A 56,614-nucleotide genomic window follows, 5' to 3' on the forward strand; every position below is an offset into this window, starting at 1 on the left:
TATTAAATGATGTAACGGTTCGTATTACTCAAGGAGAATTTGTTGGAATAATGGGCCCTTCTGGTTCTGGGAAATCGACCCTCATTAATATATTAGGATTCCTAGATTCGAAATATGAAGGAAAATATTGTTTCAATGATGAATCTGTTTCTAATTTGAGTGATAATCAAATTTCCAAAGTTCGTAATTCTACTGTTGGATTTGTTTTTCAAGATTTTAATTTAATTGAACAAGCAACCGTGGAAGAGAATGTTCGTCTACCTTTATTATATCGTGGATTAACACCACGCCAAACTCATACAAAAGTAAAACAAGCACTAGAAAAAGTAGGTTTAGGAGATAAATTAGAAAAATATCCTCGCCATCTTTCTGGTGGTCAAAAACAAAGAGTGGCAATTGCCCGTGCATTAGTGAATAGTCCAAAATTCATCATTGCTGACGAACCAACAGGAGCATTAGATAGTAAAACATCTGCAAGTATTATGGACATTTTATATCGTTTAAATCGTGAAGATGGAGTAACGATTGTAATGGTAACGCATGATCCGACTTTGACGAAGTATTGTTCTCGTGTCATTCATGTAATCGATGGTGTGATTCATGAACAAAAGGAGGGGATTCCATATGAAATTTAGTGTGTTATTAGGATCCGCTCTGCATTCTTTAAAAGGAAATGCTCGTCGTACGATTTTAACCATGTTAGGAATTATTATCGGAATTGCAGCTGTTATTACAATTATGAGCCTTGGGAAAGGATTCCAAAAAATGGCTATTTCAGGATTAGCTGGAGAAGATAATGGAAAAGTTAGCGTACAATTTTTTTATCAACCCGATAATCCACAATCCGTTCGAAAAGTAGAAAAAGCTTTTTCGAAACAAGACCGTATAGGTGTGGAAAGTATTGAGGGAGTTTCTGGAACTGAAATCCCTGAAACAAAAGAACAAAATTATATTTTTGGAATTTCGATCCCAACAAAGAAAACGACAGAACATGTTGTACTTGGATTAGAAAAATCTGCAACAAAAGAATCTTTGACGGTTGGAGAAAATATTTCCCAAGTAGATATTGATGCGAATAAAAAAGTAGCGATTATCGATGAAAATTTAGCAGAATTGTTATTTTCTAGTGCCAAGCAAGCGCTAGGGAATGGGGTAACGATTGATGGAGAAGTGTACTATATTAAAGGAGTCAAGCCAACGAGTAAAGTAGATGCATTGCAAGCTATATTTACTGGTGCCGATCCTTATAAAGCTGTACATATTCCAGCTACTACTCATCAACATTATCATAAAAAAGAAGAAAATGTGAATGGGCTAAAAGTATTTATTAAACCAGGCTATGTCGCAAAAGATGTCGCTAAAAAAATAGAAACTCATTTGAATGAAGTAGGCTCAAAACATACTTCTGGAAAATATACTTTTATTGATGTAGCGGCTCAAATGGATATTATTGGGAAAGTCTTAGATGGATTAACATATTTCGTTTCAGCAGTAGCCGGAATTTCTTTATTCATTGCGGGTGTAGGCGTGATGAATATGATGTATATTTCAGTATCTGAACGGACAAAAGAAATTGGGATTCGTCGTGCAATGGGTGCTACTAAAGGTTCGATTCAATTACAATTTTTATTAGAAGGAATTATGATTACTTCTATCGGTGGAATTATCGGATATGTCACAGGAGTGTTAATTGCGATGCTCATTTCGAATTTTCTACCCTTTAAAATTTACACTGACTGGACAGCAGTCGCATTAACAGTTGGAGTATCTGTCTTTATTGGAATTGTATTTAGTGTCTTTCCTGCTAAATCAGCTGCGAATAAAGATGTCATTGAAATATTACGTTAAAAGGTTGGAGAAACTCCAGCCTTTTTTCTTTGAAATGATTGAAACATGAAAGAGAAACTTGTACTATAGATATGGCAATAAAACAAAGAAAGAGGTGATCGCATGAAGGTTTCAGAAGGAGATTTTATATTTGAATTAAAATTTTTATCTATCCATCCTCAAACTCACAATATTCAAACAGATGTTTTCTTACAAGTTTCTCATCAAGAACAAGCTTATCAAGAAATAATCGACTTATTATCTGTAGCACAATTGGAAGAAAGTCTGGAGGCGATGAAGAACTTATTAGAAAAAGGAGAAGAGTATTCTTCAGAATTTGAACAATCCAGATTAGCTGTGTTATTAGAAAAAATAGAAGATGAGTATGTTATGACATGGGTTGTTGCTCCGGAAAATATTTTAACAACGGCTTCTCAAGTGATTGGAATTGACTTGGCTCAATTGGATGAAGAAGAAGTCTTTCTTTATCAAGAAGAAGAGGAGAAGCAACAAACGAAAACGGTTGAAGTGGAATTGAGTTTATCTGCTGAAGAAATGCGACAAATCTATGAACAATTACAAGAAGATTTGAAACGAGTAAAAGAATTTATGCTATAATAGAAATAGTTGAATCATATTGGAGGGTATGCGTGTGAACATGAAAGAGATGGTCGGCAAACAGGCCGCAACTTATATTGAATCAGGTATGACAGTAGGTCTAGGAACAGGTTCTACAGCTTATTATTTTGTAGAAGAAATTGGTAGACGTGTAAAAGAAGAAGGTTTAGACATTATTGGTGTAACAACTTCAAAACGTACAAAAGAACAAGCTGAAAAGTTAGGAATTCCATTGAAGAGTGTAGACGAAGTAGATTTCATTGATGTAACAGTTGATGGAGCAGATGAAATTGCTCCTGATTTTTCAGGAATTAAAGGAGGCGGTGGCGCCTTACTATTTGAAAAAATTGTTGCAGAACAATCAAAACGTATTATTTGGATTGTCGATGAATCTAAAATGGTAGATTATTTAGGACGCTTCCCACTTCCGGTAGAAGTGATTCCTTATGGTTCAGAACAATTATTCAAAAAATTCGAAGCAAAAGGCTATCGTCCAAAATTCCGAGTATTAGAAAACGGAGAACGTTATTTAACAGATAGTCAAAATTATATTATTGACTTAGATGTATTCCCAATTAAAGATCCTGTGACATTCGGAGCAGAATTAAAAGCTCTAACAGGAGTAGTGGAACAAGGATTATTTACAAATATGACAGAAACAGTTTTAATTGGAACACCGGATGGTGTCAAAGTGCAAACTTTAGGATAATAGAGAGAATAGCCTGGGATTTGTCCCAGGCTTTTTTTCGTTTACTTAAAGGAGGGTGAATAAATAAGTGCCGGTAAGGTAAGAGGAAAACCATTTTTTATGTTCAGTATCATTCACAAGTAACTAATATAGCTTGTTTATATAGATTTACAGCAGGTATAACAAAAATGAATAACAAACTATATTTATTTAGTATAAGAGAAAAGTCGTTTTTTCGTTGATATTTCAAGAGTTCTTTTGTATCATTTCGATATAACTTAATTAAAATGATTTGAAAAGAATGAAAGCAATGCTTTCTATTGAAAGTATGATTCTTTTTTCATCATGACAGGGGGAATTCAATATGGCTGAAGTAGAAAGCTTTACATTAGATCACAATAAGGTGATTGCACCTTACGTGAGATTAATTTCAAACGAATACGGAAAAAAAGGAGATGTCATTTCGAATTTTGATATTCGCTTTTTACAACCAAATAAACAAGAAATGCCGACCGGAGTGATCCATACATTTGAACACTTGTTGGCAGATTTACTCCGTGATCGTATCGATGGGATTATCGATATTTCACCATTTGGTTGTCGTACAGGATTCCACTTAATTCTCTGGGAAGAACGTTCCGCAGAAGATATTGCTCGTGCTTTAAAATCAACTTTAGAGCAAATTGTTGAAAAAATTCAATTTGAAGATATTCAAGGTATATCTGCTGTTCAATGTGGAAATTATCGTGATCACTCTTTATTTGGAGCAAAAGAATATGCTAAACAAGTACTAGAGCAAGGAATCAGTATTGATCCATTTGAACGTAAAGTAATTTAATGGCATTTATTTAATAATTAGTAAATATATTGACGGGGGGATTTCCTTATGAACTTAAAAACTATTACAAAATCTTTATTTGCACTTTCTGCAGTTGTAGCATTAGCTGCTTGCAGTAATCAAACTACATCAAACTCAACCACTTCAAATTCAAAATCAGAATTGAAAACAGTGAAAGTTGCTTCTGTGGGGTCTGATGCGGATATTTGGAGACATATTGCAGAATCAGATCAAGCGAAAAAAGCAGGATTAAAAATTGAAGTCGAAGAATTAAATGGGGGTGTACCATTAAACCAAGCAGTTGCTGAAGGTTCCGTAGATGCAAATGCCTTTCAATCGATTGGATATTTACAAGGATTTAATGAATCCAATAGTTCTAAACTAACACCAATTGGAACAACTTATATCGAACCAATGGGACTTTATTCGAAAAAAGTAAAATCATTAAATGACCTGCCAAATGGCGCTAAAATTGCAATTCCAGATAATCCTTATAATACAACACGTGCACTACGTTTGTTAGAAACAGCTGGTTTAATTAAGTTGCCAGCAGATTTCAAAGAGGGTACAGGAACGCCAAGTGATATTGTAGAAAATAAGAAAAATTTTGAATTTTTATTAATTGATGATACTACAAGTATTCGTGTGTTAGATGATGCAGATTTAATTGCTATCGGAAATACTATTGCCCTTGAAGGTGGATTAAATGTATTGAAAGATGCTTTATTCTATGAAAAGGCAGATGAATCTACTATTACAAGTATTAATGTGATTGTTGTGAAGAGTGGAAATGAATCTAATGATGATTATAAGAAATTAGTAGATTTATATCATGATGCAGATGTTCAAAAATTCATTTCAGATAAATTCCAAGGAACCAAAGTAGAAGTGAAGAAACCTATTTCTGAAGTGTGGGGTAAATAATCGATGAAAATAGCGATTGTTGCTGCGATGAAAGAAGAGCTTCATCCATTTGAAGAACACTACGCACCAAGAAAAGAAGTGTTTTCAAAAGGTCTGATTCGAATTCTTGAAGTTCATGAGAATCTCTATCTTGTTCAATCCGGTATTGGAAAAGCGAATGCTGCTGCTACAGCAGCTTGGCTTTGTGATAAGGTTCAACCGGAACTAATCATTAATACGGGAACTACGGGGAGTTTTAATGAAGATTTTGCGCTCGCAGATGTCATTGTTTCAACGAAATTTGGATATAGTGATGTGGATGCGACAGGTTTTGATTATGCATGGGGTCAAGTTCCTCAAATGCCAGAATCATATCCCGTAGATAGTGAATTGAAGGAAAGAGTTGTTCGCATTTTACAGGCGCGTATTACAGAATTTGGGATTCATAGTGGTTTTATTGCAACAAGTGATTCTTTTATGAGCTCGATTGAAACGGTACAAAATATTCGTGAACTTTTACCGGATATTGTAGCAAGTGATATGGAATCAACGCCATTAGCGCAAGTTGCTCATTTCTATGACATTCCTGTGTTGAATATTCGTGGTGTAAGTGATCATGTTGGAGGAGAAGCTCCAGATACATTTGAGGCAACTCTTGAACTAGCTTCAAAACGTGCGTTTGAGGCAGTTTGTACTCTTGTGGAAGAGTTGCAGTAAGATTATGAATATAAAGTAAAAAGGCTGGGGTAAATCCCAGCCTTTTGTATTAAGCTAAATATTTTTCTAATCGAGCGACTACTTCTGTTAAGTTTTCCATTGAAGCAGCGTAGCTGAAACGAACGTAGCCTTCTCCACCAGGTCCAAATGAAACCCCAGGGATTAATGCTACTTTAGCATTTTGTGCAAGGTCACGAACGAATGCCCATGAATCTGTTCCGCATTTTGCAGGAATTTTAGCAAATAGATAGAAAGCTCCATCAGGACTTGCTACTTCGAATCCTAAGCGACGTAATTCTTTTGCAAGATAGTCACGACGTTGTTGGTATTCTACTTTCATAATATCGCAGTCACCTTGTCCGTGTAACATTGCAGCTAAAGCACCGTATTGGCTTGAGCTACTTGGAGAAGTAACCATATATTGGTGAGTTTTAACAACTTCTTTAATAAATGGAACAGGTCCAAGAATGTACCCAATTCTCCATCCAGTCATTGCGTGAGATTTAGATAAACCTGTAATCACGATTGTTTGATCTGGTAAGAATGAAGCTAATGAAGTGTGAGTTCCGCTATATGTTAATTCTGCGTAAACTTCATCACATAATGCCCATAATCCATATTCTTTTAAAACAACGCTTAAAGCTTCTAATTGTTCTTTAGAATAAGTTACCCCTGTTGGGTTACTTGGATATACTAATACAACTGCTTTAAAAGTTTTTTCTGGATGAGCTTCGATAGTAGCACGTAATTTTTCTGGAGTTAAAATAAATCCATCTTCACTAGTATCGACTGTAATAAAGTTCCCTTGATTCACCAATGTAATTGGCATATATAATGGGAAAACTGGAGTAGGAACAATAACTGTATCTCCTGGGTTTAAAATAGCTTGGAAGCTAGCATTAATCGCTTCAGTTGCTCCGATAGTAGTGATGACTTGTTCTGCAGTATAGTTTAAATTGAATTTTTTGTTATAGTATGCTGCAGTTGCTTGACGTAATTCAGGAATCCCAGCATTTGGAGTATAGTGGGAATGATTATCACGAATTGCTTGAATAGCAGCTTCTTTAATGTGTTCTGGTGTGTTGAAATTTGGTTCACCTAATGTTAATTTGATGATTCCAGGAATTTGAGAAACTTCTGCATCAAATTGACGAATATCTGAAACGGCAATTTTTTCAACGACTTGATTGAATGGATGTTCTAACATTTGTTAACCCCCTGTGTTATAGATAGATAAATTGTACCTTTTTTATCAAATATTAGCAATAAAGAAACGAAAAAAGTCGAAGGAATCTCTTTTCAGTAGAATGAAATAATTTAAAGAAACTTTGTGAAGAATGTGTTATGATGTTTTTAATCATTTGATAGTTTAAAGTAATTATCTATTTTAATGGAAGAATCATAATAGAATAAAAGGGGAAATTCTAATTGAATAAAAACGAGGCAAAAGAATTACTAAGTATTATTCAACCGAATATAAAGAAATTAGAAGAAGAGACTTTACCAATTTTAGAGGGGAAAATAAAATCTGTTATTAAAAATAAACAGGAAATATTTTTTGAAGAATGGGAAAGTCAATTACCATTTGGGTTGTTGGATTTGTTAGAAAGATATAATGGATTAATAAGAAAAAACAGTGTAAAAAAAGAAAAATTTTATCCTTCTATTTTCCACGAAAAGGATCAATCGTTAGGAAATTTATTTGTATCTTTTGAATCTTCATTAAATGAGTTAAAGAGGTACAAAAGTGATAATTTACATAAATTAAAAGTATTAGAAGAAAAATTATCCTTCATAGTTGAGCAGGATGCTATGTTTTTGTTCATGTTATTTAAAAATAAAGATATAAAAACGAAATTATCTGAAGCAAAATATTTAGTAGAGACGAATAAAAGTTTGTTAGATGACTTTTTGTTTAAAATGGGATATTTAGACAAAGAAAGTAGTAGCGTAACCAATCCTTGGAAAGATTTGGTGATTGATTCAAAGAGATTATTTTCATTTTTTGAAGAAGATATAAAAAATCATAGTGTTGAATCCGATGTGTTGAAAGAATTTCATCACAAGGCTAAAGAAAAACAAGAAATATTGGAGTTGGATAGCAAACGACACGTAGAAAAACAAATTATTGAAGATTGGGAAGAATTATTTAATCAACAGTTTGAAAAAGATTTATCGATGCTTTCATTTTCGACCATTGAAGATTATTATCAAAAAGAACAAAAAGTCGTTCCAATCAGTATTCAAAATGGCTATAAATCAATATCGACAATGATAAAATATGGAAAGGCATTAAAAGATAAGTATACTTTAACAGAAGATGAGTATTCATTTTTATCAGCAGTATTAAATGACGTAGCTGATAAAGTGAAACAGTCCACTCGACCAAAAATTCGTGTGAATCATTTGAGTTTTGAACAACGTAAATTAGTCACAGAATTATTTGTTTATAAAAATTATTCGAAACAAAGAGAAGAAGCTGAAAAAGAACTTTTTGAACAATTTACAAAGTGGTTTGAAGAATATAATAAATTAATGATTTTAGCAGAAAATCGTTATGTTGCGGATACTTTGTTGGATGAAAAAGCTTTTTCAATATGGTGCGAGTTAGAAAAATGGTTATATGAGGAAATCTTAGAAATCGATCAAAATTTCAACGAAGTATTAACCTATACGACTCTTAAATATGATGAAATACTTTTTGATGCAGCAGAACGGGAGTTTAAAGAAGAAGCAGCCACGTATTATGCTCTGTTAGAAAAAATTACTGGAAAAGGATTAGATAATAGTACTTCGGATTTACCTAAATTTATTATTGAAAAAGTGAATCAAGTTCAAATTAATGAAAATCAATTAAAAGTAACGATGCGTCCGTATCAAGAATTTGGAGCGAAATTTTTACTTTATCAAAAAAATATCCTTTTAGGAGATGAGATGGGTCTGGGTAAAACGATTCAAGCGTTAGCAGTAGCGAATCATTTATTCCAAGAACATCAAAGAAAATGTATGATTTTACTACCTTTAAGTGTGTTAGAGAATTGGAATAAGGAAATTCTTAAGTGGACAGAATTACCGGTATATCGATTTTCTGCTTCAAACAAAAATAAAAAGGAAGATTTTATAAAGTGGAATCAAGAAGGTGGAATCATATTAGCAAACTATGAACAAGCTAGTTACTTTGTTCAAGAAATAGAGGGATTACAAATTGATTTATTAATTCTAGATGAAGCTCACTATGTTAAAAATGCTAATACTATAAGAGGACGAAATTCGATTGCACTTGCACAAAGAGCTAATTATAAATTATTTATGACGGGAACTCCTTTGGAAAATAATGTAAGAGAGATGCAACATTTAGTGAGTATTTTAAATCCTGATTTACCAGAAAGTGTGTTTATAGAACGACCAGATGAAGAAAGTTTCAAGAAGGATCTAGCCAATGTCTACTTGAGAAGAAAAAGGGAAGAAGTGTTGGATGAATTACCTGAAATGGAAGTTGTTAATCTATGGTCAGAATTTTCGGATAAGCAAATTGAATTATATGAATCAGAAGCCTTTAGCGAAAAATGTAGTGTTATGAAGTTAAGACGTATGGCGTTCTTAGGAGAAGACTCTGAAAAAATTAAACAAATTATAGATATTTGTAAAGAGGCACGAGAGAATGGTATGAAAGTACTCGTATTTTCATTTTTTAAAACAGATGTTCTGTATAGATTACGAGAACTTGTACCAAATACTGCTAGTGACATACTATCTGGAGATCTTAGCCCTGCTAGAAGACAAGAAGTAATCGATGAATTTTCTCAAGATAGTAATCAAACGGTATTGTTAGCTCAAATTGAGGCTGGTGGAGTAGGGTTAAATATTCAAAGTGCCAATATTGTTATTTTATGTGAACCTCAATGGAAACCTTCTACTGAACAACAAGCTATAAGTAGGGTGTATCGAATGGGGCAAACGAGAGATGTTTTAGTTTATAGACTTCTAACTAAAGATAGTATTGATGAACCGATTATGGCATTAATTCATAAAAAAGAAGTGGAATTTGATAAATATGCAAAAGATTCTCTCGTGGCTGATGCGTTTGTAGCTTCAGAGAAAATGACAGAAAAAGAAGTACAAAGTAAAATTATTGAAATTGAGAGAAATCGTATTTCTGCAAGAAAGAAGAATATTGCGTAAGAATGATTTTGCAAAAGGAAACAGCCAGCATGACAAAGTGCTGGCTGTTTTTATATGGAATTTATTGTTTAAGATAATTATTTAAAATAGTTTCAATCTCTTGTTCAGAAGTTGCTAAAAGTAAAGATTCTTTAATATCAGCTTTCATTAGCATACGTGCAATTGATGCTAATATTTTTAAATGAGTAGTTCCAGCTTCGTTATCTGGAATTAATAAACTAATAATGAAAGAAGTAGGGTTTCCATCCATGCTATTCCAATCTAACCCTTTTTCTAAACGAACAATAATGATACTAGGTGTTAATATTTCCTTTGATTTTGTATGAGGGATTGCAAAACCATCCATCATACCAGTAGTACCTTGCTGTTCTCGTTCAATAAATCCTTTGTAAACAGATTCTTCATTAGTAGCAATACCCAATTCGATTGATTTTTTTGACAAGAAATGAAAAACCTCATCTTGAGAATTTAATTCTCTATTGAAAAAAATTGTATTTTGATGTATCAATTTAAAATTCCTCCTAACTTTTATTTTTATAGTATAGAATAATATAAAAATATAGGATTGTATATTATTTAGATAAAGGTTTTCTAGTTGCTCCTAAGACAACTCCACCTACAATTGCTCCTATTGCAATTGATATTACCCACAATAATGGATGGGTAACTACAGGAAGTACTAAAAATCCACCGTGAGGTGCAGGTACTTGTACTCCAAATAAATAAGTTAAAATAGCGGCAATTGAAGAACCTAGCATCATTGATGGCATTGCACGTAGAGGGTCTTTTGCAACAAAAGGAATAGCACCTTCAGTAATATGAGTAGATCCTAAAATGAAATTCACTAAACCAGCATTACGTTCATTTGCATCAAAACGATCTTTGAACAATAAAACTGCTACAGTAGTAATTAATGGAGGTGCAATACAAGCTGCACTAACACCAGCCATAAATGCAGTGTTTCCTTCTGCTAATAGTACTGTACCTGTTACATATGCAGCTTTATTTACAGGGCCACCCATATCAAATGCACACATACAGCCAATTACTAAACCAAGAAGAACTGGGTTAGAATCTTGGAATCCTTTTAAGAATACCATTAAGTTTTGGTTGATTTCTGCCATAGGACTAACAATAATACTCATAAATAGTCCAGTGATTAATACTCCTAATAACGGATAAAGGAAAATAGCTTTTAATCCGTCTAGTGTTTTTGGTAATTTTTTAAATAATTTTTCTAAAAGTACAACTAAATATCCTGCGAAGAATCCACCGATAATTCCTCCTAAGAATCCAGCACCGCCGTTACTAGCCATAAGGCCTGCTACAAAACCGCTAACTAGTGCAGGTCTATTCCCAATACTTTGTGCAATGTATGCAGCTAAAATTGGGGTCATTAATCCCATTGCTAGTCCGCCAATTTCTTTTAATTGAGCAGAAAAAGGATTATACGTTGCATGGTTTGGGTCAAAAGAATAAATACCAAATAGTGCAAACGATACAGCAATCAATACCCCACCGCCAACGACGAATGGTAACATGTGAGAAACTCCATTCATCAAATGTTTATAAATTTCTCGTCCAATCGAGCTACCACCAGTAGTTGTTTGAGTAGATTCAACTTTTTTAGTAGGTTCGTCAGATGGGTATTTCACAATACCTTCTCCTCGTAATGCTTGAGCAATTAGTTCATCTGCATTTTTAATTCCTTGCCCTACAGAAACGTCAATAATTTTTTTGTTAACAAATCTATGAGCTTGTACATCTTTATCAGCTGCGATAATTACTACTTTTGCATTTGCGATTTCTTCTTCTGTAAATTCATTTTCTACCCCAATTTGTCCATGTGTTTCAACTTTAATGTTTACTCCAACTTTTTTTGCTGCTTGTTCAAGTGCTTCTTGAGCCATATAGGTGTGCGCAATTCCCGTTGGACAACCAGTAGCGGCAATAATATCATATTTTGTCATTTTGTTTTCCCCCTTTATTATTGCTTATTAGTATAAGCGTTTGATTTGTTTTATCAATATTGGAACATCTGAAAAATCTGTTAATCCAGGTCTAAAAGCTGTAGAAGTTCCAGCAGCAACAGCTTTAATTAAAGAATCTTCTTTTGACATCCCTTGGATTTGACAACCGATAAAAGTAGCAAGTAATGTATCTCCTGCACAAGCAGTATTTACAACATTTCCTTTTGGAGCGTTAACGTGTATGTTTTCTGTTGGTGTAATTAGAATTGCTCCTTTTTCTCCTAATGAAACTAGTACATTTTGTGCGCCTTGCTGTAATAATTTATTTCCGTATTCTTTAATTTGTTCTAAAGATACATCTTTCAGTCCAAACCAACTAGCTAGTTCTTCGTCGTTTGGCTTAATTAGATAAGGGTGGAATTTTAATAATTCAGGTACAAAACTTGCAGAAGTATCGAGTATTAGTTTGAACCCCTTTTGTTGAGATGATTTGGCAATTTTTTCGTAAGTACTTTTTGATATTCCTGAAGGATGGCTTCCTGAAACGAATAACATATCTTCAGAAGATAAAGTATCAATAATTGAAAGTAATTGTAACTCTTCTTTTTCAGTGACAGTAGGGCCTTGATTTACTAGTTTAAATTCTTCATTATTCGCTACTACGTGAGCAAAAACATTAATTCGTGTAATACCATTTACTGATACAAAATCAGTTTTGATTCCTGCTTTATGAAGTTCACTTTCAATAAATTCTCCTGTAAACCCTGCTTTGAATCCTGTTGCGACACTATCAATTCCTAGTTCTTTCAGTATGAAGCTTACATTAACACCCTTTCCATTAGGCATGTAAACTGCTTCTTCAGTTCTATTTACTTCAGATGCTTTCATTTGGAGTGTTTTGATATACAAATCAATAGCTAAATTCATGGTACATGTATAAATCATATGTTCACCTCCTTTTGTTTTTTTGTTATACTTATTATTACATAAATAACTTTGTAAAAGTTTTCTGAATAGGTGTTTATATTAGTAAAACTTTACAGAATGGGAGAGTTATCATGTTTAATATGCAGGGACTTACTAATACTGAAAAATATCTTCTTAAATATATTGAAGAGCATTTAGAATTAATACCATCAATATCAATTGTTAAGTTGAGTGAGGAAGCTAATGTTTCTACAGCATCAATAGTGCGTACAATGAAAAAGTTAGGTTATGATGGATTTACAAGTTTTAAGTATGATTTGAAAAAGCAATATCAACTATCTAATAAGGAATTTCCAACGTTTAATAGTTTAGAAATTGTTGATAAAAAAATTCAAGATGTTGTTGATAAGAATGAGCAAGAAGTAAGGAAAACGATAGAGCAATTGGATAGTAAGACGATAGAAGATGCTATGCAAGCAATCTTTGGTGCAAGAAAAGTGTTTATATTTTCTAGAGGATTAAGTGAAATGATAGCTAGTGAAATGGAGATTAAATTTCATTTGTTAGAAAGAACCTGTGAGCAATATGTAGATCCTAATATTATTAAAACGATTAGTCACCGATTGAATGAACAAGATTTAGCTATTATCGTTTCTTTAAATGGGCATACAGAAGAGTTAGTAGAGGCAGCGAAGGTTTGTCATAAAAATGAAGTCCCTATAATTGTTATTACAGCAAATGGAACAAGTCCTCTTGCAAGATTAAGTGATATTACTTTTGTAGGATTTAAATCGGAAGATTCTTATTTTCCTGAGTATGAGGTACGTTCCCGTCTTCCTTTGCAAATTATTAGTCGAATATTATTAGATGCTTATGCAATTCGTGTTGCACATAAAAGAGAAAATACGAAAAAAGTCTTCTAAGCATTCCTCCTACTAGCACTTGTTTGAAAAGTATTGTATAATATCACTGAAATATAGGTAAGCAGTCAAAGTGCGAGCCACTCTTTTATCAATAAGGGGTGGAGTGTGCACTTTTTTTGTGCAATGAAGCTAAGAAAGGATATCAGTATGCAAACAGAATTTGATACGATTGCTGCGATTTCGACAGCACCTGGTGAAGGAGCTATTGGGATTGTCAGAATTAGTGGAGATTTGGCGATTTCAATCGCAAGTTCGATTTATCAATGTGGTGCTAAAAAATTAGAAGAACAAAAAACTCATACGATTCATTATGGTCATATCGTCGACCCTAAATCTGGGGAAATCTATGATGAAGTCATGGTAAGTGTCTTAAGAGCTCCAAAAACATTTACACGAGAAGATATTGTGGAAATTAATTGCCATGGAGGAATTGTGGCGATTAATCGTGTGTTGCAATTAGTGTTACGAATGGGAGCAAGATTAGCGGAGCCTGGAGAATTTACGAAACGTGCCTTTTTAAATGGACGTATTGATTTATCTCAAGCAGAAGCAGTGATGGATTTAATTCGAGCAAAAACGGATAAATCGATGCAATTAGCGATGCGTCAATTAGATGGTCAATTATCGCATTTAATTCAAAATTTACGTCAAGAAATTTTAAATACATTAGCGCAAGTGGAAGTAAATATTGACTATCCTGAATATGATGATGTAGAAGAAATGACTTTGCAATTATTACGAGAAAAAACTCAACAAGTATTACAAGGGATTCGTGCCTTATTAAATACAGCTAGTCAAGGGAAGATTTTACGAGATGGGTTAAAAACAGCCATCGTAGGACGCCCGAATGTTGGGAAATCTAGTTTACTAAATGTGCTATTAAGAGAAGAGAAAGCCATTGTAACAGATATTGCTGGAACAACAAGAGATACGATTGAAGAGTATGTCAATGTCCGTGGAGTGCCTTTACAATTAATTGATACAGCAGGAATTCGTGAAACGGATGATGTCGTAGAAAAAATCGGGGTAGAACGTAGTCGTAAAGCATTAAAAGAAGCAGATTTTGTATTATTATTATTAAACCAAAGCGAAACATTACAAGAGGAAGATATTCGTTTATTAGAAACGACAAAAGGGATGAAGCGAATTATTTTATTTAATAAAACAGATTTACCTTCAAAACTTTCAAAAGAGGATATCGCTCTTTATGCTAACGAAGAAGAAATTGTCACAACTTCTATGTTGAATAAAGAAGGAATCGATCAATTAGAAGAAAAAATTGCGGGATATTTCTTCCAAGGACAAATGAATGAACGAGATGCGACTTATTTATCAAATACTCGTCATATTGCCTTGTTAGAAAAAGCAGAACAAGCATTAGTCGAAGTACAAAATGGGATTGAAATGGAAATGCCGGTCGATTTAATTCAAATTGATTTTACAAGAGCATGGGATTTATTAGGAGAAATCACAGGAGATAGCGTCCAAGATGAACTTCTAACTCAATTATTTAGCCAATTCTGTTTAGGAAAATAAGAGAAAGCCACTATTGGAGAAAGGGAGTTTCGAATGACAAAACTAGCAACGATTTGCTATATCGATAATGGGAAAGAATTGTTATTACTAAAGCGCAATAAGAAGCCAAACGATGTACATGAAGGTAAATACATCGGAGTAGGTGGTAAAATTGAAGCGGGTGAATCTCCAGAAGAGTGTGCCATTCGTGAGATTTTTGAAGAAACAGGTTTGAAAGTTCATCAAATGGCGTTAAAAGGGATTATTACTTTTCCTGAATTTACTCCCGACCATGATTGGTACACGTATGTGTTTCGAGTAACAGAATTTTCCGGGGAATTAATCGACTCTCCTGAAGGAACTTTAGAGTGGGTTCCTTATGATCAAGTATTGACGAAGCCAACTTGGCAAGGTGATTTAATTTTTGTGAGTTGGCTATTAGAGAATCGTCCATTTTTCTCGGCTAAATTTATATATGAAAATGGTGAATACATTCGCCATCAAGTAGAATTTTATACAACGAATGAACAATAGAAAGTAGGAGGAAGTATGGTAACAACTTATGAAGCTGGTAACTATGATGTTATCGTAGTCGGTGCGGGTCACGCCGGAAGTGAAGCTGCACTAGCAAGTGCTCGTATGGGTGCTAAAACATTATTATTAACAATGAATTTAGAAATGGTGGCATTTATGCCTTGTAATCCGTCTGTTGGAGGCCCTGCAAAAGGAGTCGTTGTGCGTGAAATTGATGCGCTAGGCGGAGAAATGGGTAGAAATATTGATAAAACATATATTCAAATGCGTATGTTAAATACAGGGAAAGGCCCTGCAGTACGTGCGTTACGTGCGCAAGCAGATAAACATTTATATGCGCAAGAAATGAAAAAAACAATTGAACAACAAGAAAATCTTGATTTAAAACAAGGAATTGCGGAACGTTTAATTGTAGAAGACGGTGTTTGTAAAGGGGTTGTATCTCATACAGGGGCGATTTACCGTTCAAAAGCAGTTGTTTTAACAGCTGGAACATCTTCTCGTGGACAAATTATTATTGGAGAATTGAAATATTCTTCTGGGGCTAATAATTCTCAACCTTCGATTAAATTATCAGAGAACTTATTAGAATTAGGATTTGAATTAGCTCGTTTTAAAACAGGAACTCCTCCAAGAGTGAAGAGTTCTTCAATTGACTATAGCAAAACAGAAATCCAACCGGGAGATGAAACACCAAACTTATTTAGTTTCACTTCTAAAGATGAAGACTACCGTTATGATCAAATTCCATGTTGGTTGACGTATACAAATGAAGGAACTCATGAAAAAATTCGTGAGAACTTGCATCGTGCCCCAATGTTTACAGGAATTGTTGAAGGGGTAGGAGCTCGTTATTGTCCATCTATTGAAGATAAAATCGTTCGTTTTAGCGACAAACCTCGTCACCAAATTTTCCTAGAACCAGAAGGGGAAAATACGGAAGAAGTTTATATTCAAGGCTTATCGACTTCTCTACCAGAAGATGTTCAAATTCAAATGATTCATACGGTAGAAGGTTTGGAAAAAGCTGAAATGATGAGAACTGGTTATGCCATTGAGTATGATGTAGTGATTCCTCACCAATTAAAAAATACATTTGAAACAAAAATTGTTGAGAATTTATTTACAGCTGGACAAATGAACGGAACAAGTGGATATGAAGAAGCCGCCGGTCAAGGTCTTTATGCTGGGATTAATGCTGTTCGTAAAATCTGTGGTGAAGAACCATTTATTTTAGGTCGTAGTGATGCGTATATTGGAGTATTAGTAGATGATTTAGTTACAAAAGGAACGACAGAACCGTACCGTTTATTAACTTCTCGTGCGGAATATCGTTTATTATTACGTCATGACAATGCAGATTTACGTTTAACAGAGAAAGGTCGTGAACTAGGCTTAATTTCAGATGAACGTTATGCAGCATTCCAAGAAAAACAAGCAGCTATTCAAGCAGAAATTAAACGTATCCAATCAATCCGTTTGAAACCGACTGAACAATTGCAAGCATTCTTAGCTGAAAAAGAATCCGCAGAATTAAAAGACGGTATTTTATTAAGTGATTTATTAAAACGTCCAGAGTTATCTTATGATGATTTAATTGGCTTTGCAGAAGAAGAGGTAGCTGTTTCTCGTGAAGTAAAAGAACAAGTAGAAATTTCTGTAAAATATGAAGGTTATATTGCCAAAGCGATTGAAAAAGTAGAAAAATTAAAACGTATGGAAGCAAAACGTATTCCATCGAATATTGATTATGATGCCATTAATGGACTTGCGACAGAAGCTCGTCAGCGTTTGAAATTAATTCAACCAGAAACGATTGCGCAAGCAAGTCGTATTAGTGGGGTAAATCCTGCCGATGTATCGATTTTAATGGTGTATATCGAACAAGGAAAAATTGCGAAAGTTCAAGAATAGGAGGATTGTATGAAACCAGAAGAATTTTATCAAAGACTCCAAGAAGTTCATGGCATTACGTTAACAGAGGTACAAAAAGAACAATTTCATCAATATTTTCAATTATTGGTGGAATGGAATGAGAAGATGAATTTAACGGCAATTACTGATGAAGAAGGAGTGTATTTGAAACATTTCTATGATTCTTTAGCGTTAGGATTTCATCATGAGTTATCGAATCAAACATTGTGTGATGTCGGAGCTGGAGCAGGATTTCCAAGTATTCCATTAAAAATTGTATTTCCTGATTTAAAAGTGACAATTGTGGATTCGCTCAATAAACGAATTACATTTTTAAATACTTTAGTGGAAACGTTAGGACTAACAGATGTGCAATGCTTCCATGATCGTGCAGAAACTTTTGGACAAAATAAAAATTTCAGAGCATCTTATGATGTCGTAACAGCTAGGGCGGTAGCAAAATTAAGTGTATTGAGCGAATTTTGTATGCCATTAGTGAAGAAACAAGGATACTTTTTAGCATTGAAAGCTGCTTATACAGAAGTGGAGTTAGAAGAAGCAAAAAAAGCGATTGCCATTTTAGGTGGAAAAGTGGAAGGCGATGTGTCCTTTGATTTACCATATGAAGGTGGAAATCGTCATGTCGTCACTATCTTAAAAACAAAAGAAACGCCAAATAAATATCCTAGAAAACCTGGTATTCCGTTGAAGAAACCATTATAAGGAGAATTTTATGAATAAAAAGCTTATTGTAATGGTTGGAAGTTTTATTACATTGTTAGCAGCTTGTGGAGCAAACTCTTCGCCTACAAACTTTTCATCAAATCGTTCTTCAGCGACAACGCAAACAGCTGAAGCTACTACAGAAAGCACTACGACTGTTTCGAAGCCAAGTGATAAAGAGCTTTATCGTGATGTGTTAGATTATTTTGAAACGATTAGAGAAAAGGGGATGCAACTTTTAACGTCTCCGCTTGAACTGGCACCTGTCATTCAAGAATCGATGAATAAAAATCCAAATGAATTTTATATTGATTTTCGAGATTTAAATGAAGATGGAATTAATGAATTATTACTAGCTCGCAAAGGGAAAAGTGATGATCCTCAATATTATATGCATGCGGTATATTATTTAGAGGATGGGATAACACCTAAACTTGCTGTACAAGGATTTACAGGTTCGGGAGGAGCTAGACAAGGATTTAATGTATATCCAGAAGGAAAACTTTCAGAAGTAGGTTTTTCATCTGGAACAGGGAATGGGTCCATTTTTGTTTATCAACTAACGAAAGATTCCAAGCGAGAACTTATTGCTAAAAAGGAATTTGAACGATTAGAATTTGAGTTGGAAGATGTAGGATTGAATCAGAATGATATAATTGACTATCAAGATTTTAATTGGCAACCATTATTTAACTAAGAAAAAAGCGAAATGAAGCAGAACTTCATTTCGCTTTTTTATGCATTGAATCGATTCATGATGGAGTCGATATTTTTAATTAATACAGAAATGGATCCATCTGGATTGTTGATAAATTCCACCATTTCTTTGTTTTCGTAAATGTCGCTTGGAATTGTAATTTCAATCCCATTATCGAGTTTAAATTTCTGTTTGCTGTATTTCTTTTCATATTTTGGCACATTTGTAACTGGAATCTTTTCTGGAATTTTTTCAGTCGCAATGGCTTGGTAAGCTGCTTCTTTTGCGAGTGGTTTGTCTTTGAAGACTGTATCGAAAATAATTCCTGCATCAATCTCATCACTTTCTTCTAATTGTGTTAAGATGGCTTGTTGTGTCGTTGCAAGAGCCAAATAGTTTTCTTCATCATATTTTTTAGCAACATGAGTGACGGTCTTTTTAATTTCTTTGATTTGTTCCTGCGTACTTGTTGGAGGTATAATTTCTAAAAATTGCTCTGAGAAATACGGGATTTTTTTGCCTTCTACAATATATTTTCGTTCGATTAATTGATACTGTCCATTACTTGTATCGACAATGAATGCTTCAGATAATTTTTGAGAAGGATTTGGTAAAATCGCATGATTTTGCAGCACTGTATTTAATACTTGATCATCTTCATAATCTAAATAATGTGTATATTTAGAGCTATAGTCTAAACGTAAAATCGCAAAGAAGTTTCCGCCTTGATCATTAATGCCTGATGCGAATACATAATCAGCAGCAGGAATATCTTCTGCTGGTGCGATGATTTCATATAATTTATGAGCTAGTTGTTGTGTTTTTTCAATAAAAGGAATGCTGTCATCTGCTAAAAATCCAAGAAGTGGTTCTTCTGGAGGTAAGACGCCATGACGGGGATCGCTTTTTAATGTTTTTTCAATTATTTTTGTAAAATATTCTGTAATATAGGGATTCGATAAAGGTAATTCTTTTTGGGATAACAGTAAGTTTCCGCTATTTTTATCGAAGATGTGTAAATAAGCTTGGTGTAAAATCATAAGAACTCCTTAAAAATATTATTGATACAAACATACCACTTCTTTTTTTGTAAGTAAATGGAGTATACTAATTTTATTCTGAGAGATGGGAGGTTGAGAAGTGTTTGAAAGTAGATTGCATTCGCCTCTAGGAGAAGTTCGTTTAAGAAGTGACGGCGAGTCTTTAACAGGATTATGGTTTGTAGGGCAAGTCAATGATGCTAAGGAAATTAGTAATCTTGAGATAAAAAATGATTTGCCGATTTTTAGGCAAGTTGAAAGTTGGTTAGAAAGTTATTTTTCTGGAAAACAAACTTCGATAACGATTCCGTTACAGCCAAAAGGTACAAGCTTTCAGCAAAGAGTTTGGCAAATATTGCAAGAAATTCCTTATGGCGAAACGATGACTTATGGAGAAATTGCGCATAGAATCGCAAAAGAAAAAGGAGTCGAAACTTTTTCTGCTCAAGCAGTTGGACAAGCCGTTGGAAAAAATCCAATTAGCATTCTCATTCCCTGCCATCGAGTACTAGGGAAAAATGGAGCATTAACTGGATATGCGGGTGGAGTTCATAGAAAAGAAAAATTGTTACAGTTAGAAAGGGGAAAATAAATGGTATTAAAAGGAATTAAAATGGTATTAGCGGCATTTGGAGCTTTAGTAGTTGCGCAAGCAATAGGATTATCTTCTGCTTCCGTTGCTTCTATTATTGCGATATTGAGTGTAGTAGATACAAGAAAGTCTTCGATTGTAATAGCTTGGAAAAGAATTATTTCTATGTCCTTAGCTTTAACAATAGCAGTGTGCGTATTTTTGCTACTCGGACATTCGACCGTTAGTTTTGGAGTGTACTTATTAATTTTCATTCCATTAGCGTTCTTGTTTAAAGTAGAAGTAGGAATTGCCCCAAGTTCGGTATTAGCCATTCATGTTTGGTTAAGTAAGGAGATTACTCCAAGTTTATTACTTAATGAAGCATTAATTTTATTTATCGGAGCTGGAGTAGCGATTTTAGTAAACTGGTATATGCCGAGTTACCAACAAGAGATTGAAAAGAAACGAGAAGAAATTGAAGCAAAACTTCGTGAGATTTTGTGCTTAATGGCTTCATTTTTAAGAGAAGGCAACGGTACTAATGATGCAAAATTAATTTCAGAAGCGAAAGCAACCTTAACAGAAGCGCAAAAATTATTATATATCGAGAGTGAAAATCAATTATTTAGTCAATTTAATAAAGACTTGTGCTATTTTGAAATGCGTGCAGAACAATTACAATTATTGGAAGTTATGGCAAAAAATTTAAATGATTTCCATTGTCCTGCTAGAGAAGCTGATTTATTAGCAGAAATGTTTCATTCAACAGGAGAACAATTACATCTAACGAATACAGGTGTCTCTTTAATGGATGAGATTCAAGATTATATTGATGAATTTAGAAACTTAGACTTACCAAAAACGAGAGATGAATTTGAATACCGTGCAACATTATTCCAGTTGTTAAGGGATTTACAACGTTTTATTGATCTAAAAGTTTGTTATTTTAGAGATCATAAATAATCGTAAAAAAATATATCGAAAAAGTTACAAAATATCTTGCATTTCAAAAGAGTGCTTGCTATAATATCAAAGTGCATTTGTATGCACTGGAACAAAACGTGGGAGGAGAAATCTTCATCTCCATTTAAACCACGCGCGAAACAATCAAGGAGGTAATGTCTCGTGGCTAAAAAAGTTGTAAAACTAGTTAAATTACAAATTCCTGCAGGTAAAGCTACACCAGCTCCACCAGTAGGTCCAGCTTTAGGTCAAGCACAAGTTAACATCATGGGCTTCTGTAAAGAGTTCAACGCTCGTACAGCAGATCAAGCTGGTTTAATCATTCCGGTAGTGATTTCAGTATATGAAGACCGTTCATTCGACTTCATCTGTAAAACACCACCAGCAGCAGTATTATTAAAGAAAGCTGCTAAAGTTGAAAAAGGTTCAGGCGAACCAAACAAGAAAAAAGTTGCTACTGTAACTCGTGATCAAGTTAGAGAAATTGCTGAATTAAAAGCACCTGACTTAAATGCAGCAGATGTTGAAGCTGCAATGCGCATGGTCGAAGGTACAGCCCGTTCAATGGGATTTGTAGTAGAAGGCTAACAAACATGCAGCTTCCAAAAGTCCCTAACACGAGTGTTTCACTCATGGACTTTGTGGGAGGTAGAACCGTTAAAACCACACAATAGGAGGAAATTATACAATGGCAAAGAAAAGCAAAAAATATTTAGAAGCCGCTAAAAAAATCGATTCTTCAAAAGCTTACTCAGTTCAAGAAGCAATCGCATTAGCAAAAGAAACAGACTTCGCTAAATTTGATGCATCTGTAGAAGTTGCATATCGTTTAGGATTAGATCCAAAGAAAGCTGACCAACAATTACGTGGAGCAGTAGTTCTTCCAAACGGAACTGGTAAAACGCAACGTGTATTAGTATTCGCAAAAGGTGAAAAAGCTAAAGAAGCTGAAGCAGCTGGCGCAGACTACGTTGGTGATAGCGAATTAGCTCAAAAAATCCAAGGTGGATGGTTTGAGTTTGACGTTATCGTAGCTACACCTGACATGATGGGTGAAGTTGGTCGTTTAGGTCGTGTATTAGGACCTAAAGGTTTAATGCCAAACCCTAAAACAGGTACTGTTACAATGGACGTAACTAAAGCTGTTGAAGAAATCAAAGCTGGTAAAGTAACTTACCGTGTTGACAAAGCTGGTAACATCCACGTTCCAATCGGTAAAGTTTCATTCGAAAACGAAAAATTAGTAGAAAACTTTAAAACAATTCACGAAACATTATTACGTATCAAACCTGCTACAGTTAAAGGTCAATACGTACGTAACGTTTCTGTAACTACTACTTTTGGCCCTGGGGTTAAAGTAGACGTAGCTTCTCTATAATTTTAACAATAAGAAAAGAGTCGAGTTGTCTCGGCTCTTTTTTCTTTATAGAAAGGACTTCTTGAAATAGTAGCTGAAGACGGCAGCAGCCTCGCAAGGCGAGTCTCATGCCTAAAATTCGAGCCTAGGGTCTCGAATTTTCCAGCACTAGAATCTGAAAAACCAGATTCTAGTACTGCAGCTACTATGGGAAGTCCTTTCTATTTTTTTGATTTAAGGGGAGAACATAATAATTGCAGAAGGGAAAAAATCATAATAACGAAATTATGTTTTAAAAAAGTCTTATATTTTATAAAAAACTATTTCAATGTTAGCGCTTTTATGTTAAAATAAATTTACAAGGAGGTGGGATAATGACAGAAATAACTAGATTAGATACTGAGAAAAATAATGAACGTACTACTGATATAGACATTTTATCTACAGAGGGCATTCTTCAAAAAATTAATGCGGAAGACCAGAGTGTAGCAAAAGTGGTTGAAAAATGTATACCTCAAATTTCAAATTTAGTAGATAAAATAGTAGAGCGGATTCGGATTGGTGGACGTTTGTTTTATATTGGTGCAGGTACTTCTGGACGACTTGGTATTTTAGACGCTGCAGAATGTCCCCCTACATATGGCGTAGATAATAACTTAGTAATTGGTGTTATAGCAGGTGGTAATGATGCGATGTTTGTTGCACAAGAAGGCGCAGAGGATTCAATGGACTTGCCTGTAATTGATTTATCTTCATATCATTTTTGTGAAAAGGACGTATTAATAGGATTAGCAGCAAGTGGTAGGACGCCTTATGTAATTGGAGGTCTAAAATTTGGACAACAAGTAGGAGCTTTAACTGCAGCTATTTCATGTGTTACAAATGCAGAAATTTCAAAATATGCAGAGTACTCAATTGAAGCTGTAACAGGAGCTGAAGCTATCATGGGATCTACTAGAATGAAAGCAGGAACTGCTCAAAAATTAATTTTGAATATGATTTCTACTAGTGTAATGATAAAACTTGGAAAAGTATATAAAAATTATATGGTAGATTTAAAACCAACTAATCAAAAGTTGGTGATAAGATCAAAAAATATGATTAGAACCCTTACAGGAGTTTCCCAAGAAAAGGCAGATTTACTGTATGAAGAAAGTGGACATAATGTGAAAAAAGCACTAATCATGGAAATTATGAATGTAGATAGAAATTCCGCTGAGGATGCTTTAGAAAGAGGTAATGGGCATATTAAGCGTGCTATTCAGATTTTAGGAGGTGAAATTTGATGCAGGATATGGAATTGATTGTTTTTGAGATTATTAGTAATGGTGGGAATGCAAAAGCATTAGTCTATGAAGCGATTGAGGCTTCTGAAAATGGAAAATTTACGGAAGCGAGAGAGCTTCTAAATGAGGCGGATACTTTTTTAAATAAAGCTCATCAAGTACAAACAGATTTAATTCAAAAAGAAGCGGCTGGAGAAAGAAATGAAGTTACAGTTCTATTTGTTCATGCGCAAGATCATTTGATGACTTCAATTGAAGTTAGAACATTAGCGGAAAATATCATTCGAATGAATGAGAGACTATGGAAGTTGGAGAATAGAGAGTAGGAATAACAATGGCTAGATTTAGAAAATGGACTGTAAAAAATATGGAACAGAATAAAAAATACAAAACCTCTTTGGGGATTACTGATTATGATATTCCTATGTTTGGTTATAAAAGTATTACCTTAATTTTTGTTTCAATTATCCTATCAATGTTTTTGATTCCAGCTTTTTGCAATTTAATTCATATTGATTTTAAATGGCCATTTATTATTGTGGGTAGCCTTATTGCGGGATTTACAGTATCTTTTTCTCAGTTTTTTATAAATTCTAAAATAGGTATCACAAAATCATTTTGGTTGATAGGTTTAATTTGGTCCGTCCTTATTGGGATTATCTATTACTTTATTGTTATGACCGGAGTAATTTTATAAAGAAGTGGAGGTGAAATTATGAAAATATTATTAGTTTGTTCAGGAGGCATGTCAAGTGCTATAGTTGCCAAAGCATTACATGATGCTGGTGTAAAAGAAGGTTTGGAATTAGTTGTAGATGAATGTGGTACACAAGCTTTTGCTGAAAAAGTAAAAGAAGACTATAACATTTCACTTGTAGCACCGCAAATTAGACATCGCTATGATGTATTGAAAGCTAGTGCAGATGAAGCAGGAGTTCCTTGTTTGTTAATAAAACCTCAAGGCTACACTCCTCTAGGAGGACCAAAATTACTTCAACAAATTAAAGAAGAATTGGAAATAAAATAGGAAAGTGGGGATATTTATGTTTGATAAAATAACAGAGTTTATGGATACAAAGCTATCGACACCGATGGCAAAATTAGCCGAGCAGCGTCATTTAAGAGCAGTTCGTGATGGTATTATTGCAACATTACCAATTATTATTGTTGCTTCTATGTTTTTAGTAATCGCATTTTTACCAAATTCTTTACCAAAAGATTGGGGAATTACACAATTTATTCAAGCGAATCAAGCAAAAATTTTATTACCATATCGTGTTTCAATGTATATTATGACGCTATATGCAGTTTTTGGTATAGGTTTTTCTTTATCATCTTCATACGATTTAGATGGTTTATCAGGAGGGATTTTAGCTGAACTTGCTTATTTATTAACAATTGTTCCTAAAGTTGTCCCAGCAGCTTCTGCAGAACTAAAAACTTTAGCAGAAACTAGTGAGCCATTAAAAAATTATTTATCTTCATTACCTTCAGGTTTTGTTTTACCGATGGCGAATTTAGGTTCAGCAGGTATGTTTATTGGTATTTTATCAGCCTTTTTAGCAGTAGAAATTTATCGTTTTACTCAAAAGAGTGGATTCAAAATTTCAATGCCACCGCAAGTACCAGCTTCAGTTGCTAGATCTTTTGAATCGTTAACACCTACAGTTATTGTATTATTATTAGTTTCTACAGTTACGATGTTTATTGGTATTGATGTTCATAAAATTGTAGGGGGAATTGTTGCACCTTTAGTACAAGCAACAGATTCTATTTTTTCAGTAGTCATTATTATTTTCTTAACACAGTTCTTCTGGTCATTTGGTATTCATGGTTGGTCAATTGTAGGCTCTTTAGCAAGACCATTATGGTTAGTATTATTAGATGAAAATACAGCAGCTTTCGCTAGTGGAAATCCTATTCCGAATATTGCTGCAGAACCATTTTATCAATGGTTTGTAATGATTGGTGGATCAGGTGCTACTATTGGTTTAGCTATTTTATTAGTTTGGCGTTCAAAATCTGCTTATGGTAAATCTCTTGGTAAAACAGCTTTCATTCCAGCTGTTTGTAATATTAATGAACCATTAATTTTTGGTACACCTATTGTTTTAAATCCTCAATTAATTATTCCGTTTATTTTGGCTCCTCTAGTAAATAGTGTAGTTGCTTGGGTTGCAATGTCTACAGGTTTAGTAAGTCGAGTTGTTGCTAGTGCTCCGTGGACACTTCCTGGACCAATTGGTGCATTTTTAGCAACAGGAAGCGATTGGAGAGCGCTTGTATTAAATGTTGTATTAATTGTGCTATCAATTTTAATTTATTATCCATTCTTTGTAATGTATGACAACTCATTATTAGCTCAAGAACAAGAGCAATAAGAATGTATCTTTTAGCCCTGTTCATGTAGCAGGGCTTTTTACTATTATATTTTAAGGAGTAAGTGAATGAAAAGATTAGGACTATCGATTTATCCTGAGAAAAGTACTTTAGAAGAAATTAAAAGTTATCTTAAGGATGCTAGTGAATTAGGTTTTTCTAGAGTGTTTTCTTGTTTGTTATCTGTAAATAAACCAGCAAAAGAAATAAAAAAGGAATTTACTGAAATTAATACTTATGCACATGAGTTAAATTACGAAGTTATTGTGGATGTGTCTCCAAGAGTGTTCGGAGAATTAAATATATCTTATAAAGATTTATCTTTTTTTAAAGAAATTGGAGCGGATGGAATTCGCTTAGATGCGGGATTTTCGGGTTTAGAAGAATCTATTATGACGTATAATACTGAAGGTTTAATTGTTGAAATTAATATGAGTAATAATGTACATACAATAGATACAATAATGGATTATAGACCGAACAAGTACAAGTTATATGGATGTCATAATTTTTATCCGCATCGTTTTTCTGGATTGAATTTAGATTTTTATAAGGAATGTACACAAAGGTTTAATAAATATGGCTTAAATACCGCAGCGTTTGTGACTTCGCAAGGTAAAAGGGCTTTTGGTCCATGGCCAACAACAGAGGGGTTACCAACATTAGAAATTCATCGCAATTTACCATTAGATGTTCAAGTGAAACATCATATTGCAATGGAATTAGTAGATGATATTTTAATTTCTAATTGTTACCCAACTAAAGACGAATTAGAAAGTCTAAAAGGATTGGATTTGAATCTTGTAACATTTAATGTGGAACTAGTTAAAGATATTCCTGAAATTGAAAAGAAAATTGTTTTAGAAGAGTTTCATTTTAATAGAGGAGATCAAAATGATTATTTCATTCGTTCAACTCAAAGTAGGGTAAAATATAAAGGACATAATTTTCAAGTTTTTAATACTCCTAGTGTTATTAAGAGAGGAGATATTATTATTGAAAGTAGTGAATATGGACATTACGCAGGTGAATTACAAATTGCTTTGAAAGATATGGAAAATTCTGGAAAATCGAATGTAGTTGGTAAAGTTGTTGATGTTGAACATTTTATATTAGATGAACTTAAACCGTGGCAGAAATTTAAATTTAGATTATGATAAGTAGGTTGAAGATGTCATGAAAATATTATGGGGTGGAGCAACTGCTGCTAGTCAATATGAAGGTGGGTTTGAAGAAAAAAAAGGATTAGATACACAAGATTGTAGACCTTATTTGCCACGTACTTCTAATGCTACAGAGGAAACTAGATTATTGACAAAAGAAAAAATAGAAGAAGCTAAGAAAACGAATTCTAATCAATATTATCCGTTTAGAAATGGTACAAAAGGATATGAACATTTAGAAGAAGATATTGAATATTTAGAGGAATTAGGGCTAGATATCTATAGATTTTCAATAAGCTGGGCTCGATTGTTTCCGAATGGTATAGATGAGGCCCCTTCTCCTGAAGGAGTTGCTTATTATGATAAAGTATTTGAGTTATTAGTTAAAAAGAAAATAAAGATTTTTTTAACGTTGAATCATTATGCTTTACCTATAAATTTAGTGGAATGTTATGGTGGTTGGAAAGGGAGAGAATGTATCAAATATTTTCTTCGTTTTGTACACTTTGTTTTTGAAAGATGGGGAGAGTTGGTTGATTATTGGCTACCGTTTAATGAAATAAATGCAGGATATTTTAGTCCATTTAATGGAGTAGGTTTGTTAAAAGGAGAAGATGGGTATAATTTATCAGAAGTTTTTCAAGCTTTACATCATCAATTTGTAGCGAGTGCGAAAACGATTCGTTTAGCCAAACAAATGAAGTTAAAAGGGAAATTTGGCTCAATGATTGCTTGTTTTTGTTATTATCCTCTAACAAGTAATCCAGAAGATAATCTAAAATTATTATTTGAAGAACAAATGAATCAATGGTATTGTATGGATGTTTTATCAAAAGGAGAATATCCATATTATTCATCAAAGTTTTTTGAATCTAAGAATATTACATTAAATATTACGGATGAAGATAAAAAAGTATTAAAAGAAAATACTTGTGATTTTGTTTCTATATCGTTTTATACTTCGTCTGTCATTACTGTTGATGAAGCGGAAAAAACAGCAGGAAATTTAGTGGTATCTACAAAGAATCCATATTTAAAAGCTAGTGAATGGGGATGGCAAATAGATCCAGTTGGATTAAGAACGTCATTGCATCGAGTATATGAAAGATATGGAAAACCTGTTATAGTATCAGAAAATGGATTAGGTGCAAGAGATGTATTAACAGAAGAGTATAAGATTCATGATTCTTATCGAATTGATTATATGAAAGCCTACTATGAACAAGCACAATTAGCCTTGTTAGATGGAGTTCCTCTCGAAGCTTTTATCGCTTGGGGAATTATCGATATTGTTTCTGCAGGTAGTTGTGAGATGGATAAACGTTATGGCGTAATCTATGTAGATGCAGATAATTATGGTAACGGTAGTTATAAAAGATATAAAAAAGATAGTTTTTATTGGTACAAGGAATTTATTCAAAGGCATAAAGCTGGGGGAATCAATTAAATGAGAAGATATTTTAGAATAGAGTAATCAGATATAAAGAGAGAATGTAGAATGAGTGTATTATATAAAATTAAAAGTTCAATAAATGCTTTTACAGATACAGAATATGTGATAGCAGATTTTATTTTAAAAAACAGACAATTAGTATTGGATTCTAATGCAAAAGAGTTAGGAGATGTTACAAAGACTTCTGCATCTGCTTGGGTTAGATTTGCTAAAAAAATGGGGTATAAAGGGTTGCCTGCATTTAAAGTAGAGTTGGCTAAAGAAACTGAAGTAGCTATTGTTGAAGATGAAATTGAAACTTTTTTAAATCCTAATGATTCTTTACAACTATTATTGAAAAAAACTGAAAACATGGTAACTCAAAATATAAAAGAGACTTTTAATTTGATAGATTATCATGAATTAGAAAAAGCGATAGAAGCAATTAATAACGCTAAAACAATTTATTTATTAGGTGTTGGGGGTAGTAGTGTTGTTTGTTTGGATTTTTATCATAAAATGACTAGAATCCATCAAAATGTTATATATGATAGAGATCTACATACATTAATGGCACGTATCGCCCAACTAGAAAAAGATGATGTGGTGATTGTTGTTAGTTATAGTGGAGAAACTGAATCAGTTAATACTGTCGTTAAGAATGCAAAGAAAATTGGTGCGAAAATTATAGGGGTAACCAAATTTAATTTAAAATCCACACTTTCGAATTTGTCAGACATTAAACTTTTTGTTCCTATTGAAGAAAAGGAAATTCGATTAGGTTCAATTACTTCTAGAAATAGTCTCTTGATTATTACGGACTTACTGTATTATGGTATTGCAAAAATTGATTTTAATTCCACAAAAGATTTGCTTGTTCGAACTCGTAATTTCATTAAGGGGGAATTATAGTGTTGGCAGTTGGGTTGATGTCTGGCACTTCGTTAGATGGTGTTGATGTAGTTCTTTGTGATATTACTGGTAAAGATGAAGATACTCAGGTGAAACAATTGAACTTTAAAACATATGAAATCCCTGAATATTTAAGAGATAAAATAAGAAAATGTTGTAGTAGAGAATTGGTTCCTGTAGAGTTAATTTGTTCCCTAAATTTTGAATTAGGGCAGTTATTTGCAGAAGCGGTAAAAAAATTATGTAAAGAATCTTCTGTGAATTTAGAGGACATAGCTTTTATAGCTAGTCATGGACAGACGATATTTCATATCCCAAAAGCATTTTCTGATTATATCCCAAGTACATTACAAATTGGAGAGGCTGCTATTATTGCTAATGAATGTAGATCTACAGTAATTTCAAATTTTAGAGTAATGGATATGGCTGTTGGGGGAGAAGGTGCTCCTCTAGTGCCTTATAGTGAGTATGTATTATATGCAGATGAAAGTCAGGCAGTTGCATTACAAAATATAGGTGGAATTGGAAATGTTACATTTCTTCCTAAAAAAGGAGATTTTTCTAAAGTAATTGCATTTGATACTGGACCAGGGAATATGATGATTGATGCTGCAGTGCAAAAGTTATATGGAGAAAAGTTTGATAAAAATGGTGAGTATGCAAGTAAGGGGAAATTAATATCTCCATTGGCTGAGGAGTTGAAAAAACATCCCTATTTTGCATTAGATATCCCTAAGACGACCGGAAGAGAGCTTTTTGGAGAGCATTACACATATGCGCTTTTAGAAAAATATAAAGATTATAATAAGAATGATATTATTTTTACACTAACATGGTTTACAGCTTATTCCATTGCTTTTCATTATAAAAAATATTTTATTCATAAGTATAATTTGGAAAAATGTATCATTGCTGGTGGAGGAGCTTATAATGAGTGCCTTATAAGTTTATTAAAAAGAGAATTGCCAGAAATGGAGATATTGGTTCAAGAAGATTTAGGGTATTCTTCAGAGGCGAAGGAAGCGATAGCTTTTGTAATGTTAGGTAATCAAACTTATCATATGAGACCTTCAAATGTACCTTCTGCAACAGGAGCAAGTAAAAGTGTGATTTTAGGGCAGATAACCTATCCAACTATATAAAACAAATAAACCTATTGTAGACCAACTGCAATAGGTTTATTTTTTAGAAGTAGAAGACACTCTCGTTTGCTGGGCGAGAAGGAATAATTGTTAAAGTCTTATTGTGTGATTCGATTTCATTCAAAATACTATTTAATACATGGGGATTGTTTTTAATAACACTACCTTCAAAAGCAACAGTAATATTATTTTCTTGATTACAAGATAATAAAGCTTTAGCAATATCTTTTCCTGCTTGTTGAGCGATAGACGCTAGAAAAATATTATTGCTGTAATCTAAGTATAAAGTTGCCAATTTTGCTACTTCTGTTTTAGGGCTGTTATATACCGTGTTTATAATCGATTGACGATTTGGGAAAATTTGTTGAATAGTAGGTAGTAAATCAAGAAAGTCTAGAGGACTTTCGTTATAATCTAAGAAGTTTACGTATGTTCTTAGAATTTGTTTTCCAATCCAATATCCACTTCCTTCATCACCAATTATGTGTCCCCAACCACCTTTTTGAATAAATTGTTCATTTTTTCTGCATAAAAGTGAAGAACCAGTTCCTGCTATAAAAAGATTACCATCTTTATTTTTAAAAGTAGCAATATGACTCATTTTTAAATCTGATTCAATTGAAAAGTTACACTGTATTTTTTCTTTGAATGCTGATGTTAGTTCTGGAATGAGTGTACTAGCTCCCGCCATCCCAATACTAATATGGCTAATATTTGAATAGTTTAATTTGTTTTTTAAAAGTAATTTTTCGATTACTTGATTAACATTGTTAACTGCTACATCAAAATTAACAATAGGATTTCCCATTTCTCCTTTAACGCTGTCAATAGCTTGTTTTTCTTTATATAAAATCCCAATTGTTTTTGTGCCTCCTGCATCAATTCCTATTTTCATGAAAAGACCTCCTTTTGGTTAATATCGTAAAGTAAAAACATAAGAAATTCAATGATAAGAATTACTTTCTTTTAAATTTTTATTAAATAAAGATATGCTAAATTCTCATGCATTCTCATTGCCAATAAAGAACGTGCGTGTATATAATGACAATGCGAAATAGTATGAAAGAAGGTGTGGAGATGTTTCGAGATGCGACGGGTATGGCGCAAGCGGTTCGGGATAAGCAAGTGAGTCCGTTGGAATTAGTGCTAGAAACAATTGAAAAAGCAGAACGATTGAATCCTAGTTTAAATGCGATTGTTTCAACACGTTATGAAGAAGCGATAGAAGAAGCGAAGAAGTTACAAGTGAGTAATCAACCTTTTGCGGGAATTCCTTTGTTTTTAAAAGACTTAGGGCAAGAGAAAAAAGGAACGCCTTGTACTTATGGGTCTCGTTTATTTAAAGATTATATTTGTCAGGAGACAAGTCATTTTGTAAAGCGTCTAGAAGAATTGGGGTTTATTATATTAGGAAGAACGAATACGCCTGAGTTTGGGTATAAAATGGTGAGTGATGCTCAGTTACATGGGCCTGTTCGTCATTTTTTAGATGAAACCGTAAATGCAGGGGGCTCTAGTGGAGGTGCTGCTGCGATTGTTGCTGCAGGGATTTCTCCTTTAGCTGCTGCAAGTGATGGGGGAGGTTCGATTCGTGTGCCTGCTAGTCATAATGGGTTGATTGGGTTGAAGCCGACTCGTGGGCGTGTTCCGGTGGGACCCGGTTCTTATCGTGGGTGGAATGGAGCGACTGTTCAATTTGGTTTGACGAAGACGGTGAGAGATACTCGGAATTTGTTGTGGCATTTGCAAACGTGTCAATTAGAAAGTCCATTTCCATTCCCTTTATTGCAAAAAGAACATTTATTTTCTCCTAAATTCAATCGTCCGTTGAAAGTGGGGATGTTATTAAAGCATCCAATTGGTGGAAAAGTTTCTAGTGAAGTGGAACAAGTTGTTCGTCAAATGGTGCAGAAGTTTACATTAGACGGACATGAAGTGAGTGAAATAACAGAAGATCCGATTAATGGAGTTGAACTTCAAAAAGGATTTTATCTCATTAGTGGGGCGGAGACTGTTGTGATGTTTCAAAGGATGGAGAAACAATTGCAACGTCCAATGTCTCGATCCGATATGGAATTGATGACATGGGTGATGTATCAAAGTGGCTTAATGGTGACAGGGGCTGATTATGCACGAGTTGCGGGTGATTGGGATCGTTATGCGGAAGCGATGATGCGACTTCATGATACGTATGATGTGTTATTATTGCCTACGGTTGCTCATACTGCACCGAAACAAGATGCGTATTCTCTGGATCCTGACTTAATCAAGAAGATGGAACATATTCATGAGTTATCGCACGATGAACGTCAAGATGTTGTATGGAAGATGTTTGAGTCGAGTGTGGAAGATACTCCGTTTACACAGCGTATGAATATTACAGGTCAACCAGCGATTAGTCTTCCTGTTGGTTGTTCAAGTGAAGGGATGCCGATTGGAGTACAATTGGTGGCTGCAAAAGGTAGAGAAGATTTATTGCTAGCAATTGCTGAACAGTGGGAACAAGATGAGTTGTGGAAGATTTGATAAAGTTGAAAAAATTTCCAGTATAAAGTCAGAAAAGTGTTACAATAGAAATATGTGTGGTTAAGGAAGGTGTTAAAAATTGAAGACAATAGACGCATTGTTTGAACCTTTTACATTGAAGGGAAACATTGTATTAGACAATCGTTTTGTATTATCACCAATGGTGACCAATTCTTCGACAGAAGAAGGGCATATTACACAAGATGATTTGTTATATGCAAAGAGACGTGCAGGTTCTGCTGCTTTACAAATTACAGGGGCAGCATATGTCAATAAACAAGGGCAGTTATTTGAATTTGGATTTAGTGCGATGGATGAGTCGGCTATTCCAGGGTTGAAAAAATTAGCTCAGGAAATGAAATCTCAAGGAGCAACGGCTATTTTACAATTAACCCATGCAGGACGGTTTGCTAGTCATGCGTTAAATCGAGATAAAACGGTTGTAGGTCCTAGTGCAATGATATTACAATCGCCATTTCCGCATGAAGTGCATGAGATGACAATTGAAGAAATTCATCAAGTAATTGAAGATTATCGTCGTGCAACGAAGATTGCGATTGAAGCAGGTTTTGATGGAGTAGAAATTTCTTCTGCTCAACGATTATTAATTCAAACATTCTTCTCTACTTTTTCAAATGAGAGAACAGATGAATATGGATCACAATCGTTAGAAAATCGTTCTCGTATTGGAATTGAAGTGTTGAAAGTGGTGCAAGAAACGATTCAACAATATGCTGGAGAACAGTTTATATTAGGATTTAGAGCGACTCCGGAAGAAACTAGAGGGAATCAGATTGGCTATAGTATTGATGAGTTTTTAGAATTTTTCCATCAAGCTCTAACTATTGCTTCGATTGATTATTTAGCGATTGCCAGTTGGGGACATGATGTATTTCGAAATAAAATTCGAGCAAAAGGTCCTCATCAAGGCGAATTAGTGAATGCAGTGATTTATAAAGCGTTAAAAGGAAAAGTAGCAGTCATTGCTTCTGGGGGTATTAATAGTCAAGAAAAAGCGTTAGAAGCGTTAGAACATGCCGACCTTGTTGGGTTATCGACTCCATTTATTACAGACCCTGAATTTGCACGGAAAATTAAAGAAGGTAAATCGGAAGACATTCAATTGTCGATTAAACCGGAGAATTTAGAAGAATTAGCGATTCCTCAAGCTGCGTTTAAAGATATTGTGCCATTAATGGATTTTGGAGAGTCGCTTCATAAAGATGCTAGAGATTTCTTTAGAAGTTTAGAAGTGAACTATAAGGAGAGAGCTGTCGATGAAAATTAGTGTACTGGATTATGGCGTAGTTGATTTTGGAAAGACAAATGAAGAAGCCATTCAAGAAACAATTCAACTAGCTAAAATTGCAGAAGAATTAGGCTATGCACGTTTTTGGGTGGCAGAGCACCATGAAGTAAATGCTCTATCGATTAGTGCGCCTGAAGTAGTGATTCCAGCGATTGCTTCTCAAACAAAGAACATTCACGTTGGTTCAGGTGGCGTTATGGGCTTGCATTACGCTCCGTATAAGGTAGCTGAAGTGATGCGCTCATTAGCAGTGCTATTTCCAGGAAGAATCGATATTGGATTAGGAAATTCAATTGGAACAAAATCTGTTTCAACGGCTTTGAAAAGTCATTATACGAAACCACAGTTTGGTGAATGGATAGCTGATTTACAAGAAATGATTCGCTCTAATGCTGCGGTTCCTTATACAAAGAAAGTTCCAGAACAATTTTTATTAGGAATGGGTGGAGAATCTGTTCATATTGCTGCGAAAAATGGCTTAGGATTCGTTTATGGAATTTTCCCGTATATTCCACAAGAGCCTCTTGTATTAGCAAAAGAATTATCGACGGCTTACCGTAAAGAGTTTAAATCGGTCAATGGGACAGCATCTCGCTTTATTTTAGCGGTTTTTGTAGTCATTGCAGATACTGAAGAAAAAGCTGAAGAAATGGCTCAATCATTAGACTTATGGATGTTAGGGAAACAAGATTTTAGTGAATTTGAAACATTCCCAACTAAAAAAGATGTTGAAACAAGAAAAGTAACTCCAGCAGAAAGGAAAACAATCGAAGACAATCGTCAACGGTTAATTGTTGGAGATTCACGGGCAGTAAAAGAACAACTGGATGCGTTATGCCAGGTTTGTAATCCGGATGAATTATTAATGATTCCACTAGTTGGTGGATTTGAAAATCGTAAACGTGCGTTAGAATTACTAGCGCAGTTGTATCAGTAGAAAGGAAGAATACAATGAGAAAATTTGCAAATTTTTTATGGATTGATAAAGAAGGAGACCGTTATACAATTCGTATGACGCCAGAATTACAAGATGATGTGGGTACAATTGGTTTTGTTCAATTTAGCCAAGATGAAGTGTTAGAAGCAGAAGAAGAAATCGTTAGTATTGAAGCTTCAAAAACAGTAATGTCTATTGTGACTCCAATTGGAGGAAAAGTAGTGGAATATAATAAAGCTGCAGTAGATGAACCAACATTATTAAACTCTGAAAAAACAGAAGAACATTGGTTAGTTGTATTAACAGATGTCGATGAAGCGCAATTTTTGGCATTAGAAGATGAATAAAGACACGCAAATTTATCGATTACAGCAAATGATTGCTTTTTTGACGGAAGAAAAAGGGGAAGCTATTCCAGATTTGTCTCAAAAATCAGAACCAGAATTAGAAGAAATATGGCGTGGACTCGTTAATGTTCGACCTGCTGGTGATGTGGATCCTCATTATTTAGAACTGGAAGAGGCTTATTTAAAGCAATATCATACGGGTGCGATAGTTGGAATGGAAAGTTGCCAAGATACAAATGAAGAGAGAATTAATTTATATCATGGAGACTTATGCCATTTAGAAGTGGATGCAATTGTAAATGCAGCGAATAGTGATTTGTTAGGATGTTTTATTCCAAATCATCGTTGTATTGATAATGCAATTCATACGTTTGCAGGAGTCAAGTTAAGAGAATGTTGTCATCAAATCCAACTTGTTCAAGGAAAAAAAGAACCGGTAGGATCTGTGAAGGTGACACCAAGTTTTCATTTGCCGTGTGAGTATGTATTTCATACAGTGGGTCCTTTTATTCCACCTGGAAAGCCAGTTACGGCCATTCGAAAACAATTATTAGAGAAATGTTATATTAGTTGCTTGAAGAAAGCAGAAGAAATGAAGTTAGAAAGTCTTGCTTTTTGTGGGATTTCAACGGGTCAATTTGGGTTTCCAGTAGAAGAGGCTGCTTCAATTGCAGTTTCGGTTGTAAAAGACTGGTCTAAGCAACATACTTTCCCAGAAACAATTATTTTATCGACTTATACAAATGAAGAACAAATGGCCTATGGGAAATTATTACAATTATAAAATAGAAGGGAGGAGAAACAGTGGAGTGGATTACACCGATACAAGAGATGGAAAGTCAAGCACAACAATTAAAAAGTTTATTTGAAGAAGCAGATGCGATTGTTGTAGGAATTGGTGCAGGAATGTCTGCTGCAGATGGGTTCACTTATATTGGGGAACGTTTTGAGTCAGCTTTTCCAGATTTTATAGAAAAATATCAATTATTAGACATGTTACAAGCAAGTTTATTTCAATTTGCAAGTTGGGAAGAGTACTGGTCTTTTCAAAGTCGTTTTATTGCATTGAATTACTTAGATCAACCAGTGGGATCAGCTTATGTAGAGTTGAAAGAAATGCTTGAAACAAAACCTTATCATATTATTACAACGAATGCTGATAATGCCTTTGAAGTAGCAGGATTTGATATGAAAAAAGTATTCCATATTCAAGGAGAATATGGATTGTTACAATGTAGTCAACATTGTCATCCGCAAACTTATCGAAAAGATGAATTGATTCGAGAGATGATTGCTCAGCAAAAAGATATGAAAGTTCCTTATGAATTAATACCATTTTGTCCAGAATGTGGAGCGCCATTAGAGATTAATAAGCGTAATGCAGAAAAAGGTATGGTGGAGTCTGCAGATTTCTTTGAACAAAAAGCACGTTATGATGCCTTTTTGAAACAATATGAAACTGGGAAAGTCGTCTATTTAGAAATTGGAATTGGATTTACAACACCACAATTTATTAAAACGCCATTCCAAAAGAAAGTGACAGAAAATCCAAATGCAGTTTATGTGAGTATGAATCATAAACATTATCGAGTGCCTTTAGCCATTCGAAATCGCACCCTACTATTATCAGAGAATATTGCAACATTAATACACGAAACACATCAATTATTAAAGGAAGAAGGAAAGTTTTATGTATTTGATTGAACCAATTAGAAATGGAAAGTATGTTACAGACGGAGCAGTAGCTCTTGCAATGCAAGTGTATGTGCAACAAAATGTATTTTTAGATGATGATATTTTATTCCCTTATTACTGTGATCCAAAAGTGGAAATTGGTAAATTCCAAAATACAGTTGCAGAAGTGAATGAACAATATTTAAAAGAAAATAATATTCAAGTCGTTAGAAGAGATACGGGTGGTGGTGCCGTATATGTAGATTCAGGTGCTGTAAATGTTTGTTATTTAATTCAAGATAATGGAGTGTTTGGAGATTTTGAAAGAACATATGCTCCTGCAATTAAAGCTCTTCATGAATTAGGGGCGACAGGAGTAGAAAAAACGGGTCGAAATGACTTAACGATTGATGGGAAGAAAGTTTCTGGAGCTGCGATGACGATTAGTAATGGTCGTGTTTATGGAGGTTATTCTTTACTATTAGATGTGGATTATGATGCAATGGAAAAAGTTTTGAATCCAAACAAAAAGAAATTACAATCAAAAGGGATTCAATCTACAAGAGCAAGAGTAGGTTCAATTCGTCCGAATTTAGCACCAGAATATCAAGATATTACGATTGATGAGTTTAAAAACTTAATGACTTGTAAGTTGTTAGGAATTGATTCCATTGATGAAGCCAAACGTTATGTATTAACGGAAGAAGACTGGAAAGCTATTGATGAATTGACAGCTAAAAAGTATAAAAATTGGGACTGGAATTATGGAGAATCTCCACAATATAGTGACTACCGTGATGGAAGATTTAAAGCAGGAACAATTCAAGTATACTTAGAAGTAGAACAAGGAAGAATTACAAAATGTAGTATTCGTGGAGATTTCTTCTCTAAACGAGAAATTCAAGATGTAGAAACTCAATTGATTGGCGTTCGTATGGTAGAAGAAGATATTAAAGCTGTATTAGATACATTTGAGTTAACAGAATATTTTGGAGCAGTCACTTCTGAAGAGTTAACAAAACTCATTTTAGGAGAGTAAGCAAAAAATATTCAAAAATACAAAAAAATAGTTGACAAGTACTTTTTGTTCCTGTAAACTATTTTCTAGTTGAATGCGACCGAAGACAGTAGGAGGCTTTAGCCTTAATATCCTACCGAGGGAGAACAAGTTGATCTTATTTCTCTATGTCTTTGTGGGCATAGAGTTTTTTTATGCCCTACCTAAAATTCAGGAGGTGAAACACGAAGATGAGTGAAGCAATTATTGCTAAAAAAGCGCAACAAGTTTCTGAAGTTGCTGAACAATTCAAAAACGCAACATCTGTTGTAGTTGTGGATTATTTAGGAATTACAGTAGAACAAGCAACAAACTTACGTACAGAATTACGTAACGCAGGTGTACAATTTGCAGTTGTAAAAAACAGCATCTTATCACGTGCAGCTAAAGAAGCTGGTTTAGAAGGAATGGATGACATTTTCAAAGGACCATCAGCTGTAGCTTTCAGTAACGATGACGTAGTAGCTCCTGCTAAAATCTTAGCTGACTTTGCTAAAAAAGTTGAAGCTTTAGAAATTAAAGCAGGTGTAATCGAAGGTAAAGTTTCTTCTAAAGAAGAAATCGAAGCTCTTGCAAAATTACCAAACCGCGAAGGCTTACTATCAATGCTATTATCAGTATTACAAGCACCAGTTCGCAACACTGCATTGGTATTCAAAGCCGTTGCAGATCAAAAAGATGGCGCAGCTGCTTAAAGCTAGCTAGCTAATCAAAAAATAATAAAAATTAATTAACCAAAATGGAGGAATTTTAAAATGGCATTAAACATTGAACAAATCATTGCTGACATTAAAGAAGCAACTGTATTAGAATTAAACGACTTAGTAAAAGCAATCGAAGAAGAATTTGGCGTAACAGCAGCAGCTCCTGTAGCTGTAGTAGCTGGTGGCGCTGGTGAAGCTGCTGAAGAAAAATCAGACTTCGATGTAGAATTAACATCTGCAGGCGACAACAAAATTAAAGTAATTAAAGTTGTTCGTGAAGCTACTGGTTTAGGATTAAAAGAAGCTAAAGCTTTAGTTGATGGCGCTCCTGGAATCTTAAAAGAAGGCGTTGCTAAAGAAGAAGCAGAAGCATTAAAAGCTCAATTAGAAGAAGTTGGAGCTTCTGTAACATTAAAATAATTTTTAATGAAACTTTCAAGGTCGGACGATTATGTCCGGCCTTTTTTGTTGCCTAAAAATGAATATTTCAATTAAGAATAAAACTTATTGTTCGTTTTTAATTAAAATTTCATAAATAAACTATTGATTTTACAAAATGTAAGTATTAAAATACAGATATTCCAAACGAACAAGAGTGTAAATGTATGCTTTTTGTTTGGGGTAAAGTATTGTGAGGAAGTAAGAAAACTATTTGATTAGTAGGAGGACTTATGAAATTACTAGAAGAACGCATTTTGAAAGATGGTCATGTTTTAGGTGAGAATATTCTTAAAGTGGATTCCTTTTTAACGCACCAAGTGGATATTCGTCTAATGCATGAAATTGGAAAAGTTTTTGCAGAAAAATTTGCGAATGTCGGAATTACAAAAGTTGTAACAATTGAAGCGTCCGGTATTGCTCCAGCGGTTTATGTAGCTGACAAATTAGATGTTCCAATGATTTTTGCAAAGAAATCTAAAAATATTACGATGAATGAAGGAGTGCTAACTGCTGAAGTATATTCCTTTACTAAAAAAGTAAGTAATACGGTATCTATTGCCGGTAAATATCTTTCTACGGAAGATAAAGTATTGATTATTGATGACTTCTTAGCAAATGGTCAAGCTGCTAAAGGTTTGATTGAAATCATTAAACAAGCAGGTGCTAAAGTAGAAGCGGTAGGAATTGTCATTGAAAAATCATTCCAAGATGGTCGTGGATTGATAGAAGAGGCTGGTTATCCAGTATTATCATTAGCTCGTATTGAGCGTTTTGAAAATGGGAATGTTATTTTTAAGGAGGCAGATTTATAATGCAACAACAAAAGCACTCGCAAGCAGCAGTTTTAGGGTTACAACATTTATTAGCAATGTATTCAGGTTCTATTCTTGTTCCTCTAATGATTGCTACAGCTTTAGGATATTCTAGTGAACAATTAACGTATTTGATTTCTACAGATATTTTCATGTGCGGGGTTGCTACATTGTTACAACTTCAATTAAACAAACACTTTGGTGTAGGTCTTCCGATTGTATTAGGGGTAGCATTCCAATCGGTGGCACCTTTAATTATGATCGGTAAGAGTCATGGTAGTGGAGCGATGTTTGGTGCTTTAATCGTTTCAGGGATTTATGTCATTTTAGTTTCGGGAATATTTTCTAAATTAGCGAACTATTTCCCTTCTATTGTGACGGGTTCTGTGATTACAACAATTGGATTAACATTAATACCAGTAGCGATTGGAAATATGGGAAATAATTCTCCAGAGCCAACTGCGCAAAGTTTATTACTTTCAATTATTACAGTTGTTATTATTCTTTTGATTAATATTTTTACAAAAGGATTTATTAAATCGATTTCGATTTTAATTGGGCTGATTGTTGGAACAGTTGTTGCAGCGAGTATGGGCTTAGTTGATTTTTCACCGGTACAGCAAGCGGCTGTTGTTCATGTTCCGTCTGTGTTTTATTTTGGAATGCCTACTTTTGAATTGTCATCTATTGCAATGATGTGTATTATTGCCACAGTTTCAATGGTGGAGTCTACTGGAGTTTATATGGCTTTATCAAATATTACTGCTGAAACAATTGATGCAACTCGTCTTCGTAATGGGCTTCGTGCTGAAGGGATGGCAGTGTTACTTGGTGGGTTGTTTAATACATTTCCATACACAGGGTTTTCTCAAAATGTTGGATTAGTAAAAATTTCTGGAGTAAAAAATCGTCTTCCAATCTACTACGCTGCAATCTTTTTAATTATTTTAGGTTTATTGCCGAAGTTTGGAGCGTTAGCGCAAATTATTCCTAGTCCTGTTATTGGGGGAGCAATGGTTGTAATGTTTGGATTTGTTTCGCTTCAAGGGATGCAAGTGTTATCAACGGTTGATTTTGTTAATAATGAACATAACTTCTTAATTGCAGCGATTTCTATTAGTATGGGGGTTGGATTTAATAATAGTAATTTATTTATTAGTATGCCGACTGCTGTTCAAATGTTTTTCTCAAATGGGATTGTAGTAGCGAGTGTTGTAGCAATTTTCTTAAATACTGTGTTAAATCGAAAGAAAAATTAGAGAAACTTTCAAAAATTATAAGAGAAGGTCTAACGGATCTTCTCTTTTTTGTGTTTCAGAAAAAAAGAGATATAATAGTGAGTGCGGATTGGAGGAAGATGTATGAAAGATTTACAATTTTATTTAGAATTAGAAGACAATGAATGGGAAAGAACAGGCGAACAAAAGGATCGCCATTGTGCAAGAGCGATTGTTGTGGATGATGAAGACCGGTTTTACTTTGTTCAAATTACTAGAGATGATTTATTCGGACTAGGAACTTATATTGAAACTGCCGGTGGAGGTTTAGAAGAAAATGAAAATGCAGAAGAAGCAGTGGTAAGAGAAGTTAAGGAAGAATTAGGCATCGATAGTGAACTGTTATGTAAAATCGGAATAGTGAGTGACTATTATCATGCAGTAAATCGTCATAATATGAACCATTATTATTTATGTAAAATGAAGAGTCGTGGTGAACAAGCATTATTGGATTATGAAAAGAATGATTTTCAAATGAAGGTATTAATGCTTGGATATGAAGAAGCGGTAGATTTATATGAAGCACAAACAGACAAAAAACTGGGAAGATTATTAACGAATCGTGAATTGCCGATTTTGAAAGTAGCTAAACAATGGTTAGAGGAAAATCAATAGGAGGCGAGAGAAGTGAATCGATCCTATTATGCTTTCAAAATATTGACGCATGTATTGAATGCAAATCAAATAAAGTTGCCATCAGATGAATTTAAAGGAATATTAGAAGCGTTGCAAGAGGGTCATTTAAGTGAAGTGAAAAAGAGCTTTTCTCCATTAGGAAAATTAGTTGCAAGAGTGTTTGAGGTAGAACCGCTAAATGCTCATCAATATTATTTTGTAGAATGGGGAAATCAAGCAATAGCTGTCACGAGTAGTGCGGATTTGTTAGCAGTGCTGTTAAAGGTGTCTTCTGAACAACCAGAAATTCGAATTTGTACAGAGAAATAGAAGTGAAGTTTGATATACGAATTTATCATCTGAATGAAATGTTTTTTTCATAACGAATTAATGTTTTCATAACAAGAAAATATTTTGCAAATAAAATGAAAAATATGGTAAAATACTGGGGTATGTGCAAGAGTACATAAAAATATCAATAGAAAAGGGGTTAATTTTTAGATGTCATCAGCTGAAATTCTAAAAGTTTTAACAGCGCCAACATTTGTGGCAGCAATCTTTTCAACAATTTCTATTATTTTAGTCGGATATATTATCCGTAAAAAAGGAATTGTTGATGCAAATAGTGGGAAAGTTATTAGTAACTTAGTTTTAACGGTTGCGATTCCTGCGTTAGCGTTTAAAGCATTTATGCAAGATATCAAACAAGAAACATTTACAACAGGTCTAAATGTATTTATCTTTGGTTTTATTGCATATGTTATTTTAATTGGTTTAGGAGAATTGTTCTTCATGAAAGAGAAAGGGGATCGTAAAACGACTCTTTCTGTTTTAACAACATTCGGTTCAACAACATTCTTCGGTATTCCAATTATTAACGGATTACTAGGAGCGACTGGTACATTATATGCGAATATTTTCAACTTAGCTTATCGTGTATTCTTATATTCATATGGATTAATTCGTATGAGTGGTATGAAATTCGAGAAGAAAAACTTAAAATTAATTTTTGGAAATATTATCGTAATTGCAACTTTTGCTGGTTTATTAATTTGGGTATTCCAAGGTTCATTACCACAAGTTGCTGTAATGGATAAAGATAAAGAAGTTATGGTAGCTTTCTTACGTATCGATAAAACAGCTCCATGGTTATTCAAAGCTATTTCTTATTTGGCTGATTTAAGTTCACCATTAGCTTGGTTAGCAATCGGTATTACATTAGGAAATATTTCTTTAGGAGACGCTGTGAAAGAACGTGCAGTATGGTTCTACAGTGTCATTAAATTATTAGTAGTTCCAGCTATATTTGTAGCAATTATTTTTGCGGTACGTCCATTCTTACCAATGGGTTATGAAGCTGCAATGGGAATTATTATTATGCTTGCAACACCACCTGCAACAGTAGCAGTAGCTTATGCGATTAAATATGATCGTGAAGCAATTTTAGCAAGTAATGCGTCATTATTAGCAACAGTATTAAGTGTTGCGGCAGTAGTATTCTGGATTGTAGTAGGTTCAGTTATTTTAAAAGGTCTATAATCTAGGTTCAATTAAATAAATATTTTTAGGAATGGAAAAGTAGAACCGTGCAAGAGGGGATACTTTTCCATTTCGATATTGGAGGAATAAACGTGAAAGTATTAGCATACGGAGTTCGTGATGTAGAAAAACCAATTTTTGAATCAGTAAATGCAAAATTTGGTTATGAATTAGTAACAACACCTGAATATTTAAATTCAGAAGAAACAGCACGATTAGCAGAAGGGTGTCAAGCAGTTATTTTACGTGGAAATTGCTGGGCAAATAAAGAAAATTTAGATATTTATAAAGAGTTAGGCGTTAAATATGTAATTACTCGTACAGTAGGGGTAAACCACATTGATGCAGCTTACGCACGTGAATTAGGATTTAAATTAGGATATGTACCATTCTATTCACCAAATGCGATTAGTGAATTAGCAGTGACATTAGCTATGGCATTATTAAGAAATGTTGCATACACAGTTTCAAAAACAAGCAAACAAGATTTCCGTGTAGATGCACAAATGTTTGCGAAAGAAATCCGCAATTGTACAGTAGGTGTAGTAGGGATTGGCCGTATCGGTTTAACAACTGCAAGATTGTTCAAAGGATTAGGTGCAAAAGTTTTAGCTTATGATGCGTTCCCTAAAGAAGGAGTAGACGATATTTGTACTCAAGTATCTTTAGATGAGTTATTAGCAAATTCAGATGTGATTAGTATTCATGCGCCATATATTCCAGCGAATGGAAAAGTTATTACAAAAGAATTTATTAGCAAAATGAAAAAAGGTGCTATCTTAGTAAACACAGCTCGTGGTGAGTTACAAGATGTTGACGCTATTATCGAAGCGGTTGAATCTGGTCACTTATCAGGTGTAGGTTTAGACGTATTAGAAGGAGAAAGTGCAGTATTCTTTAAAGACTTACAAGGTCAAAAAATCGCAGATCCTGCAGTTGCAAAATTAGTAGATTTATATCCTCGTGTACTAATTACTCCACATATGGGAAGCTATACAGATGAAGCAGTATTAAACATGATTGAAACAAGTTTCGAAAATATTAAAGAATATGAAGAAACAGGTCAATGTAAATTTGATATCCAAGGTTAATTTGAAAAGAAACACTCTAGGCGAAAGCTTAGAGTGTTTTTTTAATGACTTTAGTCATGGTAAGTAGTGACTTTAGGCACTAAACGATAAGGGAAGAATTAGATATACTAAACATGTAAAAACGTAAAGGAAGTGATTGGGATGACAGAAGTAAAAGAAAATAACAAAATGAAAAAAATATTTAAAAACTTATTCTGGTTTTATGTTGCAGTGTTAACGATATTAATGGTAAAAGTATTCGTTGGTGGAGAATCAGTCATAGAATACGTAACGGGAGAAAAGTTTGTACTCTTCATTCCGATCCTATTAGGCGTTATATCAGAAGAAGTGTAGGGAGGAATAACAATGAGAAAAGATGAGAATGGAAAAGAAAAACAAGTGAATATTACAGGGAGAACAATTTGGGCAGCGGTACTCATTATCAATGTAATCCTAATTCTGATTAAACTGTTTAATGTGTTTTATTTTAAACATTCGTTTGGAGAAGAATTTAATGTTACTTATTTTATGTCACTGTTTCCGACTTTCTTTTTATTCTTCGTGACAGCTAATATTGAGAAAGAGAAAAGTGAAAGTTAAAAAATGCTAGAAGTTTAAGGAGGATAACAATGAGAAAAGATGGGAATGGTAAAGAAAGAAGAGTAGATATTACAGGAAGAAGAATCTGGACGGCAGCAATTATTATAAATGTAATACCTATTTTGATTAAATTATTTAATGTATTGTACTTTAAACATTCATTTGGAGAAGAATTTAATTATCCTTACTCCATTTCGCTAGTCACAATTTTATTTTTATTCGTAGTAACAGCTATTTTAGAAAAAGAAGAAAAATAAAATTTTTTAAAATAAATTTTTGAGAGAAAAAATTGTATTGGTTTTCAAGAATTTTAAGACTTAAAACTAAACAGCTAGAAACGTTGATATAATAATGTTTCTAGCTATTTTTGAATAAAAATGAAACACACGGCGGCGTTTGTATAAAAAAAGATTGATAAATCAACAAAAAAAGCTTGCATTTTTATAAATTAGCATGTATACTATTAAAAGTGTCGCAGGGGGATAAGTATGCCCACGTGCGATACCCCCTGTAAAGGAAACAGGGGTAGCTATGAAACGAGAGGTTGCGACACACCCGGACGCTTTGCCACGAAAGGGAAACGTCGGAAATTCGCGTGGAGCTAGTCTTATGACAACATTAGACGAAGGAGGAAAGAAAATGGCAAAACAAAAAATCCGTATCCGTTTGAAAGCTTACGAACACCGTGCGCTTGATCAATCAGCGGAAAAAATCGTAGAAACAGCAAAAAGAACTGGTGCTAGCGTAGCTGGTCCAATTCCATTGCCTACAGAAAGATCGCTATATACAGTTATTCGTGCGACTCACAAATACAAAGATTCTCGCGAACAATTTGAAATGCGTACTCACAAACGTTTGATTGACATTGTCAATCCAACACCAAAAACTGTTGATGCCTTAATGAAACTTGATTTACCAAGTGGCGTTGACATCGAAATCAAATTATAATTTATAGAAAAATGGAGGTGTAACCATGACCAAAGGAATCTTAGGCAAAAAAGTAGGGATGACTCAATACTTTACAGAAGCAGGTGAACTTATTCCTGTAACAGTTGTAGAAGTAACTCCAAACGTTGTTCTTCAATTAAAAACAATCGAAAACGACGGTTATGAAGCTGTTCAATTAGGTTTCGACGACTTACGTGAAGTTTTATCAAATCGCCCTGCAAAAGGTCATGTAGCAAAAGCAAATGCTACTCCTAAGCGCTTCATTCGTGAATTCAACAATGTCGAGCTTAGCGAGTACGAAGTAGGACAAGAAATCACTGTGGATGTATTTAAAGCAGGTGACATCGTTGACGTAACAGGAACATCTAAAGGAAAAGGTTTCCAAGGTGCGATTAAACGTCATGGTCAATCTCGTGGACCAATGGCTCACGGTTCTCGTTACCACCGTCGTCCTGGTTCAATGGGTGGAGCATCATTCCCATCACGCGTATTCAAAGGTAAAGCTTTACCTGGACAAATGGGTGGCAACCGTATCACTATTCAAAATCTTGAAGTGGTTAAAGTTGATGCAGAACGTAACGTTATCTTAATCAAAGGTAATGTACCAGGATCTAAAAAATCATTAGTAGAAATTAAAACAGCTATTAAATCAAAATAATTCAGTAAGGAAGGAGGAACGAGAGAATGACAAAAGTTACATTATACAAACAAGATGGAACAACAAATGGAGAAATTGAGTTAAACTCAGACATCTTCGGAATTGAACCAAATGAAAATGTAGTATTCGACGCAGTAATCATGCAACGCGCTTCATTACGTCAAGGAACTCACGCAGTTAAAAACCGTAGTGCAGTAAGCGGAGGCGGCCGTAAACCATGGCGCCAAAAAGGAACTGGTCGTGCTCGTCAAGGATCAATCCGTTCACCACAATGGCGTGGCGGAGGTATTGTATTCGGACCAACACCTCGTTCATATAGTTACAAATTACCAAGAAAAGTACGTCGCTTAGCGATTAAATCAGTATTATCACAAAAAGTATTAGATCAAAAGCTTGTTGTAGTGGAAGCATTACAATTCGACGCACCAAAAACAAAAGAGTTTGCACAAGTATTAGCTAACTTAAAAGTTGACACAAAAGTGTTAGTAGTTGTTGAATCTTCAAACGAATTCGCACAATTAGCTGCACGTAACATTCCAAACGTAACAGTTGTTGATGAAACACAAGTTACTGTTTTAGATGTTGTAAACAACGATAAATTAGTATTAACACAAGCTGCTCTTTCTAAAGTAGAGGAGGGACTTCAATAATGGATGCACGTGACGTAATCAAACGCCCAATCATTACTGAAGCTTCAATGCTTGCTACTGACGAAAAGAAATATACTTTCGAAGTAGACGTACGCGCAAACAAAATTGAAGTACGTCAAGCCGTAGAAGAAATTTTTGGTGTTAAAGTAGAAAAAGTTAACATCTTAAATGTACGTGCTAAATTCAAACGTGTTGGCCGCTATGCTGGTTACACAAACAAACGTCGTAAAGCAATCGTGAAGCTTACAAAAGACTCAAAAGATATTCAAATCTTCGCTGAAGAAGCATAATCTTCGAAGCAAAACTACTATTATATAGGAGGAATTAGACGTGGCGATTAAAAAATATAATCCAACCTCAAACGGCCGTCGTAATATGACAGGTTATGATTTCAGCGAAATTACAAAGTCAACACCAGAAAAAACTTTGTTAGAATCATCAAAAAACAACGCTGGTCGTAACAGCCAAGGTAAAATCACTGTACGTCACCAAGGTGGCGGACACAAACGTGCTTATCGTGTGATTGACTTCAAACGTAACAAAGATAACGTTGAAGGAGTTGTTCACTCAATCGAGTACGATCCAAACCGTTCAGCAAACATTGCTTTAATTCACTATGTTGATGGTGTGAAAGCATATATTATTGCTCCAAAAGGTTTACAAGTAGGACAACGTATCGAATCAGGCGTTAACGCTGATATCAAAGTTGGTAATGCATTACCATTAGGAAGCATTCCAGTCGGTACTGTTATCCACAACATTGAAACAAAACCAGGTAAAGGCGGACAATTAGTTCGTTCAGCTGGTACAAGTGCACAAGTACTTGGTCAAGAAGGTAAATACACTTTAGTTCGTTTGAACTCAGGTGAAGTTCGTATGATTTTAGCAACTTGCCGTGCAACAATCGGTACTGTTGGTAACGAACAACATGAATTAATTAACATTGGTAAAGCTGGTCGTGCTCGTTGGAAACGTAAACGTCCAGAAGTTCGTGGATCTGTAATGAACCCTAACGATCACCCACACGGTGGTGGTGAAGGTCGTGCTCCAATCGGACGTCCAACACCAGTATCTCCATGGGGTAAACCAGCTCTTGGATACAAGACTCGCAGCAAGAAAGCTCGTTCAAACAAACTTATTGTTCGTGGTCGTAAAAAATAATTATTAAAATAAATCTGATTCTATTAAAATTTTGGAAGGAGGATTTCCATAATGGGTCGTAGTTTGAAAAAAGGACCTTTCGTCGATGAACATTTGATGAAAAAGGTTGAAGCAGCTCAAGGAAGCGACAAAAAAGTAGTGATCAAAACTTGGTCTCGTCGTTCAACAATTTTCCCAAACTTTGTTGGACAAACAATTGCTGTATATGACGGCAGAAAACATGTTCCAGTTTATATTCAAGAAGACATGGTAGGACACAAACTAGGTGAATTCGCACCAACAAGAACTTACCGTGGTCATGCAAATGATGATAAGAAGAGTAAACGTAAATAACGAGGGGAGGACTTAAACTATGTCAGAACAAATCACATCTGCAAAAGCAGTTGCTAAAACAGTTCGTATTGCACCTCGTAAAGCTCGTCTTGTTGTCGATCTAATTAGAGGTAAAAAAATCGGTGATGCAATTTCAATCTTGAAATTCACACCACGTGCAGCTTCACCAATCGTAGAGAAAGTGTTGATGTCTGCAATTGCAAATGCTGAACACAATTTCGACTTAGATGTTGAAAACTTATATGTAAGTGAAGCATACGTGAACGAAGGACCAACAATGAAACGTTTCCGTCCACGTGCTAAAGGTTCAGCTTCACAAATCTTAAAACGCACAAGCCACATCACTGTAGTGGTATCAGAGAAGAAGGAGGGATAATCAGTGGGTCAAAAAATTCATCCAATTGGAATGCGTGTCGGAATCATCCGTGATTGGGATTCAAAATGGTACGCAGAAAAAGATTTCGCAGAATTCTTGCATGAAGATTTAAAAATCCGTGATTATATCCGTAAACAATTAAGCGACGCTAGCGTTTCAACAATTGAAGTTGAACGTGCAGCTAACCGCGTTAATGTTTCAATCCACACTGCAAAACCTGGTATGGTTATCGGTAAAGGTGGATCTGAAGTTGATAAATTACGTACAAACTTAAATAAATTAACAGGTAAAAAAGTACACATCAACATCGTGGAAATCAAAAAACCTGATTTAGATGCAAAATTAGTTGCTGAAGGAATTGCTCGTGACTTAGAACGTCGTATTGCTTTCCGTCGTGCACAAAAACAAGCTATCCAACGTACAATGCGTGCAGGTGCTAAAGGAATTAAAACAATGGTATCAGGTCGTTTAAACGGTGCAGATATCGCTCGTTCAGAAAGCTATTCTGAAGGAACAGTTCCATTACACACATTACGTGCAGATATTGACTACGCTTGGGAAGAAGCAGATACTACTTACGGAAAATTAGGTGTTAAAACTTGGATTTACCGTGACGAAGTATTACCAACAAGAAAGAACAACAACTCTGAGAAAGGAGGGAAATAAACATGTTAGTACCAAAACGTGTAAAACACCGTCGTGAATTCCGTGGAAAAATGCGCGGGGAAGCTAAAGGTGGTAAAGAAGTAGTATTCGGTACATACGGTTTACAAGCAACAGAATCTCACTGGATTACAAACCGTCAAATCGAAGCAGCTCGTATTGCAATGACTCGTTATATGAAACGTGGTGGGAAAGTATGGATTAAAATTTTCCCTCACAAATCATACACAGCTAAAGCTATCGGGGTACGTATGGGTTCTGGTAAAGGGGCACCTGAAGGTTGGGTAGCACCAGTTAAACGTGGTAAAATCATGTTTGAAATTGCTGGAGTTTCAGAAGAAGTAGCTCGTGAAGCTTTACGTTTGGCATCACACAAATTGCCAGTTAAAACAAAATTTGTGAAACGCGAAGAAAATGGTGGTGAATCGAATGAAGGTTAATGCACTTAGAAAAGAACTTAAAGGGTTATCCACTGCTGAACTTGTTGAAAAAGAAAAAGAATTAAAGCAAGAACTATTCAACTTACGATTCCAACTTGCTACTGGTCAATTAGAAGGTACAGCACGCATTCGTGAAGTACGTAAACAAATTGCGCGTATCAAGACTGCATTGCGTCAAGAAGAATTGCAAAAATAATCATCAGCAAAGGAGGCAATGAACATGACTGTAGAACGTAACCAACGTAAAGTGTATCAAGGTCGCGTTGTTTCAGATAAGATGGAAAAGACTATTGTAGTTGCTATTGAAACTTACAAACGTCACAAAACTTACGGAAAACGCGTTAAATATACGAAAAAATTTGTAGCTCATGATGAAAATAACTCAGCTAAAATCGGTGATATTGTTAAGATCATGGAAACTCGTCCATTGTCAGCAACAAAACGTTTCCGTTTAGTTGAGATTGTTGAAGAAGCAGTAATTATTTAATTTCAAATTGTGTATACATTTGAAAGGAGGAACCAATAGTGATTCAAACAGAAACTCGTTTAAAAGTGGCTGACAACTCAGGCGCTCGTGAAGTATTGACAATTAGAGTTCTAGGCGGATCTGGCCGCAAAACAGCTAACATCGGTGACGTAATCGTTGCATCTGTTAAACAAGCAACACCAGGTGGGGTTGTTAAAAAAGGTGACGTTGTTAAAGCTGTAATCGTTCGTACGAAATCAGGAGCTCGTCGTAAAGACGGTTCTTATATTAAATTCGACGAAAACGCATGTGTAATCATTCGTGATGACAAGAGCCCTCGTGGAACACGTATCTTTGGACCAGTTGCACGTGAATTACGTGATAACAACTATATGAAGATCGTTTCATTAGCTCCAGAAGTATTATAATTCTCATCAAAATCGAAGGAGGTGTAACACATGCACGTAAAAACTGGTGATAAAGTTAAAGTAATCTCAGGTAAATACAAAGGAAAAGAAGGAGTAATCCTAAAAAGTTTTCCAAAACAAAACCGAGTTCTTGTTGAAGGTGTGAACATTGTTAAGAAACATCAAAAACCATCTCAAGCTAACCAAACAGGCGGCGTAGTTGAAATGGAAGCACCAATTCATGTTTCAAACGTAATGCTAATTGACCCTTCAACAGGTGCAGCTACACGAGTTAGCTACAAGGTTGAAAATGGTAAAAAAGTTCGCGTGTCTAAACGCACAGGCGAAGTACTAGATAAGTAATTTTAGGAAGGAGGACCATCCTGCATGAATCGCTTAAATGCAAAATACAAAAACGAAGTGGTAGCTTCTTTAATGGAAAAGTTTAACTACAAATCAATTATGGAAGTACCTAAAGTAGAAAAAATCGTTATCAACATGGGTGTTGGTGATGCAACATCAAACGCTAAAAACTTAGAAAAAGCAGTTGAAGAATTAACATTAATTTCTGGTCAAAAACCAGTTGTTACTACAGCTAAAAAATCAATCGCTGGTTTCCGTTTACGTGAAGGTATGCCTATCGGTACTAAAGTTACTTTACGTGGTGAACGTATGTATGATTTCTTAGATAAATTAGTAACAGTTTCATTACCTCGTGTACGTGACTTCCGTGGAATCTCTAAAAAATCATTTGACGGACGCGGAAACTACACTTTAGGTGTGAAAGAACAATTAATCTTCCCTGAAATTGACTACGATCGCGTAGACAAAGTACGTGGTATGGATATCGTTATCGTAACTACTGCTAAATCAGACGAAGAAGCTAAAGAATTATTAACTCAACTTGGAATGCCTTTCCAAAAATAAAATAAAACTCACAGGAGGCGAGTAGTTTGGCTAAAAAATCAATGATCGCAAAGAACAAACGTCCAAAAAAATATTCAACACAAGAATATACTCGTTGTGAACGTTGTGGTCGACCACATTCAGTTTATCGTAAATTCAAACTTTGCCGTATTTGTTTACGTGAGCTTGCCTATAAAGGGCAAATCCCAGGAATGAAGAAAGCAAGTTGGTAATCATTACTACTTGATAAAGGAGGTACTCATTAATGGTTATGACAGATCCAATCGCGGATTTCTTAACTCGTATTCGTAATGCGAACATGGTTCGTCACGAATCTTTAGAAGTTCCGTCATCAAATATGAAAGTGGCTATTGCTAACATTTTAAAATCTGAAGGATTTATCAAAGACTTCACAGTTGAAGAAGATGGTAAGCAAGGTGTCATGAAAGTATTCTTGAAATATGGAAAAAATAACGAACGTGTAATCACAGGATTGAAACGTATTTCTAAACCTGGTTTACGTGTGTACGCTAAAACAGGCGAAGTTCCTAAAGTATTAAACGGTTTAGGTATCGCTATCGTATCAACATCTGAAGGTGTTATTACAGACAAAGAAGCAAGAGCTAAAAACGTAGGTGGAGAAGTTCTAGCATACGTTTGGTAATCTAGAAAACAAGGAGGTGCAGCCAAGTGAGCCGTATCGGAAATAAACCAGTTGTTATCCCAGCAGGTGTAACAATCGACTTAAAGGACAATACAGTAACTGTTAAAGGTCCAAAAGGTGAATTATCATATACATTCAACCAAAATATCACATTAGTTCAAAACGAAGGTGAAGTTGTTTTCACTCGTCCAGATGACACAAAAGAAAACAAAACAATCCACGGAACAACTCGCGCAGTATTCAACAACATGGTTGTTGGTGTTACTGAAGGATTCCAAAGAGAATTGGAATTAATCGGGGTTGGGTATCGTGCTCAATTACAAGGTAAAAAACTTGTATTAAACGTTGGATATTCTCATCCAGTGGAATTCACACCGGAAGAAGGAATTGAAATCGAAGTTCCTTCAAATACTAAAGTTATCGTAAAAGGTTATGACAAACAAAAAGTTGGCGAATTAGCTGCTAATATTCGTGGCGTACGTCCACCAGAACCATATAAAGGTAAAGGTATTCGTTACGTTAATGAATTTGTACGTCGTAAAGAAGGTAAAACAGGTAAATAATTTTCGTAATTATTTACCTTTTGTTGCGCTATTAGTCGCATAAAAATATATTATAAGAGGTGAAAATTGTGATTACAAAACCAGACAAAAATAAAGTGCGTCAAAACCGTCACGCACGTGTTCGTCGCAAAATTTCTGGTACTGCTGAGTGCCCACGCTTGAACGTTTTTCGTTCTAACAAAAACATCTACGCTCAACTAATTGATGACGTAGCGGGTGTGACGCTAGCAAGTGCCTCTACTTTAGATACAAATGTAGAAAATGGAACAAAAACAGAGGAAGCTGTTGCAGTTGGTAAATTAATTGCAGAACGTGGACTTGAAAAAAATATTAAGAAAGTAGTCTTTGACCGTGGTGGATACTTATACCATGGACGTGTAAAAGCTTTAGCTGAAGCAGCACGTGAAAATGGACTAGTATTCTAGGAAAAGGAGGACCCACAATTCATGGTTAATATTGATGCAAGAAACTTAGAATTAGAAGATCGTGTAGTTGCGATTAACCGCGTTACAAAAGTTGTAAAAGGTGGACGTCGTTTACGTTTTGCTGCTTTAGTTGTTGTAGGTGACCGTAATGGACATGTTGGTTTCGGTACTGGTAAAGCTCAAGAAGTACCAGAAGCTATCCGTAAAGCAATCGAAGATGCTAAGAAAAACTTAATTGAAGTACCAACAAGTGGTTCTACAATTCCTCACGAAGTTATCGGACGTTTCTGCGGTGGTAATGTGTTATTAAAACCAGCTCAAGCCGGTTCAGGAGTTGCTGCAGGTGGACCAGTTCGTGCCGTTGTTGAATTAGCAGGTATCGCTGACGTAACTTCAAAATCTTTAGGTTCAAACACACCTGTAAACATGGTTCGTGCTACAATCGAAGGTTTGAAACAATTAAAACGTGTTGAAGATGTTGCTGCATTACGTGGCAAATCAGTTGAAGAATTATTAGGATAGGAGGACATAGAAAATGGCAGAATTAAAGATCACTTTAAAGAAAAGCTTGATTGGACGTCCTCAAAACCAAATTGATACTTGTAAAGCATTAGGCTTAACAAAAATTCGTTCAACAGTTGTAAAACCAGCTAACGATGCTATCAAAGGCATGGTTAACACAGTATCACATCTAGTGGATGTTGAGGAAGTTTAATTAATCAACTTATAAGAGGAGGTGCCCGAAACATGAAACTTCATGAATTACAACCAGCTGAAGGTTCACGTAAAGAACGTAACCGTGTTGGTAGAGGTCAAGGTTCAGGAAACGGAAAAACTGCAGGACGCGGTAGCAAAGGTCAAAAAGCTCGTTCAGGCGGTGGCGTTAGATTAGGATTCGAAGGTGGACAAACTCCATTGTTCCGTCGTTTACCAAAACGTGGTTTCCAAAATATCAATCGTAAAGAATACGCAGTCGTAAATCTTGAAACATTAAACCGTTTCGAAGATGGTCAAGAAGTGACTGCAGCTGTACTAGTTGAGGCTGGTATCGTTAAAAACGAGAAAGACGGTATCAAAGTATTAGCAAACGGAAAACTTGAACGTAAGTTAACTGTTAAAGCAAATAAATTCTCTCAAGCAGCAAAAGAAGCAATTGAAGCTGCAGGTGGAACTGTAGAGGTGATTTAATGTTCTCTCTACTGAAAAATGCGATCACAACCAAGGATATTAGACAACGTCTTTTATATACACTAATGATATTAGTAGTATTTAGAATTGGTACGCATATTACAGTTCCTGGTGTTAATGCTTCAGCTATTGTAACATTTGCAAATGCGGGTTTCTTTGGTATTTTAAATACATTTAGTGGTGGGGCGCTATCGAACTTCTCAATCTTTTCGATGGGAGTTTCGCCTTACATCACTGCGTCAATCGTAGTTCAATTATTACAAATGGATATTCTTCCTACATTCGTAGAATGGTCAAAACAAGGGGAAGTTGGTCGACGTAAATTAAATACCGCTACTCGTTATTTAACAATCGTAATTGGATTCTTCCAAGCATTTGCGATTTCATTTGGTTTCAACGCTTATGCAAACTATGGATTAATTAACAATCCTGGTATTTCAACATACTTATTAATTGCATTAGTGTTAACTGCAGGAACAATGTTTGTTACATGGCTAGGAGATATGATTACTGTAAATGGGATTAGTAATGGGGTTTCCATTATCATCTTTGCAGGGATTGTAGCTCGTATGCCACATGATATTTATGAATTTTATGTTAATCAATTACAAGGAAAAGCTGATGAAGAGTTATA

73 protein-coding genes and 1 other annotated feature (1 of these 74 cut by a window edge) are annotated in these 56,614 nt (G+C 34.7%); of the genes, 67 read left to right on the top strand and 6 right to left on the bottom strand.

Features of this window, described 5'->3' with window-relative positions:
- The 7 genes from RYK07_RS02825 to RYK07_RS02855 all read left to right on the top strand — a co-directional run.
- The coding region (locus RYK07_RS02825; RefSeq protein ID WP_314852325.1) for an ABC transporter ATP-binding protein at positions 1–635 on the top strand (635 nt) is incomplete at its 5' end.
- Positions 625–1,848: an ABC transporter permease gene (locus RYK07_RS02830; RefSeq protein WP_314852327.1), complete on the top strand. Its 1,224-nt coding sequence runs from the start codon at positions 625–627 to the stop codon at positions 1,846–1,848. The genes RYK07_RS02825 and RYK07_RS02830, both read left to right, overlap by 11 nt.
- A 102-nt stretch (positions 1,849–1,950) precedes the next feature.
- A complete protein-coding gene (locus tag RYK07_RS02835) occupies positions 1,951–2,445 on the top strand; it encodes a hypothetical protein (protein WP_314852328.1) in 495 nt (164 codons plus the stop codon).
- A gap of 28 nt (positions 2,446–2,473) precedes the next feature.
- Positions 2,474–3,154 carry a ribose-5-phosphate isomerase RpiA gene (gene rpiA, locus RYK07_RS02840; RefSeq protein ID WP_006703229.1) on the top strand — a complete coding sequence of 227 codons (681 nt, stop codon included), beginning with the start codon at positions 2,474–2,476 and terminating at the stop codon, positions 3,152–3,154.
- 343 nt (positions 3,155–3,497) lie between these two features.
- Positions 3,498–3,971 (top strand): S-ribosylhomocysteine lyase, encoded by a 474-nt coding sequence (locus RYK07_RS02845; RefSeq protein WP_006703230.1) that lies wholly within the window; start codon positions 3,498–3,500, stop codon positions 3,969–3,971.
- A 48-nt stretch (positions 3,972–4,019) separates the two neighbouring features.
- Complete coding sequence (locus RYK07_RS02850; RefSeq protein ID WP_314255820.1) at positions 4,020–4,895, top strand: MetQ/NlpA family ABC transporter substrate-binding protein; 876 nt, start codon at positions 4,020–4,022, stop codon at positions 4,893–4,895.
- A gap of 3 nt (positions 4,896–4,898) precedes the next feature.
- Complete coding sequence (locus tag RYK07_RS02855) at positions 4,899–5,591, top strand: 5'-methylthioadenosine/adenosylhomocysteine nucleosidase (RefSeq protein WP_314852331.1); 693 nt, start codon at positions 4,899–4,901, stop codon at positions 5,589–5,591.
- Between the two features lie 49 nt (positions 5,592–5,640).
- Here RYK07_RS02855 and RYK07_RS02860 read toward each other — a convergent pair whose 3' ends face one another.
- Complete coding sequence (locus RYK07_RS02860) at positions 5,641–6,798, bottom strand: aminotransferase class I/II-fold pyridoxal phosphate-dependent enzyme (RefSeq protein WP_314852332.1); 1,158 nt, start codon at positions 6,796–6,798, stop codon at positions 5,641–5,643.
- A gap of 221 nt (positions 6,799–7,019) precedes the next feature.
- On the opposite strand from RYK07_RS02860, the gene RYK07_RS02865 reads away from it, so the two are divergent.
- Positions 7,020–9,773: a DEAD/DEAH box helicase gene (locus tag RYK07_RS02865; protein ID WP_314852333.1), complete on the top strand. Its 2,754-nt coding sequence runs from the start codon at positions 7,020–7,022 to the stop codon at positions 9,771–9,773.
- A gap of 61 nt (positions 9,774–9,834) precedes the next feature.
- Here RYK07_RS02865 and RYK07_RS02870 read toward each other — a convergent pair whose 3' ends face one another.
- From RYK07_RS02870 to pfkB, 3 genes are all read right to left on the bottom strand, one after another.
- Positions 9,835–10,281: a fructose PTS transporter subunit IIA gene (locus tag RYK07_RS02870; protein WP_314852335.1), complete on the bottom strand. Its 447-nt coding sequence runs from the start codon at positions 10,279–10,281 to the stop codon at positions 9,835–9,837.
- A gap of 64 nt (positions 10,282–10,345) precedes the next feature.
- Positions 10,346–11,743, bottom strand: a complete 1,398-nt coding sequence (locus RYK07_RS02875) for a PTS fructose transporter subunit IIBC (RefSeq protein ID WP_314852336.1) — start codon at positions 11,741–11,743, stop codon at positions 10,346–10,348.
- A gap of 27 nt (positions 11,744–11,770) precedes the next feature.
- Positions 11,771–12,688, bottom strand: coding sequence for a 1-phosphofructokinase (gene pfkB / locus RYK07_RS02880; protein ID WP_314852338.1), 918 nt, complete (start codon positions 12,686–12,688; stop codon positions 11,771–11,773).
- 113 nt (positions 12,689–12,801) lie between these two features.
- On the opposite strand from pfkB, the gene RYK07_RS02885 reads away from it, so the two are divergent.
- The 6 genes from RYK07_RS02885 to RYK07_RS02910 all read left to right on the top strand — a co-directional run bounded on the left by RYK07_RS02885 (position 12,802) and on the right by RYK07_RS02910 (position 18,976).
- Complete coding sequence (locus RYK07_RS02885; RefSeq protein ID WP_314852339.1) at positions 12,802–13,593, top strand: MurR/RpiR family transcriptional regulator; 792 nt, start codon at positions 12,802–12,804, stop codon at positions 13,591–13,593.
- Between the two features lie 147 nt (positions 13,594–13,740).
- Entirely contained in the window at positions 13,741–15,129 is a 1,389-nt protein-coding gene (mnmE, locus tag RYK07_RS02890) for a tRNA uridine-5-carboxymethylaminomethyl(34) synthesis GTPase MnmE (protein WP_314852379.1), read from the top strand.
- A gap of 33 nt (positions 15,130–15,162) precedes the next feature.
- Positions 15,163–15,642, top strand: coding sequence for an 8-oxo-dGTP diphosphatase (locus RYK07_RS02895; protein ID WP_314852340.1), 480 nt, complete (start codon positions 15,163–15,165; stop codon positions 15,640–15,642).
- A 15-nt stretch (positions 15,643–15,657) separates the two neighbouring features.
- On the top strand, positions 15,658–17,556 hold the full coding sequence (mnmG, locus tag RYK07_RS02900) for a tRNA uridine-5-carboxymethylaminomethyl(34) synthesis enzyme MnmG (protein ID WP_314852341.1): 1,899 nt from the start codon (positions 15,658–15,660) through the stop codon (positions 17,554–17,556).
- Positions 17,557–17,565: 9 nt separating this feature from the next.
- A complete protein-coding gene (gene rsmG, locus RYK07_RS02905) occupies positions 17,566–18,279 on the top strand; it encodes a 16S rRNA (guanine(527)-N(7))-methyltransferase RsmG (protein ID WP_314852343.1) in 714 nt (237 codons plus the stop codon).
- Positions 18,280–18,289: 10 nt separating this feature from the next.
- Positions 18,290–18,976 carry a hypothetical protein gene (locus tag RYK07_RS02910; RefSeq protein ID WP_314852344.1) on the top strand — a complete coding sequence of 229 codons (687 nt, stop codon included), beginning with the start codon at positions 18,290–18,292 and terminating at the stop codon, positions 18,974–18,976.
- A 38-nt stretch (positions 18,977–19,014) separates the two neighbouring features.
- Here RYK07_RS02910 and RYK07_RS02915 read toward each other — a convergent pair whose 3' ends face one another.
- Positions 19,015–20,016, bottom strand: coding sequence for a nucleoid-associated protein (locus RYK07_RS02915; protein WP_314852345.1), 1,002 nt, complete (start codon positions 20,014–20,016; stop codon positions 19,015–19,017).
- Positions 20,017–20,116: 100 nt separating this feature from the next.
- On the opposite strand from RYK07_RS02915, the gene RYK07_RS02920 reads away from it, so the two are divergent.
- From RYK07_RS02920 to anmK, 13 genes are all read left to right on the top strand, one after another.
- Positions 20,117–20,608, top strand: coding sequence for a methylated-DNA--[protein]-cysteine S-methyltransferase (locus tag RYK07_RS02920; protein ID WP_314852347.1), 492 nt, complete (start codon positions 20,117–20,119; stop codon positions 20,606–20,608).
- Positions 20,609–21,553: an aromatic acid exporter family protein gene (locus RYK07_RS02925; RefSeq protein WP_314852348.1), complete on the top strand. Its 945-nt coding sequence runs from the start codon at positions 20,609–20,611 to the stop codon at positions 21,551–21,553.
- Between the two features lie 162 nt (positions 21,554–21,715).
- On the top strand, positions 21,716–22,141 hold the full coding sequence (gene rplK / locus RYK07_RS02930) for a 50S ribosomal protein L11 (RefSeq protein WP_005607816.1): 426 nt from the start codon (positions 21,716–21,718) through the stop codon (positions 22,139–22,141).
- Between the two features lie 100 nt (positions 22,142–22,241).
- Complete coding sequence (gene rplA / locus RYK07_RS02935) at positions 22,242–22,931, top strand: 50S ribosomal protein L1 (RefSeq protein WP_314255808.1); 690 nt, start codon at positions 22,242–22,244, stop codon at positions 22,929–22,931.
- Between the two features lie 353 nt (positions 22,932–23,284).
- Complete coding sequence (gene murQ / locus RYK07_RS02940) at positions 23,285–24,196, top strand: N-acetylmuramic acid 6-phosphate etherase (RefSeq protein WP_314852349.1); 912 nt, start codon at positions 23,285–23,287, stop codon at positions 24,194–24,196.
- Complete coding sequence (locus RYK07_RS02945) at positions 24,196–24,522, top strand: PTS lactose/cellobiose transporter subunit IIA (RefSeq protein ID WP_314852350.1); 327 nt, start codon at positions 24,196–24,198, stop codon at positions 24,520–24,522. Before murQ ends, RYK07_RS02945 begins: the two co-directional genes overlap by 1 nt.
- Positions 24,523–24,530: 8 nt before the next feature.
- Entirely contained in the window at positions 24,531–24,893 is a 363-nt protein-coding gene (locus RYK07_RS02950) for a hypothetical protein (protein ID WP_314852351.1), read from the top strand.
- 18 nt (positions 24,894–24,911) lie between these two features.
- The gene (locus RYK07_RS02955; protein WP_314852352.1) at positions 24,912–25,223 is read left to right on the top strand and encodes a PTS sugar transporter subunit IIB; all 312 of its coding nucleotides are present in this window, start codon (positions 24,912–24,914) and stop codon (positions 25,221–25,223) included.
- A 16-nt stretch (positions 25,224–25,239) separates the two neighbouring features.
- The gene (locus tag RYK07_RS02960) at positions 25,240–26,577 is read left to right on the top strand and encodes a PTS transporter subunit EIIC (protein WP_314852353.1); all 1,338 of its coding nucleotides are present in this window, start codon (positions 25,240–25,242) and stop codon (positions 26,575–26,577) included.
- Between the two features lie 66 nt (positions 26,578–26,643).
- The gene (locus tag RYK07_RS02965; protein WP_314852354.1) at positions 26,644–27,732 is read left to right on the top strand and encodes a MupG family TIM beta-alpha barrel fold protein; all 1,089 of its coding nucleotides are present in this window, start codon (positions 26,644–26,646) and stop codon (positions 27,730–27,732) included.
- A gap of 19 nt (positions 27,733–27,751) precedes the next feature.
- Positions 27,752–29,185 carry a glycoside hydrolase family 1 protein gene (locus tag RYK07_RS02970; protein ID WP_314852355.1) on the top strand — a complete coding sequence of 478 codons (1,434 nt, stop codon included), beginning with the start codon at positions 27,752–27,754 and terminating at the stop codon, positions 29,183–29,185.
- A 51-nt stretch (positions 29,186–29,236) separates the two neighbouring features.
- On the top strand, positions 29,237–30,082 hold the full coding sequence (locus RYK07_RS02975; RefSeq protein ID WP_314450054.1) for a MurR/RpiR family transcriptional regulator: 846 nt from the start codon (positions 29,237–29,239) through the stop codon (positions 30,080–30,082).
- Positions 30,082–31,224, top strand: a complete 1,143-nt coding sequence (gene anmK / locus RYK07_RS02980; protein WP_314450056.1) for an anhydro-N-acetylmuramic acid kinase AnmK — start codon at positions 30,082–30,084, stop codon at positions 31,222–31,224. Before RYK07_RS02975 ends, anmK begins: the two co-directional genes overlap by 1 nt.
- Positions 31,225–31,267: 43 nt before the next feature.
- Here anmK and RYK07_RS02985 read toward each other — a convergent pair whose 3' ends face one another.
- Positions 31,268–32,119 carry a BadF/BadG/BcrA/BcrD ATPase family protein gene (locus RYK07_RS02985; protein ID WP_314450058.1) on the bottom strand — a complete coding sequence of 284 codons (852 nt, stop codon included), beginning with the start codon at positions 32,117–32,119 and terminating at the stop codon, positions 31,268–31,270.
- Positions 32,120–32,301: 182 nt separating this feature from the next.
- Between RYK07_RS02985 and RYK07_RS02990 the strand changes: the two genes are divergently transcribed.
- The 40 genes from RYK07_RS02990 to secY form a co-directional block, all read left to right on the top strand.
- Complete coding sequence (locus tag RYK07_RS02990; protein ID WP_314852356.1) at positions 32,302–33,750, top strand: amidase; 1,449 nt, start codon at positions 32,302–32,304, stop codon at positions 33,748–33,750.
- Positions 33,751–33,829: 79 nt separating this feature from the next.
- Positions 33,830–35,038, top strand: coding sequence for an NADH-dependent flavin oxidoreductase (locus tag RYK07_RS02995; RefSeq protein ID WP_314852357.1), 1,209 nt, complete (start codon positions 33,830–33,832; stop codon positions 35,036–35,038).
- A complete protein-coding gene (locus RYK07_RS03000; protein WP_314852359.1) occupies positions 35,028–35,996 on the top strand; it encodes an MsnO8 family LLM class oxidoreductase in 969 nt (322 codons plus the stop codon). Before RYK07_RS02995 ends, RYK07_RS03000 begins: the two co-directional genes overlap by 11 nt.
- 14 nt (positions 35,997–36,010) lie before the next feature.
- Complete coding sequence (locus RYK07_RS03005; protein ID WP_314852361.1) at positions 36,011–36,343, top strand: glycine cleavage system protein H; 333 nt, start codon at positions 36,011–36,013, stop codon at positions 36,341–36,343.
- Positions 36,336–37,127, top strand: a complete 792-nt coding sequence (locus RYK07_RS03010; RefSeq protein WP_314852363.1) for a protein-ADP-ribose hydrolase — start codon at positions 36,336–36,338, stop codon at positions 37,125–37,127. The genes RYK07_RS03005 and RYK07_RS03010 overlap by 8 nt, the downstream gene beginning before the upstream one ends.
- Before the next feature lie 47 nt (positions 37,128–37,174).
- Positions 37,175–38,047, top strand: a complete 873-nt coding sequence (locus RYK07_RS03015; RefSeq protein WP_314852380.1) for an NAD-dependent deacetylase — start codon at positions 37,175–37,177, stop codon at positions 38,045–38,047.
- Positions 38,034–39,056, top strand: coding sequence for a lipoate--protein ligase (locus RYK07_RS03020; protein WP_314852365.1), 1,023 nt, complete (start codon positions 38,034–38,036; stop codon positions 39,054–39,056). The genes RYK07_RS03015 and RYK07_RS03020 overlap by 14 nt, the downstream gene beginning before the upstream one ends.
- Positions 39,057–39,117: 61 nt before the next feature.
- Positions 39,118–39,237, top strand: a sequence feature (ribosomal protein L10 leader region).
- A 28-nt stretch (positions 39,238–39,265) separates the two neighbouring features.
- Positions 39,266–39,769, top strand: coding sequence for a 50S ribosomal protein L10 (rplJ, locus tag RYK07_RS03025; protein WP_314076807.1), 504 nt, complete (start codon positions 39,266–39,268; stop codon positions 39,767–39,769).
- A 60-nt stretch (positions 39,770–39,829) separates the two neighbouring features.
- Positions 39,830–40,198 (top strand): 50S ribosomal protein L7/L12, encoded by a 369-nt coding sequence (gene rplL, locus RYK07_RS03030; protein WP_006703256.1) that lies wholly within the window; start codon positions 39,830–39,832, stop codon positions 40,196–40,198.
- A 251-nt stretch (positions 40,199–40,449) separates the two neighbouring features.
- A complete protein-coding gene (locus tag RYK07_RS03035) occupies positions 40,450–41,031 on the top strand; it encodes a xanthine phosphoribosyltransferase (protein WP_314852367.1) in 582 nt (193 codons plus the stop codon).
- Positions 41,028–42,290 (top strand): nucleobase:cation symporter-2 family protein, encoded by a 1,263-nt coding sequence (locus tag RYK07_RS03040; RefSeq protein ID WP_314852381.1) that lies wholly within the window; start codon positions 41,028–41,030, stop codon positions 42,288–42,290. Before RYK07_RS03035 ends, RYK07_RS03040 begins: the two co-directional genes overlap by 4 nt.
- Positions 42,291–42,392: 102 nt before the next feature.
- Positions 42,393–42,923, top strand: a complete 531-nt coding sequence (locus RYK07_RS03045; RefSeq protein ID WP_314852369.1) for an NUDIX hydrolase — start codon at positions 42,393–42,395, stop codon at positions 42,921–42,923.
- Between the two features lie 12 nt (positions 42,924–42,935).
- Positions 42,936–43,253, top strand: coding sequence for a hypothetical protein (locus RYK07_RS03050; protein ID WP_314355069.1), 318 nt, complete (start codon positions 42,936–42,938; stop codon positions 43,251–43,253).
- A gap of 171 nt (positions 43,254–43,424) precedes the next feature.
- Positions 43,425–44,462, top strand: coding sequence for an AEC family transporter (locus RYK07_RS03055; RefSeq protein WP_314355068.1), 1,038 nt, complete (start codon positions 43,425–43,427; stop codon positions 44,460–44,462).
- Between the two features lie 92 nt (positions 44,463–44,554).
- Positions 44,555–45,553, top strand: a complete 999-nt coding sequence (locus RYK07_RS03060) for a 2-hydroxyacid dehydrogenase (RefSeq protein WP_314355067.1) — start codon at positions 44,555–44,557, stop codon at positions 45,551–45,553.
- A 141-nt stretch (positions 45,554–45,694) separates the two neighbouring features.
- Positions 45,695–45,886, top strand: a complete 192-nt coding sequence (locus RYK07_RS03065) for a hypothetical protein (RefSeq protein ID WP_314355066.1) — start codon at positions 45,695–45,697, stop codon at positions 45,884–45,886.
- A 12-nt stretch (positions 45,887–45,898) separates the two neighbouring features.
- Complete coding sequence (locus RYK07_RS03070) at positions 45,899–46,132, top strand: hypothetical protein (RefSeq protein ID WP_314355065.1); 234 nt, start codon at positions 45,899–45,901, stop codon at positions 46,130–46,132.
- A 29-nt stretch (positions 46,133–46,161) separates the two neighbouring features.
- On the top strand, positions 46,162–46,389 hold the full coding sequence (locus RYK07_RS03075; protein ID WP_314355064.1) for a hypothetical protein: 228 nt from the start codon (positions 46,162–46,164) through the stop codon (positions 46,387–46,389).
- 382 nt (positions 46,390–46,771) lie between these two features.
- The gene (gene rpsJ / locus RYK07_RS03080; protein WP_039849279.1) at positions 46,772–47,080 is read left to right on the top strand and encodes a 30S ribosomal protein S10; all 309 of its coding nucleotides are present in this window, start codon (positions 46,772–46,774) and stop codon (positions 47,078–47,080) included.
- A 25-nt stretch (positions 47,081–47,105) separates the two neighbouring features.
- Complete coding sequence (gene rplC / locus RYK07_RS03085; RefSeq protein ID WP_006703267.1) at positions 47,106–47,738, top strand: 50S ribosomal protein L3; 633 nt, start codon at positions 47,106–47,108, stop codon at positions 47,736–47,738.
- A gap of 26 nt (positions 47,739–47,764) precedes the next feature.
- On the top strand, positions 47,765–48,388 hold the full coding sequence (gene rplD, locus RYK07_RS03090) for a 50S ribosomal protein L4 (RefSeq protein ID WP_227932295.1): 624 nt from the start codon (positions 47,765–47,767) through the stop codon (positions 48,386–48,388).
- Positions 48,388–48,678, top strand: a complete 291-nt coding sequence (gene rplW / locus RYK07_RS03095) for a 50S ribosomal protein L23 (RefSeq protein ID WP_006703269.1) — start codon at positions 48,388–48,390, stop codon at positions 48,676–48,678. The genes rplD and rplW overlap by 1 nt, the downstream gene beginning before the upstream one ends.
- A gap of 40 nt (positions 48,679–48,718) precedes the next feature.
- A complete protein-coding gene (rplB, locus tag RYK07_RS03100; protein WP_006703271.1) occupies positions 48,719–49,549 on the top strand; it encodes a 50S ribosomal protein L2 in 831 nt (276 codons plus the stop codon).
- A 51-nt stretch (positions 49,550–49,600) separates the two neighbouring features.
- On the top strand, positions 49,601–49,882 hold the full coding sequence (rpsS, locus tag RYK07_RS03105; RefSeq protein ID WP_006703273.1) for a 30S ribosomal protein S19: 282 nt from the start codon (positions 49,601–49,603) through the stop codon (positions 49,880–49,882).
- A gap of 19 nt (positions 49,883–49,901) precedes the next feature.
- A complete protein-coding gene (gene rplV / locus RYK07_RS03110; RefSeq protein ID WP_006703275.1) occupies positions 49,902–50,258 on the top strand; it encodes a 50S ribosomal protein L22 in 357 nt (118 codons plus the stop codon).
- Positions 50,259–50,261: 3 nt separating this feature from the next.
- On the top strand, positions 50,262–50,924 hold the full coding sequence (gene rpsC / locus RYK07_RS03115; protein WP_006703277.1) for a 30S ribosomal protein S3: 663 nt from the start codon (positions 50,262–50,264) through the stop codon (positions 50,922–50,924).
- 2 nt (positions 50,925–50,926) lie between these two features.
- On the top strand, positions 50,927–51,361 hold the full coding sequence (rplP, locus tag RYK07_RS03120; protein WP_006703278.1) for a 50S ribosomal protein L16: 435 nt from the start codon (positions 50,927–50,929) through the stop codon (positions 51,359–51,361).
- On the top strand, positions 51,351–51,557 hold the full coding sequence (gene rpmC, locus RYK07_RS03125; RefSeq protein WP_006703280.1) for a 50S ribosomal protein L29: 207 nt from the start codon (positions 51,351–51,353) through the stop codon (positions 51,555–51,557). The genes rplP and rpmC overlap by 11 nt, the downstream gene beginning before the upstream one ends.
- A 24-nt stretch (positions 51,558–51,581) precedes the next feature.
- Positions 51,582–51,848, top strand: a complete 267-nt coding sequence (gene rpsQ / locus RYK07_RS03130) for a 30S ribosomal protein S17 (RefSeq protein ID WP_006703281.1) — start codon at positions 51,582–51,584, stop codon at positions 51,846–51,848.
- Between the two features lie 38 nt (positions 51,849–51,886).
- The gene (gene rplN, locus RYK07_RS03135) at positions 51,887–52,255 is read left to right on the top strand and encodes a 50S ribosomal protein L14 (protein WP_005607465.1); all 369 of its coding nucleotides are present in this window, start codon (positions 51,887–51,889) and stop codon (positions 52,253–52,255) included.
- 30 nt (positions 52,256–52,285) lie between these two features.
- Complete coding sequence (gene rplX, locus RYK07_RS03140; protein ID WP_006703282.1) at positions 52,286–52,597, top strand: 50S ribosomal protein L24; 312 nt, start codon at positions 52,286–52,288, stop codon at positions 52,595–52,597.
- Positions 52,598–52,621: 24 nt separating this feature from the next.
- Positions 52,622–53,161 (top strand): 50S ribosomal protein L5, encoded by a 540-nt coding sequence (rplE, locus tag RYK07_RS03145; RefSeq protein ID WP_006703283.1) that lies wholly within the window; start codon positions 52,622–52,624, stop codon positions 53,159–53,161.
- Positions 53,162–53,187: 26 nt separating this feature from the next.
- Positions 53,188–53,373 (top strand): type Z 30S ribosomal protein S14, encoded by a 186-nt coding sequence (locus RYK07_RS03150; protein WP_005607459.1) that lies wholly within the window; start codon positions 53,188–53,190, stop codon positions 53,371–53,373.
- Between the two features lie 32 nt (positions 53,374–53,405).
- Positions 53,406–53,804: a 30S ribosomal protein S8 gene (gene rpsH, locus RYK07_RS03155; protein ID WP_006703284.1), complete on the top strand. Its 399-nt coding sequence runs from the start codon at positions 53,406–53,408 to the stop codon at positions 53,802–53,804.
- A gap of 26 nt (positions 53,805–53,830) precedes the next feature.
- Positions 53,831–54,367, top strand: a complete 537-nt coding sequence (gene rplF, locus RYK07_RS03160; RefSeq protein ID WP_314354478.1) for a 50S ribosomal protein L6 — start codon at positions 53,831–53,833, stop codon at positions 54,365–54,367.
- 59 nt (positions 54,368–54,426) lie between these two features.
- Positions 54,427–54,792, top strand: coding sequence for a 50S ribosomal protein L18 (gene rplR, locus RYK07_RS03165; RefSeq protein ID WP_040507629.1), 366 nt, complete (start codon positions 54,427–54,429; stop codon positions 54,790–54,792).
- Between the two features lie 21 nt (positions 54,793–54,813).
- Entirely contained in the window at positions 54,814–55,314 is a 501-nt protein-coding gene (gene rpsE / locus RYK07_RS03170) for a 30S ribosomal protein S5 (protein ID WP_006703287.1), read from the top strand.
- A 13-nt stretch (positions 55,315–55,327) separates the two neighbouring features.
- A complete protein-coding gene (gene rpmD, locus RYK07_RS03175) occupies positions 55,328–55,507 on the top strand; it encodes a 50S ribosomal protein L30 (protein ID WP_006703288.1) in 180 nt (59 codons plus the stop codon).
- A gap of 32 nt (positions 55,508–55,539) precedes the next feature.
- A complete protein-coding gene (gene rplO, locus RYK07_RS03180; protein WP_006703289.1) occupies positions 55,540–55,980 on the top strand; it encodes a 50S ribosomal protein L15 in 441 nt (146 codons plus the stop codon).
- Positions 55,980–56,614 carry the 5' end (the start) of a preprotein translocase subunit SecY gene (gene secY, locus RYK07_RS03185; protein WP_314354477.1) on the top strand. 664 nt of this gene lie beyond the right edge of the window, so 635 of the gene's 1,299 nt are visible here — the first part of the coding sequence; it begins with the start codon at positions 55,980–55,982; its stop codon lies off the right edge, out of view. The genes rplO and secY overlap by 1 nt, the downstream gene beginning before the upstream one ends.

Source organism: uncultured Granulicatella sp., assembly GCF_963528315.1.
In the GTDB taxonomy this organism is placed as follows: Bacteria; Bacillota; Bacilli; order Lactobacillales; family Aerococcaceae; genus Granulicatella.

Coding starts and splice junctions, on each gene's coding strand:
- RYK07_RS02830 (WP_314852327.1), top strand. CDS start 625: ATGAAATTTAGTGTGTTATTAGGATCCGCTCTGCATTCTTTAAAAGGA.
- RYK07_RS02835 (WP_314852328.1), top strand. CDS start 1,951: ATGAAGGTTTCAGAAGGAGATTTTATATTTGAATTAAAATTTTTATCT.
- rpiA (WP_006703229.1), top strand. CDS start 2,474: ATGCGTGTGAACATGAAAGAGATGGTCGGCAAACAGGCCGCAACTTAT.
- RYK07_RS02845 (WP_006703230.1), top strand. CDS start 3,498: ATGGCTGAAGTAGAAAGCTTTACATTAGATCACAATAAGGTGATTGCA.
- RYK07_RS02850 (WP_314255820.1), top strand. CDS start 4,020: ATGAACTTAAAAACTATTACAAAATCTTTATTTGCACTTTCTGCAGTT.
- RYK07_RS02855 (WP_314852331.1), top strand. CDS start 4,899: ATGAAAATAGCGATTGTTGCTGCGATGAAAGAAGAGCTTCATCCATTT.
- RYK07_RS02860 (WP_314852332.1), bottom strand. CDS start 6,798: ATGTTAGAACATCCATTCAATCAAGTCGTTGAAAAAATTGCCGTTTCA.
- RYK07_RS02875 (WP_314852336.1), bottom strand. CDS start 11,743: ATGACAAAATATGATATTATTGCCGCTACTGGTTGTCCAACGGGAATT.
- pfkB (WP_314852338.1), bottom strand. CDS start 12,688: ATGATTTATACATGTACCATGAATTTAGCTATTGATTTGTATATCAAA.
- RYK07_RS02885 (WP_314852339.1), top strand. CDS start 12,802: ATGTTTAATATGCAGGGACTTACTAATACTGAAAAATATCTTCTTAAA.
- mnmE (WP_314852379.1), top strand. CDS start 13,741: ATGCAAACAGAATTTGATACGATTGCTGCGATTTCGACAGCACCTGGT.
- RYK07_RS02895 (WP_314852340.1), top strand. CDS start 15,163: ATGACAAAACTAGCAACGATTTGCTATATCGATAATGGGAAAGAATTG.
- mnmG (WP_314852341.1), top strand. CDS start 15,658: ATGGTAACAACTTATGAAGCTGGTAACTATGATGTTATCGTAGTCGGT.
- rsmG (WP_314852343.1), top strand. CDS start 17,566: ATGAAACCAGAAGAATTTTATCAAAGACTCCAAGAAGTTCATGGCATT.
- RYK07_RS02910 (WP_314852344.1), top strand. CDS start 18,290: ATGAATAAAAAGCTTATTGTAATGGTTGGAAGTTTTATTACATTGTTA.
- RYK07_RS02915 (WP_314852345.1), bottom strand. CDS start 20,016: ATGATTTTACACCAAGCTTATTTACACATCTTCGATAAAAATAGCGGA.
- RYK07_RS02925 (WP_314852348.1), top strand. CDS start 20,609: ATGGTATTAAAAGGAATTAAAATGGTATTAGCGGCATTTGGAGCTTTA.
- rplA (WP_314255808.1), top strand. CDS start 22,242: ATGGCAAAGAAAAGCAAAAAATATTTAGAAGCCGCTAAAAAAATCGAT.
- murQ (WP_314852349.1), top strand. CDS start 23,285: ATGACAGAAATAACTAGATTAGATACTGAGAAAAATAATGAACGTACT.
- RYK07_RS02945 (WP_314852350.1), top strand. CDS start 24,196: ATGCAGGATATGGAATTGATTGTTTTTGAGATTATTAGTAATGGTGGG.
- RYK07_RS02950 (WP_314852351.1), top strand. CDS start 24,531: ATGGCTAGATTTAGAAAATGGACTGTAAAAAATATGGAACAGAATAAA.
- RYK07_RS02955 (WP_314852352.1), top strand. CDS start 24,912: ATGAAAATATTATTAGTTTGTTCAGGAGGCATGTCAAGTGCTATAGTT.
- RYK07_RS02960 (WP_314852353.1), top strand. CDS start 25,240: ATGTTTGATAAAATAACAGAGTTTATGGATACAAAGCTATCGACACCG.
- RYK07_RS02965 (WP_314852354.1), top strand. CDS start 26,644: ATGAAAAGATTAGGACTATCGATTTATCCTGAGAAAAGTACTTTAGAA.
- RYK07_RS02970 (WP_314852355.1), top strand. CDS start 27,752: ATGAAAATATTATGGGGTGGAGCAACTGCTGCTAGTCAATATGAAGGT.
- RYK07_RS02975 (WP_314450054.1), top strand. CDS start 29,237: ATGAGTGTATTATATAAAATTAAAAGTTCAATAAATGCTTTTACAGAT.
- RYK07_RS02985 (WP_314450058.1), bottom strand. CDS start 32,119: ATGAAAATAGGAATTGATGCAGGAGGCACAAAAACAATTGGGATTTTA.
- RYK07_RS02990 (WP_314852356.1), top strand. CDS start 32,302: ATGTTTCGAGATGCGACGGGTATGGCGCAAGCGGTTCGGGATAAGCAA.
- RYK07_RS03000 (WP_314852359.1), top strand. CDS start 35,028: ATGAAAATTAGTGTACTGGATTATGGCGTAGTTGATTTTGGAAAGACA.
- RYK07_RS03005 (WP_314852361.1), top strand. CDS start 36,011: ATGAGAAAATTTGCAAATTTTTTATGGATTGATAAAGAAGGAGACCGT.
- RYK07_RS03010 (WP_314852363.1), top strand. CDS start 36,336: ATGAATAAAGACACGCAAATTTATCGATTACAGCAAATGATTGCTTTT.
- RYK07_RS03015 (WP_314852380.1), top strand. CDS start 37,175: ATGGAAAGTCAAGCACAACAATTAAAAAGTTTATTTGAAGAAGCAGAT.
- RYK07_RS03020 (WP_314852365.1), top strand. CDS start 38,034: ATGTATTTGATTGAACCAATTAGAAATGGAAAGTATGTTACAGACGGA.
- rplJ (WP_314076807.1), top strand. CDS start 39,266: ATGAGTGAAGCAATTATTGCTAAAAAAGCGCAACAAGTTTCTGAAGTT.
- rplL (WP_006703256.1), top strand. CDS start 39,830: ATGGCATTAAACATTGAACAAATCATTGCTGACATTAAAGAAGCAACT.
- RYK07_RS03035 (WP_314852367.1), top strand. CDS start 40,450: ATGAAATTACTAGAAGAACGCATTTTGAAAGATGGTCATGTTTTAGGT.
- RYK07_RS03045 (WP_314852369.1), top strand. CDS start 42,393: ATGAAAGATTTACAATTTTATTTAGAATTAGAAGACAATGAATGGGAA.
- RYK07_RS03055 (WP_314355068.1), top strand. CDS start 43,425: ATGTCATCAGCTGAAATTCTAAAAGTTTTAACAGCGCCAACATTTGTG.
- RYK07_RS03065 (WP_314355066.1), top strand. CDS start 45,695: ATGACAGAAGTAAAAGAAAATAACAAAATGAAAAAAATATTTAAAAAC.
- RYK07_RS03070 (WP_314355065.1), top strand. CDS start 45,899: ATGAGAAAAGATGAGAATGGAAAAGAAAAACAAGTGAATATTACAGGG.
- RYK07_RS03075 (WP_314355064.1), top strand. CDS start 46,162: ATGAGAAAAGATGGGAATGGTAAAGAAAGAAGAGTAGATATTACAGGA.
- rpsJ (WP_039849279.1), top strand. CDS start 46,772: ATGGCAAAACAAAAAATCCGTATCCGTTTGAAAGCTTACGAACACCGT.
- rplC (WP_006703267.1), top strand. CDS start 47,106: ATGACCAAAGGAATCTTAGGCAAAAAAGTAGGGATGACTCAATACTTT.
- rplD (WP_227932295.1), top strand. CDS start 47,765: ATGACAAAAGTTACATTATACAAACAAGATGGAACAACAAATGGAGAA.
- rplW (WP_006703269.1), top strand. CDS start 48,388: ATGGATGCACGTGACGTAATCAAACGCCCAATCATTACTGAAGCTTCA.
- rpsS (WP_006703273.1), top strand. CDS start 49,601: ATGGGTCGTAGTTTGAAAAAAGGACCTTTCGTCGATGAACATTTGATG.
- rplV (WP_006703275.1), top strand. CDS start 49,902: ATGTCAGAACAAATCACATCTGCAAAAGCAGTTGCTAAAACAGTTCGT.
- rplP (WP_006703278.1), top strand. CDS start 50,927: ATGTTAGTACCAAAACGTGTAAAACACCGTCGTGAATTCCGTGGAAAA.
- rpmC (WP_006703280.1), top strand. CDS start 51,351: ATGAAGGTTAATGCACTTAGAAAAGAACTTAAAGGGTTATCCACTGCT.
- rpsQ (WP_006703281.1), top strand. CDS start 51,582: ATGACTGTAGAACGTAACCAACGTAAAGTGTATCAAGGTCGCGTTGTT.
- rplX (WP_006703282.1), top strand. CDS start 52,286: ATGCACGTAAAAACTGGTGATAAAGTTAAAGTAATCTCAGGTAAATAC.
- rplE (WP_006703283.1), top strand. CDS start 52,622: ATGAATCGCTTAAATGCAAAATACAAAAACGAAGTGGTAGCTTCTTTA.
- rpsH (WP_006703284.1), top strand. CDS start 53,406: ATGGTTATGACAGATCCAATCGCGGATTTCTTAACTCGTATTCGTAAT.
- rpsE (WP_006703287.1), top strand. CDS start 54,814: ATGGTTAATATTGATGCAAGAAACTTAGAATTAGAAGATCGTGTAGTT.
- rpmD (WP_006703288.1), top strand. CDS start 55,328: ATGGCAGAATTAAAGATCACTTTAAAGAAAAGCTTGATTGGACGTCCT.
- rplO (WP_006703289.1), top strand. CDS start 55,540: ATGAAACTTCATGAATTACAACCAGCTGAAGGTTCACGTAAAGAACGT.